Origin of the sequence: Sphingorhabdus contaminans, assembly GCF_007280415.1 — a bacterium.
Lineage (GTDB): Bacteria > Pseudomonadota > Alphaproteobacteria > Sphingomonadales > Sphingomonadaceae > Sphingorhabdus_B > Sphingorhabdus_B contaminans.
The window spans coordinates 1272844-1329242 of the sequence record NZ_VKKU01000002.1; the positions used below are offsets into that span (position 1 = coordinate 1272844).

At 56.8% G+C, this 56399-nt stretch carries 56 protein-coding genes and 1 tRNA gene (2 of these 57 only partly in view); 30 read left to right on the plus strand and 27 right to left on the minus strand.

Features of this window, described 5'->3' with window-relative positions; all coding sequences use genetic code 11:
* Together FOM92_RS14390 and FOM92_RS14395 are read left to right on the plus strand one after the other, a co-directional pair.
* Positions 1–1119: the 3' portion of a hypothetical protein gene (locus FOM92_RS14390; RefSeq protein WP_143777502.1), read on the plus strand. Its footprint begins 870 nt before the window's first position; 1119 of the gene's 1989 nt are visible here — the last part of the coding sequence; the start codon falls outside the window, past its left edge; its stop codon occupies positions 1117–1119.
* A gap of 102 nt (positions 1120–1221) precedes the next feature.
* Positions 1222–3231 (plus strand): S1 family peptidase, encoded by a 2010-nt coding sequence (locus tag FOM92_RS14395; protein WP_143777503.1) that lies wholly within the window; start codon positions 1222–1224, stop codon positions 3229–3231.
* A gap of 7 nt (positions 3232–3238) precedes the next feature.
* Here the strand turns inward: FOM92_RS14395 and FOM92_RS14400 are convergent, their stop codons facing one another.
* Positions 3239–3505: a hypothetical protein gene (locus tag FOM92_RS14400; protein ID WP_143777504.1), complete on the minus strand. Its 267-nt coding sequence runs from the start codon at positions 3503–3505 to the stop codon at positions 3239–3241.
* A 28-nt stretch (positions 3506–3533) separates the two neighbouring features.
* Positions 3534–5480 carry a TIR domain-containing protein gene (locus FOM92_RS14405; RefSeq protein ID WP_170226901.1) on the minus strand — a complete coding sequence of 649 codons (1947 nt, stop codon included), beginning with the start codon at positions 5478–5480 and terminating at the stop codon, positions 3534–3536.
* A 117-nt stretch (positions 5481–5597) separates the two neighbouring features.
* On the opposite strand from FOM92_RS14405, the gene FOM92_RS14410 reads away from it, so the two are divergent.
* The 5 genes from FOM92_RS14410 to FOM92_RS14430 all read left to right on the plus strand — a co-directional run bounded on the left by FOM92_RS14410 (position 5598) and on the right by FOM92_RS14430 (position 10902).
* The gene (locus tag FOM92_RS14410; protein ID WP_143777506.1) at positions 5598–6434 is read left to right on the plus strand and encodes a peptidyl-prolyl cis-trans isomerase; all 837 of its coding nucleotides are present in this window, start codon (positions 5598–5600) and stop codon (positions 6432–6434) included.
* A complete protein-coding gene (locus FOM92_RS14415) occupies positions 6431–7408 on the plus strand; it encodes a HupE/UreJ family protein (protein ID WP_143777507.1) in 978 nt (325 codons plus the stop codon). Before FOM92_RS14410 ends, FOM92_RS14415 begins: the two co-directional genes overlap by 4 nt.
* Positions 7409–7491: 83 nt before the next feature.
* A complete protein-coding gene (locus FOM92_RS14420; protein ID WP_143777508.1) occupies positions 7492–9738 on the plus strand; it encodes a putative bifunctional diguanylate cyclase/phosphodiesterase in 2247 nt (748 codons plus the stop codon).
* 77 nt (positions 9739–9815) lie between these two features.
* Positions 9816–10349, plus strand: coding sequence for a hypothetical protein (locus FOM92_RS14425; protein ID WP_143777509.1), 534 nt, complete (start codon positions 9816–9818; stop codon positions 10347–10349).
* A 34-nt stretch (positions 10350–10383) separates the two neighbouring features.
* Entirely contained in the window at positions 10384–10902 is a 519-nt protein-coding gene (locus tag FOM92_RS14430; RefSeq protein ID WP_143777510.1) for a GNAT family N-acetyltransferase, read from the plus strand.
* 41 nt (positions 10903–10943) lie between these two features.
* Here the strand turns inward: FOM92_RS14430 and FOM92_RS14435 are convergent, their stop codons facing one another.
* The 3 genes from FOM92_RS14435 to xseA are packed head-to-tail and all read right to left on the minus strand — an operon-like array spanning position 10944 to position 13541.
* Entirely contained in the window at positions 10944–11873 is a 930-nt protein-coding gene (locus FOM92_RS14435; RefSeq protein ID WP_143777511.1) for a peptidoglycan DD-metalloendopeptidase family protein, read from the minus strand.
* A gap of 7 nt (positions 11874–11880) precedes the next feature.
* Positions 11881–12084: a DUF2093 domain-containing protein gene (locus tag FOM92_RS14440; protein ID WP_143777512.1), complete on the minus strand. Its 204-nt coding sequence runs from the start codon at positions 12082–12084 to the stop codon at positions 11881–11883.
* Positions 12085–12128: 44 nt separating this feature from the next.
* The gene (gene xseA, locus FOM92_RS14445; protein ID WP_143777513.1) at positions 12129–13541 is read right to left on the minus strand and encodes an exodeoxyribonuclease VII large subunit; all 1413 of its coding nucleotides are present in this window, start codon (positions 13539–13541) and stop codon (positions 12129–12131) included.
* On the opposite strand from xseA, the gene purD reads away from it, so the two are divergent.
* Both purD and FOM92_RS14455 read left to right on the plus strand, forming a co-directional pair.
* Positions 13540–14811, plus strand: a complete 1272-nt coding sequence (gene purD, locus FOM92_RS14450; RefSeq protein ID WP_143777514.1) for a phosphoribosylamine--glycine ligase — start codon at positions 13540–13542, stop codon at positions 14809–14811. The two genes, xseA and purD, sit on opposite strands and share 2 nt — an antisense overlap.
* A gap of 74 nt (positions 14812–14885) precedes the next feature.
* Positions 14886–15734: a hypothetical protein gene (locus FOM92_RS14455; protein ID WP_143777515.1), complete on the plus strand. Its 849-nt coding sequence runs from the start codon at positions 14886–14888 to the stop codon at positions 15732–15734.
* 30 nt (positions 15735–15764) lie between these two features.
* Here FOM92_RS14455 and FOM92_RS14460 read toward each other — a convergent pair whose 3' ends face one another.
* From FOM92_RS14460 to FOM92_RS14475, 4 genes are read right to left on the minus strand one after another with little or no spacing between them, the layout of a single operon-like run.
* Positions 15765–15953 carry a DUF1272 domain-containing protein gene (locus FOM92_RS14460; protein ID WP_143777516.1) on the minus strand — a complete coding sequence of 63 codons (189 nt, stop codon included), beginning with the start codon at positions 15951–15953 and terminating at the stop codon, positions 15765–15767.
* Positions 15954–15963: 10 nt separating this feature from the next.
* Positions 15964–16686, minus strand: coding sequence for a M48 family metallopeptidase (locus FOM92_RS14465; RefSeq protein WP_170226902.1), 723 nt, complete (start codon positions 16684–16686; stop codon positions 15964–15966).
* Positions 16655–17089 (minus strand): YcgN family cysteine cluster protein, encoded by a 435-nt coding sequence (locus tag FOM92_RS14470; RefSeq protein WP_143777518.1) that lies wholly within the window; start codon positions 17087–17089, stop codon positions 16655–16657. The genes FOM92_RS14465 and FOM92_RS14470 overlap by 32 nt, the downstream gene beginning before the upstream one ends.
* Before the next feature lie 7 nt (positions 17090–17096).
* On the minus strand, positions 17097–17732 hold the full coding sequence (locus tag FOM92_RS14475; RefSeq protein ID WP_246087316.1) for an SCO family protein: 636 nt from the start codon (positions 17730–17732) through the stop codon (positions 17097–17099).
* Positions 17733–17805: 73 nt separating this feature from the next.
* Here FOM92_RS14475 and FOM92_RS14480 point away from each other — a divergent pair, with 73 nt between their 5' ends.
* Complete coding sequence (locus FOM92_RS14480; protein ID WP_246087317.1) at positions 17806–18444, plus strand: ankyrin repeat domain-containing protein; 639 nt, start codon at positions 17806–17808, stop codon at positions 18442–18444.
* Positions 18445–18447: 3 nt separating this feature from the next.
* Here the strand turns inward: FOM92_RS14480 and msrB are convergent, their stop codons facing one another.
* From msrB to FOM92_RS14500, 4 genes are all read right to left on the minus strand, one after another.
* Positions 18448–18930: a peptide-methionine (R)-S-oxide reductase MsrB gene (msrB, locus tag FOM92_RS14485; protein ID WP_143777520.1), complete on the minus strand. Its 483-nt coding sequence runs from the start codon at positions 18928–18930 to the stop codon at positions 18448–18450.
* A 62-nt stretch (positions 18931–18992) separates the two neighbouring features.
* A complete protein-coding gene (locus tag FOM92_RS14490; RefSeq protein ID WP_143777521.1) occupies positions 18993–20273 on the minus strand; it encodes a cytochrome P450 in 1281 nt (426 codons plus the stop codon).
* A 91-nt stretch (positions 20274–20364) separates the two neighbouring features.
* A complete protein-coding gene (locus FOM92_RS14495; protein WP_143777522.1) occupies positions 20365–21591 on the minus strand; it encodes an ABC transporter permease in 1227 nt (408 codons plus the stop codon).
* Positions 21588–22520: an ABC transporter ATP-binding protein gene (locus FOM92_RS14500; protein WP_143777523.1), complete on the minus strand. Its 933-nt coding sequence runs from the start codon at positions 22518–22520 to the stop codon at positions 21588–21590. Before FOM92_RS14500 ends, FOM92_RS14495 begins: the two co-directional genes overlap by 4 nt.
* 48 nt (positions 22521–22568) lie before the next feature.
* Between FOM92_RS14500 and queG the strand changes: the two genes are divergently transcribed.
* On the plus strand, positions 22569–23726 hold the full coding sequence (queG, locus tag FOM92_RS14505) for a tRNA epoxyqueuosine(34) reductase QueG (protein WP_246087318.1): 1158 nt from the start codon (positions 22569–22571) through the stop codon (positions 23724–23726).
* On the opposite strand, the gene FOM92_RS14510 is transcribed toward queG, so the two are convergent.
* A complete protein-coding gene (locus tag FOM92_RS14510; RefSeq protein WP_246087319.1) occupies positions 23723–24106 on the minus strand; it encodes a hypothetical protein in 384 nt (127 codons plus the stop codon). The two genes, queG and FOM92_RS14510, sit on opposite strands and share 4 nt — an antisense overlap.
* Positions 24103–24768 (minus strand): EI24 domain-containing protein, encoded by a 666-nt coding sequence (locus tag FOM92_RS14515; RefSeq protein WP_143777524.1) that lies wholly within the window; start codon positions 24766–24768, stop codon positions 24103–24105. The genes FOM92_RS14510 and FOM92_RS14515 overlap by 4 nt, the downstream gene beginning before the upstream one ends.
* A 73-nt stretch (positions 24769–24841) precedes the next feature.
* Here FOM92_RS14515 and FOM92_RS14520 point away from each other — a divergent pair, with 73 nt between their 5' ends.
* On the plus strand, positions 24842–25837 hold the full coding sequence (locus FOM92_RS14520) for an adenosine kinase (RefSeq protein WP_143777525.1): 996 nt from the start codon (positions 24842–24844) through the stop codon (positions 25835–25837).
* Here the strand turns inward: FOM92_RS14520 and FOM92_RS14525 are convergent.
* The 3 genes from FOM92_RS14525 to tsaD are packed head-to-tail and all read right to left on the minus strand — an operon-like array spanning position 25834 to position 29401.
* On the minus strand, positions 25834–27330 hold the full coding sequence (locus FOM92_RS14525; RefSeq protein ID WP_246087320.1) for a lipopolysaccharide biosynthesis protein: 1497 nt from the start codon (positions 27328–27330) through the stop codon (positions 25834–25836). The genes FOM92_RS14520 and FOM92_RS14525 overlap by 4 nt on opposite strands.
* Positions 27331–27374: 44 nt before the next feature.
* The gene (locus FOM92_RS14530) at positions 27375–28370 is read right to left on the minus strand and encodes an NAD(P)H-dependent glycerol-3-phosphate dehydrogenase (RefSeq protein ID WP_143777527.1); all 996 of its coding nucleotides are present in this window, start codon (positions 28368–28370) and stop codon (positions 27375–27377) included.
* Positions 28367–29401, minus strand: coding sequence for a tRNA (adenosine(37)-N6)-threonylcarbamoyltransferase complex transferase subunit TsaD (gene tsaD / locus FOM92_RS14535; RefSeq protein WP_143777528.1), 1035 nt, complete (start codon positions 29399–29401; stop codon positions 28367–28369). Before tsaD ends, FOM92_RS14530 begins: the two co-directional genes overlap by 4 nt.
* A gap of 42 nt (positions 29402–29443) precedes the next feature.
* Here tsaD and hemC point away from each other — a divergent pair, with 42 nt between their 5' ends.
* The 10 genes from hemC (at position 29444) to FOM92_RS14585 (ending at position 37729) form a co-directional block, all read left to right on the plus strand.
* A complete protein-coding gene (hemC, locus tag FOM92_RS14540) occupies positions 29444–30382 on the plus strand; it encodes a hydroxymethylbilane synthase (RefSeq protein ID WP_143777529.1) in 939 nt (312 codons plus the stop codon).
* Positions 30379–31032 (plus strand): uroporphyrinogen-III synthase, encoded by a 654-nt coding sequence (locus FOM92_RS14545; RefSeq protein ID WP_170226903.1) that lies wholly within the window; start codon positions 30379–30381, stop codon positions 31030–31032. The genes hemC and FOM92_RS14545 overlap by 4 nt, the downstream gene beginning before the upstream one ends.
* Positions 31033–31091: 59 nt before the next feature.
* A complete protein-coding gene (locus FOM92_RS14550; RefSeq protein ID WP_143777531.1) occupies positions 31092–31925 on the plus strand; it encodes an MICOS complex subunit MIC60 in 834 nt (277 codons plus the stop codon).
* A gap of 49 nt (positions 31926–31974) precedes the next feature.
* Positions 31975–32694: an esterase/lipase family protein gene (locus FOM92_RS14555; RefSeq protein ID WP_143777532.1), complete on the plus strand. Its 720-nt coding sequence runs from the start codon at positions 31975–31977 to the stop codon at positions 32692–32694.
* Positions 32695–32838: 144 nt separating this feature from the next.
* A complete protein-coding gene (locus FOM92_RS14560) occupies positions 32839–33270 on the plus strand; it encodes a flagella basal body P-ring formation protein FlgA (protein WP_143777533.1) in 432 nt (143 codons plus the stop codon).
* Between the two features lie 228 nt (positions 33271–33498).
* Positions 33499–33771 carry a flagellar biosynthesis anti-sigma factor FlgM gene (flgM, locus tag FOM92_RS14565; RefSeq protein WP_170226904.1) on the plus strand — a complete coding sequence of 91 codons (273 nt, stop codon included), beginning with the start codon at positions 33499–33501 and terminating at the stop codon, positions 33769–33771.
* A gap of 3 nt (positions 33772–33774) precedes the next feature.
* Entirely contained in the window at positions 33775–34068 is a 294-nt protein-coding gene (locus tag FOM92_RS14570; protein WP_143777535.1) for a hypothetical protein, read from the plus strand.
* Between the two features lie 67 nt (positions 34069–34135).
* Positions 34136–34918 carry a lytic transglycosylase domain-containing protein gene (locus FOM92_RS14575; protein ID WP_143777536.1) on the plus strand — a complete coding sequence of 261 codons (783 nt, stop codon included), beginning with the start codon at positions 34136–34138 and terminating at the stop codon, positions 34916–34918.
* Entirely contained in the window at positions 34915–37029 is a 2115-nt protein-coding gene (flhA, locus tag FOM92_RS14580) for a flagellar biosynthesis protein FlhA (RefSeq protein WP_143777537.1), read from the plus strand. Before FOM92_RS14575 ends, flhA begins: the two co-directional genes overlap by 4 nt.
* Positions 37016–37729: a sigma-70 family RNA polymerase sigma factor gene (locus FOM92_RS14585; protein ID WP_143777538.1), complete on the plus strand. Its 714-nt coding sequence runs from the start codon at positions 37016–37018 to the stop codon at positions 37727–37729. The genes flhA and FOM92_RS14585 overlap by 14 nt, the downstream gene beginning before the upstream one ends.
* On the opposite strand, the gene FOM92_RS14590 is transcribed toward FOM92_RS14585, so the two are convergent.
* Both FOM92_RS14590 and FOM92_RS14595 read right to left on the minus strand, forming a co-directional pair.
* Positions 37726–38046, minus strand: coding sequence for a DUF1905 domain-containing protein (locus FOM92_RS14590; protein ID WP_143777539.1), 321 nt, complete (start codon positions 38044–38046; stop codon positions 37726–37728). The genes FOM92_RS14585 and FOM92_RS14590 overlap by 4 nt on opposite strands.
* Before the next feature lie 12 nt (positions 38047–38058).
* Positions 38059–39084 carry a peptidylprolyl isomerase gene (locus FOM92_RS14595; RefSeq protein ID WP_143777540.1) on the minus strand — a complete coding sequence of 342 codons (1026 nt, stop codon included), beginning with the start codon at positions 39082–39084 and terminating at the stop codon, positions 38059–38061.
* Positions 39085–39164: 80 nt separating this feature from the next.
* On the opposite strand from FOM92_RS14595, the gene FOM92_RS14600 reads away from it, so the two are divergent.
* Positions 39165–39255: transfer RNA gene (locus FOM92_RS14600), tRNA-Ser, on the plus strand.
* A gap of 390 nt (positions 39256–39645) precedes the next feature.
* Here the strand turns inward: FOM92_RS14600 and FOM92_RS14605 are convergent.
* From FOM92_RS14605 to FOM92_RS14615, 3 genes are all read right to left on the minus strand, one after another.
* A complete protein-coding gene (locus tag FOM92_RS14605; protein ID WP_143777541.1) occupies positions 39646–40887 on the minus strand; it encodes an MFS transporter in 1242 nt (413 codons plus the stop codon).
* 107 nt (positions 40888–40994) lie between these two features.
* Positions 40995–41777, minus strand: a complete 783-nt coding sequence (locus tag FOM92_RS14610) for an SDR family oxidoreductase (RefSeq protein WP_143777542.1) — start codon at positions 41775–41777, stop codon at positions 40995–40997.
* Between the two features lie 55 nt (positions 41778–41832).
* Positions 41833–43374, minus strand: a complete 1542-nt coding sequence (locus FOM92_RS14615; RefSeq protein WP_143777543.1) for an acyl-CoA synthetase — start codon at positions 43372–43374, stop codon at positions 41833–41835.
* 250 nt (positions 43375–43624) lie between these two features.
* On the opposite strand from FOM92_RS14615, the gene FOM92_RS14620 reads away from it, so the two are divergent.
* Both FOM92_RS14620 and FOM92_RS14625 read left to right on the plus strand, forming a co-directional pair.
* Complete coding sequence (locus tag FOM92_RS14620; RefSeq protein ID WP_246087321.1) at positions 43625–45661, plus strand: 3-hydroxyacyl-CoA dehydrogenase NAD-binding domain-containing protein; 2037 nt, start codon at positions 43625–43627, stop codon at positions 45659–45661.
* Positions 45662–45711: 50 nt separating this feature from the next.
* A complete protein-coding gene (locus FOM92_RS14625; RefSeq protein WP_211347414.1) occupies positions 45712–46122 on the plus strand; it encodes a GFA family protein in 411 nt (136 codons plus the stop codon).
* Positions 46123–46334: 212 nt separating this feature from the next.
* On the opposite strand, the gene FOM92_RS14630 is transcribed toward FOM92_RS14625, so the two are convergent.
* From FOM92_RS14630 to FOM92_RS14645, 4 genes are all read right to left on the minus strand, one after another.
* A complete protein-coding gene (locus FOM92_RS14630; protein WP_143777545.1) occupies positions 46335–47432 on the minus strand; it encodes an NAD(P)/FAD-dependent oxidoreductase in 1098 nt (365 codons plus the stop codon).
* 3 nt (positions 47433–47435) lie between these two features.
* A complete protein-coding gene (locus FOM92_RS14635) occupies positions 47436–48353 on the minus strand; it encodes a fumarylacetoacetate hydrolase family protein (protein WP_143777546.1) in 918 nt (305 codons plus the stop codon).
* Positions 48350–49357 (minus strand): VOC family protein, encoded by a 1008-nt coding sequence (locus tag FOM92_RS14640; RefSeq protein WP_143777547.1) that lies wholly within the window; start codon positions 49355–49357, stop codon positions 48350–48352. Before FOM92_RS14640 ends, FOM92_RS14635 begins: the two co-directional genes overlap by 4 nt.
* 181 nt (positions 49358–49538) lie before the next feature.
* On the minus strand, positions 49539–51716 hold the full coding sequence (locus FOM92_RS14645; protein ID WP_143777548.1) for a molybdopterin-containing oxidoreductase family protein: 2178 nt from the start codon (positions 51714–51716) through the stop codon (positions 49539–49541).
* A gap of 217 nt (positions 51717–51933) precedes the next feature.
* On the opposite strand from FOM92_RS14645, the gene FOM92_RS14650 reads away from it, so the two are divergent.
* The 5 genes in view from FOM92_RS14650 to FOM92_RS14670 are tightly spaced (at most 41 nt apart) and all read left to right on the plus strand, a layout consistent with a single transcriptional unit that may run on beyond the window.
* Positions 51934–53205, plus strand: coding sequence for a cytochrome P450 (locus FOM92_RS14650; RefSeq protein WP_143777549.1), 1272 nt, complete (start codon positions 51934–51936; stop codon positions 53203–53205).
* 13 nt (positions 53206–53218) lie between these two features.
* Positions 53219–53398: a rubredoxin gene (locus FOM92_RS14655; protein ID WP_143777550.1), complete on the plus strand. Its 180-nt coding sequence runs from the start codon at positions 53219–53221 to the stop codon at positions 53396–53398.
* A gap of 25 nt (positions 53399–53423) precedes the next feature.
* Positions 53424–54215: an enoyl-CoA hydratase gene (locus tag FOM92_RS14660; RefSeq protein WP_143777551.1), complete on the plus strand. Its 792-nt coding sequence runs from the start codon at positions 53424–53426 to the stop codon at positions 54213–54215.
* Between the two features lie 41 nt (positions 54216–54256).
* The gene (locus tag FOM92_RS14665; protein ID WP_143777552.1) at positions 54257–55330 is read left to right on the plus strand and encodes an acyl-CoA dehydrogenase family protein; all 1074 of its coding nucleotides are present in this window, start codon (positions 54257–54259) and stop codon (positions 55328–55330) included.
* Positions 55330–56399 carry the 5' portion of an acyl-CoA dehydrogenase family protein gene (locus FOM92_RS14670; RefSeq protein ID WP_143777553.1) on the plus strand. Its footprint extends 130 nt past the window's final position, so only the first 1070 of its 1200 coding nucleotides appear in the window; its start codon is at positions 55330–55332; its stop codon lies beyond the right edge, outside the window. The genes FOM92_RS14665 and FOM92_RS14670 overlap by 1 nt, the downstream gene beginning before the upstream one ends.

The window sequence follows — 56399 nt, forward strand, 5'->3', positions numbered from 1 at the left end:
GACAAAAGCAACCGCTTTTTCCATGCCTATCGGCGGATTGAAGCGCTGTTCGGGACCCCCGGCCTCGGGGCGTTGCGCAGTCTGCGCCAGCATTATGAACATCCCGATGCGATTGCCGGAGGCAGCGGTGCGCCCCTGCTGTCTGCGGTGGCCGGGTTGCCCGGTGGCGATGCTGCACTCGCCCAGCGGATCGGGAACGATATATTGAAGCCATATGCCTGGGCTGACAGCGTTTCCACATGGCTGTCCGATGCCTATCGCGGTGGCATGGTGGCCAGTTTTCTGCTTTCCGCCTTCGCGATCATCGGCGGAATCGGCTATCTCCCCTTTGCTACAATCGAGGAAAAGTGGGGCTTTGCGGCATTCGAATTTCTGCTGCTCGCCGCGATTGTGGTCATTTTCCTGACAGGGAAAAGTCGCAAATGGCACGAACGCTGGTTTGAAACACGCCGTGTCGCGGAATATTTCCGCCATGCGCCGCTCTTGCTGCTTTTAGGCGCGGCACGTTCGACCGGGCGCTGGCCGAGAGGGCCGAAAGGCAATTGGCCCGAATGGCATGTCCGGCATGCCTTGCGTGCAATTGGCTTGCCACAGATGCAGGTAACCTCCGCCTATCTCAGGTCCGTGCTCATGCTGATGCGCGACTTTCATGTTGTCCCCCAGAGGGCCTATCATCTGGGCAAGGCAAGCCGGCTGAAGCGTACGCAGCATAATTTGCACCGTTGTTCGGAATTGCTCTTCCTCTCCGCTGTGCTGTCCGTTGCCGCCTATCTCCTGATCGAAATGGGCGCGAGGATCGGTTGGCTGCCGCATCATATGCCCCATGATGTCGCAAAGATGTTCACCTTCCTGGGCGTTTTGTTTCCAACCCTGGGCGGCGCTTTGGCGGGCATCCATTATTTCGGCGACTTCGAAAGGTTCGCCGCCATTTCCGAAATAACGGCGCAAAAACTGGGTGATGTCGAAACACGTATTGAAATGCTTTTGGCGGCACATGACAGCGATATCAGCTATGCACGTGTGTCCAGCCTTGCGCACCGAATTGACGACATAGTGGTTGATGAGATCGAAAACTGGCAGTCGGTCTTCGGCGGGAAGCACATCACCGTTCCTGTCTAACCAGCACACGGGACCTCTCACTATAAGGTCGTTTCCGCTGTAAAGTCATGTTATCCTGCCGGCAGGGTCGCACCGAAACCACCTTTGGGGGAGGGGGAGTGGATGCGTCCTTTACAGGCAAATCGCCGGACTTCACGGTCTTGCTGCTTCAGATTTGCAATCGGCCTTTTGTTCGGCGTAAGCGCGCTCGCAAGCCAGTCTGGCTACGCGCAGCAACTGGATACGGATGATGGGGCCATAGCGGACGATGAAATCGTTCCCCCCTATGTCCCGCCGCCTTTGCCCACGTGCGCGCCGAACCGGAACGCTCCCGGCGCGGTTATTGGCGAAACGGTGACTGGAAAAGAGGGCTGCTCCGAATATCAGCCGGTCGCCATTGGTTTCCGTACAAATCTGGGCGCTGATCTTGATCGGATGCAGGCGCTGGTGGCGAAAAATGCCGCCTTGCGTATCGGTTGGCCGGCAGAGTTTGAAATGAGCCGCTCGTTAGACGATGTTCGCCAGATCATCTTGTTGGATATGCTCAACCCGCCGGCACGCAATGTCGCGCCGGCAGAGGACGTTTCCTATTTTGCCCATAATTATGATGTCGAAGCGGTCCGCGAACCGATACAATATGGCGTCACCATAGGTGATCCTGACGCACCGGATTTTGGCGCTCGTTTTGATCGCGCGGTACGTAAAATCATCCGGGCACGCGCTGTCATTGCCTTTGCGCAAACTCCGCAGGTTCCAGAATATACACTCTGCGCAGAGACAGACGAACGGGAGTGCCCATTATCGGGCAGTTCGATACTGACCGATTTGCGGAAAAATGACCGTGTCAGCTTGGGCGTGCGGAACGAGGGCAAAAAGGCACAATATCTCTATCTCCTGGTGATTGATCCTGATCTGGATTTGCGACTTCTGCTCGCGAGTGACGCTCCGGTCGAGCCCGGCGCCTTGCTTGAAGATAAGCAAAAGCCTTTACTAATCAGGCCAGGCCGCAACCGGTTCATCACCATTCGGTCGGAGCAGCCAATTAATCCCGCCTTGTTCAATCTCGATCCCGCAACGGTTGATCCTGCAAATTGCCGGACACGTGCGGAAGAGGAATTGTGCGCCCTGTTATCGGGTCAGGATATTCGGATTCCGCGCATGACTGACGAGGTGGATGCAAGCTGGGGTATGACTTTAGAAGCTGTGGTCATAAGTGACCGCACGCCCGTCAGGGTCGGTGGCGGCTCATATGTCCGCGCAGGCTATGCACCGTGGCAAGTGCAGATTTATTCCAACCAGACTTACAGCCAGCAGCAATTGGACGCCGACGCCAGACTGCTGGGTGATGGCAAATGGTTGAAGCAGCAATTACCCTTTCAACGCTATCACCGCTGTGGCGGTTCGCTCATTGCGCCGAACATCGTTTTGACCGCGGCCCATTGCGTGGCCAAACCTCCATTGGGCGGTACAAATGTTCTCAAGATGCGTGAAATATTGGTGGGCACTCAAAATCTGACAGTTGGTGGTGCGCGGTACCGGATCGTTGCTGCTGTCGTTCATGGCGGATACAAGCCGGGTGGACAGAAGGATGACATTGCGCTGCTTCGGATCGAACCGAAAGCCGCCGCTGCCCCGCAGAGACCCGTTGACCTGCCCGCCGATGTTCCCGGGTTTCAGCGCGCGGCGACCGGCGGCTTAATCAAGGTGCTGGGCTGGGGCTTTACCGAAGTTGTCAAACGCGGCGAACGGCATGAACAGACCCAAGATGGGCCGCAATTTCCGCAAGCACGTCTACGCATCGCGGATATGGAGGTGTTCGATACCGACAGATGCCGCAAGATTCCGGGCTATACCGATATCGACAAAAAGATTTGTGCCGTCACGCCGCAGCGCAGGACGCAAGCAGGAAACACCTTCAGTTGCCGCGGAGATAGCGGCGGTCCGGTTGTTCAGGAAGTGAGTGGCCGCGTTGTGCAGGTCGGCCTCGTGTCGGGAGGTGTAGGCTGCGGCGCAGAGGAGAATGGGCAGCAAAACCCTTCTCTCTTCGTGGATCTGGTCCAGTTTACGGCATGGATAAAGGCGGCGGAGGCACGCGTCCGCGCGCTATCCGGCACCGTGATATCCCTACCTTGAAGGTAATTTATTGGTCGGTTGAACCTTGGTCGGTCGAGCCCTGATCAGTTGATCCCTGATCGGTCGAGCCTTGATCGGTTGAACCCTGATCTGCGGGCTTGGTTTCCGTTGCGCCGTCTTCGGTCTTGGCCGCTGAATCTTCTACAGCAGGTTCGGCAACGACGGTTTCTTCCGCGACAACCTCTTCCGATGTTTTTTCGGCTTCGGGCTTGTTGCAGGCGGTAACGCCCAGAACCAAGAATGCAGCAGCAGACAATGTTACGATTTTACGCATGTTCTTTCCCCCTTCAGGAAACAGGAGTTTACACGAATTTCAGTTGTCCTAGCAAGGCTTTATACCGTGGGTCATCGCGCAAGGGATCGAGAAACGGATCGTTCAGCAAATAGACCAGTCCGGAATCGGCTACATCATAGGCTTTTTCAAGTGCGGCAAAGGCATCTTCCTTGTCGCCCCACTGCGCCAGTATCTGCGCCTGCTGGTACAGTGCATTGTCGCCATGTTCACTGATCAATGCCGACAAAGCGGCTTTAGCCCTGCCACGCGCACCCTTCTTTTGGGCAATGATCGCATTTCCCGCCAGCGCCAGCAGCGTGTTGGTTTCCAGCGCAAATTCCGCTTGCGCCTTGTCGAGATCGCCCAGCATCAGATAGGCGTTGCCGATATCGCCGTGCAACGTGCTGCGTTGCGGGTTGAGCGCCAGCGCCTTGCGTCCGAAACCGATCGCTTCCTGATAGGCCTTTGCCGCATATTTGATATTGCCTGCGGATTTGAACATCGTGGAATTGAGCGGATCGAGTATCGCAGCTCGGTTGATTGCCGTTTCCGCGGCTACAAACCTTCCGGTCCGTGCACAATAAACGGCATAGCGGCTGAGGACATCCACATCGCTTTTCGCTAGTGTATATGCCTGCTCATAGGGCTTTCGTGCGGCTGCCGCATCAAGTCGGCCGTAAAACAGGGCATATCCCAGTGCAGCATAGGCAGGCGCAAAATTCGGGGCTGCCTTGGCCGCCCTTTGCGCTTCGGTTACGGCATCGGCATATAGGGCCTTCCGCTCGACCGCCGATGCATATTGGTTGGCAATAACGGCCAATGTCCGCGATCGCAGGGCCCGTGCAGCCGCATAATCGGGGTCGATGGCAATTGCCTGCTCCAGCTTGGCCAGTGCTGCCCGTTCCGACGCTTCATCGATATGGGATTCGAACAGCTCGCGCCCGCGCAAATAGGCGTCGAACGCGGTCAGGCTGCGGGTACCGCCGACTTGCAAGGCTTTCTTACCCGCTGAACTTTCATCCATGGCGGCGGACAGGGCACCTGCAACCGCACTGGCGATTTCGCTTTGCACGGCGAAGATATCCGAAAGCTGGCGTTCAAATATTTTCGACCATTTGTTTGTGCCGCTGCGGCCATCGGTCAACTCGACCGCTATCTTAACCTTGTCGCCAACGCGCTGCACATTGCCATCCAGCAGGAATGAGACCTTCAATTCCCGGGCGATGGACTGGATATTGCCTTTACGATCGCGAAACTGGTTGGACGATGTTTGTCCGACAATTTCCAACAACGCATTGCGCGAAAGATTGGACCGGATTTCGGAAGCGAGGCCATCGGAGAAATAACGTTGTTCGGGATCGCCACTAAGATTGTCGAACGGCAAAACGGCCACGCTGTTGCGGGTCGATGAACCGCCGAACAGATCGGCTTTCCAAATCGCAAATCCGGCGGCACCTGCCACCGCAGCCACCCCGCCGCCAAGCGCCCAGCGCCGGTTGAACGTCAAACCCGTTTTGGTCGGAGGTGCCGGAACATTCAGGACGGCGCGATGCGATGCCGCAATGGCGCGCAGCATGCGCAGAATTTCGGTATCCGAGCTGTCCATTTTTGATTTTGCGAGGTTTATGACCTGGAACTGGCCGAACCCCAATGGCGGATCCGTGCCATCGAGCGACAAGGGGATAAGGATTCCGCGGTCACGGCCCCGGGTGGCCTCGTCATGAACCCAATGCGACTGGACCGATGTTTTCGACCAGAGCACGACAACTGCCTTGGCCCTGTCGAGTGCCTCTTCGGTCGATCGTGAAAAGCGCTCGCCACCTTCGAGCATTCCGTCCCACCATGTGGAAAAACCGGCGTCCTGGATCAGCCCGATAATCGGAATAGCGCGTGCCTGGTCTTCGCGCGAATAACTGAAAAAAACAGTCGACTTTCGCGTATCGGATTCGTCGGTTGGCGGAACGCTTTCAGTCAAATCGGTGCATGCCCCCCCGTTGCAGCATAGCCCGAGATATCGAGCCCGAAATCGCCCTATTCCTCCCATTGTTTATCCGTGCTTGCAACCGTTTTAATGGCGCTTTAGGCAAATAAAATGACAGGATCAGAAAAGTCTACATCGCCGCTGCGGTCTTTGCTGCGCGAACCTCTCGTCCATTTCCTGATTGCCGGCTTTCTGGTTTTCCTCCTGTCGCTTTGGCGCGGTGGAGGGGTCGATGCGGAAAGCCGTACGATCCACATCACCGAGGAGAAAGTGGCGCGCTTGTCGGCCAGCTGGGAACAGATATGGCGCCGACCACCAACCCCTGCCGAAATCGACGGCCTGATCCGTGATTATATCAAGGAAGAGGTCTATTATCGCGAAGCCAAGAGGCTGGGTCTTGATGAGGATGATACAGTCATTCGCCGCCGCCTGCGCGCAAAGATGGAGTTCCTCGCCAAGGCTCAGGTTGAAAATGCTGAGGCCGATGAACAGACCCTGCAACGCTGGCTGGACCAGCATCCCGAGCGCTTTGCCACCGACATGACCTATGATTTTGACCAGATCTATCTGGGAGAGAACGGGCAGGGCAGCGCCGCCATTTTGCGGAATATCGCATCGGGTGCTGACTGGCGTGCCATGGGTAAAACAATTTCGCTACCGCAGGCGTTGGAACGTGCATCCGCCTCGGACATTGCCCGGCAATTTGGCGACAGCTTCGCGCAAGCCCTGTCGTCCGCCCCCTTGGGAGAATGGACAGGTCCGGTCAACTCAGGCTTTGGCGAGCATCTGGTCCGCGTGCGTGCAAGGACGGCTTCGGGTAAACCGACGCTCGCCTCTGTCCGGCAACGCGTGGAAAATGACTGGCGTGTCAACGGAGCCAAAGCGCGGGAGGAAGAGGCTTATCAGTCTCTGCTCGACGCCTATACAATCAAGATTGCCAAGCCGTGATCCGGCTGATTTGCCTGCTCATACTTCTTGCTATCGGATCCCCTGCTCGGGCGGATGAATTGCGGCCCGGCTATATGGAATTCACCCAGAAATCGGCAACGCAGTGGGTGCTGGTCTGGAAAGTGCCGATGCAGGGCGGCTTTACGCCTTCGACAGCGCCCTATCTGCCCAAAGGGTGCGAACCGACGGGCCAGGCCCAACGCGACATTGCTAATGCAGCGGTGACAACGCGGACCACCTATCGGTGCAGCAGGGAAGTTGCCGGACAGCGGATCGGACTGGACGGCATGGAAACGGCGCAATCCGATGTGCTGGTGCGGGTTGCCCCGCTCGGGCGCCCGGTTCAGGCCCTGCGCCTGACGCCTGCCGAACCGCGTGTACTGATCCAAGGAAAGGCAAGCGGCTGGCAGGTTGCGCGGACCTATTTTTTGACCGGCATAGACCACATTCTTTTTGGCTACGACCATTTGCTCTTCGTCGTTTCGCTCGTCCTCCTGCTTTCCGGTTTCTGGACCATTGCCAAGGCGGTAACAGCCTTCACCGTCGCCCATTCGCTGACCCTGGTCGGCACGACTTTGGGCTGGATCGGGCTACCGCAACAGCCTGTTGAAAGCATCATCGCGCTGTCCATCCTTTTTTTGGCTGTTGAGATCATAAAGCGTAAGCCGGGTAAAATACGCCTCTCCGAACGCGTCCCATGGGTCGTCGCTTTCGGATTTGGTCTTTTGCATGGTTTTGGCTTTGCCGGGGCGCTGAAGGAAATCGGCCTTCCGGAGCAGGATATCTCCGTCGCTTTGTTTACCTTCAATATCGGGGTGGAGGTCGGTCAGATCATGATCGTTGCACTGACCATGCTTTTGCTGACCATTTTGCGACGCATTTCCGAGGCCCTGCTCCCTCCCGTGGTAAAGGTTGCGACCTATGCCATCGGTATCACAGCCAGCTATTGGTTCATCGAACGCACCTTTTCTTAAGCGACGGAAACAAGGGAATATTTACCATTCCGAAAGGGCTTTCTGATAGCTGCTCTGACTGGATCAGTTAGGCATTTTGTAAAATGGCGGCAGGAAAATTTTCGTGGGGTGGTGGAAAGCCTTCAGACGCGCCGTCTGAAGGATCGTCACGCTTGTTCGGGAAAATTGCTGCACGCTCGGTGGCGAAGCCCGCGCAACTTGCAATCAATGCCATTGCCGGCTCTTCAAAAGATGCGCTGTTGCTCTTGCAAAATTATGAAGAAAGCGGGCGTGGCTGGTTCTGGTCGACCGATGCCGAAGGCCGCATCACCTATCTGACTGAATCGGTCTGCGAACTGCTTGGCCTGACCAGGGACGAACTGATCGGAACTCCTTTTACCAGTCTTTTCCAGCAAGCTGATGATGCTGCCGGGCACCAACGCACTCTGCCGTTCATTCTGCGCAAACAGTCCAAGTTCGACGATCTTCCCCTGCAGGCCGCCAAGCCCGGTGAAGATGAAATCTGGTGGTCTGTATCCGGCCGCCCCTATTTCTATGGCCCGGACCAATTTGGCGGTTATCGCGGAAGCGGGACAGACATCACCGCACAGCGTATCAGTGCCAAGGACAATTCGCGTCTTGCAACCTATGATTCCCTGACCGGATTGCTGAACCGTTTCCGAATGGGCAAGTTGCTTGAAACGACACTTTCCGCGTTTAAGCAGCAACGACGCGCCTGCTCGGTGATGTTGATCGACCTTGACCGGTTCAAGCATGTCAATGACACGCTTGGCCATCCGGCAGGTGATGCCTTGTTGAAACAGGTAGCGGAAAGACTGATAAAGGTTGTTGGCGACCGCGAGAAGATCGGTCGTCTGGGTGGTGACGAATTCCAGATCATCTTGCAGGACGTCGATGACCGCGGGGCCCTCGGTGACATGGCGGAAAAGATCATTAAGAGCCTTTCTCAACCCTATTCGGTAGATGGTAGCCGATGCATCATCGGTGCGTCGGTCGGCATTGCTGTCAGTCCGTTCGACGGACAGAGCAGCGAAGAATTGATCCGCAACGCAGACCTTGCCCTTTATGCCGCAAAGGGTGGCGGTCGGGGGCGGTTCCGTTTCTATTCGAGCGAACTTTTGCAGGCAGCCGAAGATCGGCGTGTTCTTGAAGAAGATCTGCGCGACGCGCTTGAAAACAACCAGATCTGGCTTGCCTACCAGCCCGTCGTAGATGCCAAAACCAATGTGGTTACCGGTTTTGAAGCGTTGATCCGGTGGAACCATCCTGAACGCGGCGATATATCGCCAGCCCTGTTCATTCCGATTGCCGAGGAAACCAATCTTATTGGCCAACTCGGCGAATGGGCCTTGCAAAAGGCATGTGAGCAAGCCGCAACCTGGCCCGGGAAACTACGCGTTGCGGTAAATGTCTCCCCCATCCAGTTTGCCAACGACATGCTTCCAAAGCTTATCGAAGGCGCACTGACGACTTCCGGACTTTCACCCGACAGGCTGGAGCTTGAAATCACAGAAGGCGTATTCCTGCAGGAAAGTTCCGACACCGACGCCATGTTTCAGGCGTTAAAGAAGATAGGCGTCCGCCTCGCGCTCGATGACTTTGGAACCGGATATTCTTCGCTCGGCTATTTGCGGACAGCGCCCTTTGATAAGATAAAGATTGACCAGAGTTTCGTTCGCACCGCGACCGAACCCGGCAGCCGTGACGGGGCGATCATCGCCGCCATCGTGGCCCTCGCCGACGCGCTGGATATGGATACGACGGCAGAGGGTATTGAATCCCTCGACCAATTGGCCATGATCCGCGATCTCAACGTCAGCCATGTGCAAGGATTTGTGTATAGTCAGGCGGTTAGCAACGAAGTTCTGCTGGAAAGGCTGCGGGCAGGAGAATGGTCGATTGTTCCTTCTGGCCCCGCGGTAACACGTGGCGATCGCCTGTCGATGTATCGGAAAATCGGCGCGATCCACGAAAACCATTGTTACAATGTCGTCTTGCGCAATCTGTCCGTTTCGGGGGCGCTGATCGAAGGTATTTTGGACGTGCCGGAAGGGACCAAATTTGTTCTCGATTTCGGGGATGGACAACTCGCCGTTTCGACCGTGGTTCGATCCATGGGGCATCAGCAAGGTCTGGCTTTTGAAGAGCGTCTGGTAAACGATGGCAATGGCGGCTTATGCACCAGCCGCAGGATTTCCCCCTATATGCTTGCCGCAGCCGGCATGCCCATCAGCAATCTCCCGCCTGGATATTATCAGTCTACCGAAGCCGAAACCCGCCCCAAATCCTTGCCGGTGTTCAGTACGGTGAGTGACTGGAAGGCTGGCTGAGTTTCCTCTATTCCCCGCTTGCGAAGTGGCGCGATTGAGGGGTAGAACCATTCTCTGTCTTTACGAGAGGGAACAGGATGCGGAAAATCAGGCAAATCGGTTTCATTATTGCGTTGGCTTTGGTGGCATCGCCCACTGTGGCCAAGGATGACAAACTGACCGAGGCGCGTCCCCCTATCTTCGAAGAATTGGTCAACTGCCGGACCATTGCCGACCCCACCGAGCGCTTGTCTTGCTACGATGCGAAAGTTGCCGCGATGGACGAGGCGGAAAAGAAGGACGAACTTGTCCTTGCCGATAAGGAATCGATGAAAGAAGCGCGGCGCGGCCTATTTGGCTTTTCCATCCCCAAGCTGAAGATTTTCGGCAATGACGGCAAGGAGGACGAGAAGTTTGAGCTGGTTGCCAAGATCGATTCTGCTTATCAGGCCAGCCCTGGCAAATGGACGATCCTTCTCGATGATGGTGCACGCTGGGTGCAGATCGATTCGCAGGTTATGCGCAAAAATCCGGAACGCGGTATGGAGATCAAGATTCGCGAAGCGGCCATGGGCAGCTATTTCGCGAATATCAATGGACAGCGTGCCATCCGCATGCGGCGCGTGAACTAGGCAAGTTTTCCATACCTGCGCGGCCTATGCGGAAATGACCGATTTGGTATCTATACCTACGCTGAATACCGCGCGTCTCGAACTGCGGGCACCCATAGGCGAAGACTATCCTGTGTACCGCGATTTTTTTGCCGATGCAGAAGCTTCGCATTTCTATGGCGGTCCTTTGGACGCCGACCGGGCATGGCGCGTGCTGGCCACCGACCTCGGTCATTGGGCGTTACGCGGCTATGGCCGCTGGTCCATTGTTGAAAAGGCCACAGGACGCATGGTCGGAGGCTGCGGCCTTTGGTGGCCAGAAGGCTATCCCCGGTCAGAACTCACTTGGTGGATTATCCCTGCCGCCCGCCGGCATGGATATGCTCTCGAAGCCTCCCGCGCCGCAATTTCCTTCGGCTATGACAGGCTTGGCTGGGATATGGTGGAAACCCATATGAATGATGACAACATCGCTGCGCGGAAACTGGTCGAGAAACTAGGCGGCAGCATATTCATGCGCGAAACATTTCCGGACGGACTGGCGCGGGATATCTTCCGGTTGCCACGCTCATAATCAGAAGGGAACGGGCTGCACTTGGTTCGGCATGGCGGCGGCTAAATCGCCGGAATCACCAGTCTTGGGTCAATCCGGGCGCTGTTCCATTTCATGCCCCAATGCAGATGCGGACCGCTGGCACGACCGGTCGCACCGACTTTTCCGATAATCTGCCCTTGCTTCACTACATCACCTTCGCGCACCAAAAGCTCGGAGCAGTGCAGGAAGGCGCTGTTGAGGCCCATGCCGTGGTCTATCATCAGCAAATGCCCTTCCAATGTGAAAGCCTCATCAACCGCAGCGAGCGTGACTACGCCGTCGGCTGGCGCGACGAAGGGAGTGCCTGAAGGTGCGGCTATATCCATGCCGCTATGGTAACTGCCGGGCGTGCCATTATAGATGCGCTGCGCACCGAACAGTCCGGAGATTCGTCCTGTCACCGGGCGGATGAAATTCTGCCGCCATCCATCACTGTTTACCCGTAAAGCGCGCGCGGCATTGATCCGGGCCAGTTCCGGTCCGCGCCTCGCCTGAAATTCCTCGGTCGTTTTGGCGCCGCCGGTCGGGTTGGCAGCGACATGTTCGATCTTCCAGTTACCCGGTGCAACAGAAAGATAATGCTCCATACGCTGCCCGTCAGAAAACAGAGCGACCAGACTGGCGCTATTTTCAGCATCGCGATCAAAACCGATCAGGAAGAAGCCTTCGGCCGTTAAGGGAAGTTCGGTGCCGTTGAACAAGACCGCACGGGTACCGCTCGGTGCCCGGGCTGTCACGAGGCCTCCTTGGACTGCAGGTGCGGAAAACCAGAAGTCGGGGCGTTGGCTTTCCACCGGAATGCTCACGGAATGTGTCGGTGCAGCCTGCGCGGGAGTTGGCCCGACCGTGACCGGTGCATTACGCGCAGGGGTGGATGCTTGTGGCGGTGTGGCCGTGCATGTAGCGAGAGCCGCGAAAGCCACCGCAATAACCGAGCCGCGTCCGCGCATCGGAGATTTATCCTTTTCCGAGCGCCGCCCGTGTCGAAATTTCCGCACTGGCGTAGGGTTCCTGCTTGATCACACTCCAATAGCGTAATTCTTCCAACGGGATGGCCTGCCCAGTGACCGCGCACAGTACATGGTCCCCCGGACTCAACAGACGGAATCCATTTGCCATATAATGGAGGCGTGCGACTTTATTTTTGCTCAACATCAACATCCTTCCATTATGGCGCAATGCGCATGAATGGGCAATGATGGCCTTTAGCCTTCAAACAAATTGCCCTGATTTGGTGCGGGACGCGGCGCTTTGGGAGTGGCGGGCCTGGGCGGATTTGCCGCACCATGTATCGTGGCTCCGACCTCTCCATCGGCAAAGCGCAGGCCGACATCACCGGCCAGCAACGCGGCCTCGCGGCTGATAATAGTTTTGCCATGCGCGTCAGTGACCCGGGCAAAGCCGCGTTTCAACGGAGCTTCGGGATGTAAACTGCCTGCCAGCCGTGCGAGCGCATCCAGCCTTTGCTGTCCCTGATCCACTCGGCGCGCCAACAGGCGGGGGTGCAGCATCTGGGCTGGACCGGAAAAAGCTAGTTCAGCCTTTCCTACACGCGTGCGGAGCGACTGGCGCAGCCGTTCGGCCAATTCGTCGGTCCGTTGCTGGTGCGGGGCGGACAGGTCGGTCAGTTTCGGCATAAGGCGGCGCTGCGCCTCCAACCTCTCCGTCGCCCGGTCGACATGACGACGGACTGCGCCTGACATCCGCAATGCGGCCTGCCCGACGCGCTGCAGCAATTCGCTACGTACCGGTACGGCCATTTCGGCTGCGGCGGTTGGTGTCGGTGCACGGACATCCGCGGCAAAATCGCATAAGGTCGTGTCGGTTTCATGTCCCACGGCTGAAATGATCGGAATGGTGCAGCCCGCGACCGCGCGTACAACAACCTCTTCATTGAACGCCCATAAATCTTCAATCGACCCACCACCACGCGCAACGATGACGAGATCGGGCCGCGGTACAGGTCCACCGGCTTCCATGGCTGAAAATCCGTTGACGGCACGGGCAATCTGGGCGGCGGCACCTTCACCTTGGACGAGCACTGGCCAGACCAGGACATGGCTAGGAAAGCGGTCCGCAAGGCGGTGAAGAATGTCGCGAATTACCGCGCCCGTTGGGGATGTAACGACACCAATAGTGCGGGGCAGTGAAGGAATGGGGACTTTTTTCTGGGGTGCAAAAAGACCTTCGGCGGCAAGACGTGCCTTCAGCTTTTCGAACAGCAGCATCATTGCGCCTTCACCGGCGACTTCGAGGCTTTCGACGACAATCTGGTAATTGGACCGGCCCGCGTAGGTGGTCAGTTTGCCGGTGGCGATGACTTCCAGGCCGTCTTCGGGGGCAAAGGGCAGGCGTGCTGCACCGCCTTTCCACATCACCGCATCAAGGCGGGCATTTTCATCCTTCAGGCTGAAATAGATATGCCCGGACGCTGCGCGCTTGAAACCGGAAATCTCCCCGCGGACGCGAACATGTCCGAAGCGGTCCTCGACCGTCCGCTTGAGCGCGGATGACAATTCGGACACGCTCATGGCCTGGGCATTGTCGCCGGCGCGCTCCTCGGCTAACAGGCGCGCAGTTGGGCCGTTGGGGTCATTAAAAGGGGCGTTGTCGGACATGAATATCTTGCTCATCGGTTCAGGCGGACGTGAACATGCGCTCGCGTGGAAGCTCGCACATTCACCTTCCTGTGATACACTCTACGCCGCGCCCGGCAACCCCGGGATAGCTGAGGAAGCAGAGCTGTTGGATCTTAATGTCGCCGACCATGCTGCCGTGATCTCCTTTTGCGCGGGATATGATATCGGATTGGTGGTGGTGGGACCCGAGGCTCCCCTGGTTGATGGATTGGGTGACTCTCTGCGCGAAGCCGGCATTCCCGTATTCGGACCGAACCGGCAGGCCGCGCAGCTCGAAGGTTCCAAAGGTTTCACCAAAGATATGTGCGCCGCCGCCAACATCCCGACGGCGGGCTATCGGCGGCATGACAACAAGGCCGCTGCATTGGCAGGACTTGATGAGTTTAAACCGCCCTATGTGATCAAAGCGGACGGGCTGGCCGCCGGAAAGGGCGTGATCATTGCCGAAAGCCGAGGCGAGGCCGAGGCAGCGATAGAGGATATGTTCGGCGGTGGCTTTGGAGATGCCGGAGCAGCGGTCGTGTTGGAAGAATTTATGACCGGTGAAGAAGCAAGTTTCTTTGCCCTGACCGATGGCCATGATGTTGTCGCTTTCGGTTCGGCGCAGGACCATAAGCGGGTAGGCGATGGGGACACCGGTCCAAATACCGGTGGCATGGGGGCGTATTCCCCCGCATCCGTGCTGACACCTGCTCTGCAGGACGAGGTGATGGAGAAAATCATCCGGCCTACCGTTGCCTATATGGCGGATCAGGGAATGCCTTATTCGGGCGTATTGTTCGCCGGATTGATGCTGACCGATGAAGGGCCAAAGCTAATAGAGTATAATGCCCGATTTGGTGACCCCGAATGCCAGGTTCTGATGAGCCGTTTCCAGGGCGATCTGGTTACCCTGATGCTTGCCGTTGCAACCGGTAACCTTTCGTCTGCGGACTTGCCCAGCTTCTCGTCCGGCACGGCATTGACGGTTGTCATGGCGGCCCAAGGATATCCCGGCACTCCGAAAAAGGGAGGGGCAATCTCAATCGACTATGTCACCCAGGCCAAGGTCTTCCATGCAGGCACTGCGGAAAAAGATGGCATGCTTATTGCCAACGGCGGCCGGGTGCTCAACGTGACGGCAATGGGCAGCAATGTGACCGAAGCACAGCGCAATGCCTATGCCGCAATTGAGACAATTGATTTTCCAACCGGTTTCTACCGCCGAGACATTGGCTGGCGGGAAGTGGAGCGCGAGTCAGGCATTTGATTTGCGCTTTTGCTTTCTTCGAAAATTTGCTTAACCTGCCGCGTTGAATTGAGGGCCGTTTCGGGGAGAAAATCATGACAGCATCTTTGTTGATTATCGTAAGCGCCATTATCATATTCACAGCATTAATGTGGTGGCTGCTCGCATTAGGTTCGGTCAAAAAAGGATCCATAGAAAAAGATACTGCAGCGCCCAAGGCTGTTCCGGCACCTCCGGTTGCAGCAGCCCCTCCTCCTGCTGCACCTAAAGCGGCCGAACCTGCCAAATTGATGGATGATCCGGCGCCTGCGTCAAAGACCGCGCCGGCGAAGGCTCAGGCACCGTTAAAGGCCGCCGCGACCAAGGCTGCCCCTGCCAAACCGGCAGCAAAAAAAGCCGCCGCGCCCAAGCCCGCTGCACCTAAGGCAAAGGCAGAAAAAGCGGTCACAGCGAAAGCGGCTGCACCAAAACCGGCGGCTAAAGCGCCTTCTAAAGCACTGGCAAAGACAAAAGCTGACCCAGCACCCAAGGCAAAGGCGGCAACCAAAAAGGCTGCGACAGCTCCTGCGCCCAAGACTCCGGCCAAGGCAGCGGCAGCAGCACCTAAGGCTTCTCCAGCAAAAGCAAAGGCGGCACCGAAGCCGAAAGCAGAAGCCAAACCAAAGACGGCTGCGAAGCCTGCCATTCCGGACAATCTGGAATTACTCAAGGGCGTTGGTCCCAAATTGAACACGCTGCTTAAATCGCTTGGTGTCACCAGCTTTGCCCAGGTTGCGAAGATGACGCCTGCCGATGTGGCGGAACTGGACAGCAAGCTTGGTACTTTCGCTGGCCGGATTACCCGCGACAATTGGGTTGATCAGGCGTCGCTTCTGGTCGCAGGCGATGTCGCCGGTTTTGAAAAGAAATATGGCGCCCTCGGCAGCGAGATCGCCAAAGGCTGATTAGGAACCCCTCCCGGGTTGCGGGAGAGGTCAAGCCGTCTTGCGGACGCGCGTAGGTCGCGGTTGCAATACCCCGCCACAATTGGGGCATCGTCCGCCGAGCGGACCATCCACACAGGGCGCGCAGAATGTGCATTCATAGCTGCAGATGCGTGCATCATCGCTTTCCCATGGTAGCGGTGTTGCACAGCGTTCACATGTGTCACGCATTTCCAGCATGATACCCTCCTTATCGTCCGACCCGTTGCAAACCGGTTCCGTGCATTTTCAGCCAGCGATCTGCGGTTTTGCGCTCACCTTCATATAGCTCATCCAGCCAGGCGTAGAAAGCCGGGCTATGGTCCATATGCCGCATATGCGCGACCTCGTGCGCGATCACTGAGCGCCGGACATATACAGGCGCCATGATCAGGCGCCAGCTGAGCGATATCGTGCCCCTGCTGGAGCAACTGCCCCAACGGCTGCGGGGATCGCCTAGCGATAGCCGTGGAACCGGCTCGCCTGCCTTTTCACAATAGTGCCGGATCTCCCGTTCATATATCTGGCGCGCCTCTGTCTTGAGCCAGCGTAGAATGCGCCCTTCAACCGAGGTTTCAGGCCCACCAAGCCGTATCACCCCTTCGCTGCGCCGGACTGAGCGCGGCCATTCTTCGCGCCATTCAATCACATGGCTTTCGCCCTCGACCGCGATTTCCCCGCCGGGGCGTATGGGTGCTGCATCCGGCGCACTTTGCAAGCGTGCCGCGATCCATTCACGCTTCTTGGACACAAAATCGAGCGCGACAGTGGTTGGCGTATAATGGGGCATGGTGATCCGAATTTCCCGCTTTACCGCATCGGCGCGCATGGAAATGCGGCGTGCGCGCGGGTTGCGCCGGATCCGTACCGGAACCTTCTCGCCCTCGATATCTACCTCCGGGTCAGAGAGGCTGTTCGATAATATGGTTTTCAAGCGGTCCAGCATGCAGTTCGGATATTGCCCGACCTTTGACGGACATGCCAGCCTGATGAATCGTTTCCGGACTTCCGCTTACGAGATAGTGCCATTCGGGCAGCGGCTGTCCTGCCGCGCGCAACACATAGGCGCATGTGGACGGCAACCAGACATATTCGTCAATCTTGCGTGGTGTCAGCCGAAGGCATTCGGGTACAATGGCTTTACGGTGGCGATAATCGGCACAGCGGCATGTGTGCAGATCCAGCAATTTGCAAGCGACATTGGTGGGATAGATACGACCGGTATCCTCATCCTCAACCTTGTTCAGGCAGCATTTGCCGCATCCATCGCACAGTGCTTCCCATTGCGCGCGGTTCAGCGTATCGATCGGCGCTTCCCAGAAGGGTGTTTCAGCCATCGCAGGGTCAGCGAACCCACTTTTCAAGTTCGGCTTCAACCAATTTTGGCGCGCCTTCATTCGCATCTGTCTTCGGCTGATCGGCTGGCAGGATCGCAATTGGTTTGCCGTCGGGCCCCATCAAATAGGGGGTCTGGCTATGGCTCATCAGGTAATTCTCGGGCGAAGATCCTTCAACGCGGCTCGAATAAATCGCGAATTTTTTGGCGGCATCGGCTATTTCAGCATCGGTACCTGTCAGGCCCAGCGCCCGGGAATGAAACGCGCCTACAAATTGCTTGAGCACCTCTGCTGTGTCGCGCTTGGGATCGACGGTAATGAACAATGGCTGGATCTTGGCGGCCAGTTCGGGTTTGGACTTTTCAAAGGCTTTCAGGCCGGCCATCAAATTTTGCATGTCTGGCGTGCAGATGTCGGGGCAATTGGTATAGCCGAAATAGACGATACGATACTGGCCGTCGAATTCCTTCCACGTCCGCTTTTTGCCGTTCTGGTCGGTCAGGGTGAAATCGCCGCCAATCGCCGCACCCGCCAATGGTGCATCCGCCAGCGAGGGCTGGGTTGGCCCTTGATTACAAGCGCTCGTGACAAGCAGGAGGGACGAAAGTGCGACCGATAGCGCGAGACGGTGATTTTTGTTCATAGCGGGGCCAGACATGGTCTGCTAATGCACGGATATCAAGTATTTTGGGCAGTAAATTATGGGGCGGTTTTTCGTGAACAAGAAAATGTTTTTGGCTATTTTGGCGGCATCACTGTTTCCGCTGGCGTCCGGCGTCGTGGCTCCGCCAGCCCAAGCCCAGTTTTCGGACAGCTACAACTTTCTGAAGGCTGTCCGCGAACGCAAAGGCGAAGAGGCGGAGAAATTCCTGTCGGAACCCGGAACCGTGATCGTCAACACGCGTGACAGCACCAGCGGCGAAACCGCGTTGCACATTGTCATCACCCGTCGCGATTCAACATGGCTTGGATATTTGCTTCAAAAAGGCGCCAATCCCAACCTGGCGGATAAGAAGGGTACGACGCCCCTGATGCTTGCGACCCAACTCAATTATGTCGAAGGTATCGACTGGTTGGTGAAGAAAAAGGTGCAGGTGGATCAGACCAACCGTTCGGGAGAGACCGCGCTGATCTTGGCGGTTCAGTTGCGGAATGCCGAAGCGGTGCGCGCCTTGCTAAAAGCCGGTGCCAATCCCGACAAGAAGGATAGCCGGGCTGGTTATTCGGCCCGCGACTATGCCAAACAGGATGGACGCGCGACCGCCATCGTTTCGATTATTGAAAATCATGGAAAGACGGACGCTCCGAAAAAGCCGGCAGAGCTCGACTTTTCGGGTATTGGCGACAGCAAATAAAATTTATCCGGGGATGAACTTCATCGCCACGCCATTCATGCAGTAGCGTTTGCCCGTCGGCTTTGGTCCGTCGTTGAATACATGACCCAAATGCCCGCCGCATCGGGCGCAATGCACCTCTGTGCGTGGCAGGCCGATCTTGTAGTCGGTCTTTGTGCCGATCCCGCCCGCCAGCGGCTGCCAGAAACTTGGCCAGCCGGTGCCGCTGTCATATTTGGTGTTTGAGGAAAAAAGGCGCTGGTTGCATCCGGCGCATACAAATGTTCCTTTGCGCTTTTCCTTATTCAACGGACTTGTGAAGGGCGTTTCTGTGTCCTCCTGACGCAGCACGCGGTACGCTGCGGGCGACAGCTTTTTCCGCCATTCCGCATCGGTCAGTGTGACAGCAAAGCGGGCCTTGGCGGTTGCGTCCTTGCCGCATCCGAACATGAACGCGGCAACACCTATGCTGCCCAAGGAGAAAAATTGACGCTTGCTCAGCTTCATGACGAATATCCTTTATCTGGTGACAGACCTAAATACGCATGATGCTGCCAAAAGGTTTCATCTCAATATTTGGAAAGCTCCACCATCATCTTGCGGTAGCCATGCACGAAGCACCCTGACACGCGTTCAGGCTCGGCCACCACATTGGGACGCAGGCGTCGTGCAGCCATTTCTTCGAGCAGGATGCGGATCTGCAGTTCGGCGAGACGCGCACCCACGCAACGGTGGATGCCATAGCCAAAGGCAAGATGTCGGCGTGCATTTTCACGGTCGACGATCAACTTGTCCGGGTTGTGGAACACGCTTTCGTCACGGTTTGCGGACAGATACCACATACCGATCTTGTCCCCGGCCTTGATTGGCGCGCCGAAAAGGTCATGGTCACGCAATGCCGTACGCCGCATGTGGGCGAGCGGTGTCTGCCAGCGGATGATTTCGCTGACGGCATTGGGGATGAATTCGGGATTCTTTTCCAGCTTTTCCCGTTCGTCCTGGAAGCTGTGCAGACCATAAGCATAGCCCGACATGGAATTACGGGTCGTATCATTTCCGCCGACGATCAGCAGGATCAGATTGCCCATATATTCGAAGGTCGTCATGTCCTTCATCGGCGAATGGATCATACGGCTGATAAGGTCCGGCGCTTCGCCCCGATCTTTGCGTTCGTCCCACAGGCGCTGGAAATAGGCGCCCATTTCGAACATTTTTTCCAGTCGGGCTTTGCGGGTTTCTTCTGTACGGAACAGTTCCACGTCGCCTGCCCAATCCGACCATTCGGTAAGCTTGCGGCGGTCTTCCCACGGGAAGTCGAACAGCAGGGCAAGCATTTGTGTCGTGAGTTCGATCGACACCAGGTCAACCCAGTCAAAGGCCTTGCCCAAAGGAAGCGAGTCGAGCAGTTCACCGGTGCGACGGCGTATGTCACCGGACATTTGCTCCATGGCTCCCGGCGTAAAGGCAGGGGCGATTACACGGCGTTCCTCGGTATGTTTCGGCCGGTCCATTGCAATGAACATGGGCATAACAATCTTTTGATCGTCCGGGATAGGCTCATCCAGCGCATCGTCGTCAATCAGCGTGATTCCGCCATGTTCAAACGAAGACGAATATATGTCCGGCAAGGCCTCCACATGCTGGATTGCCTTCAAAGTGGTCACATTCCAATAGCTGCCGAAATCGGACCCTTCGATCTTGTTAATCGGAGCTTTGTCCCGCATTTCCTTGAATATTGGATGCCAACGATCTTCGGTGTAGATTTCCGGACGGGTGACATCCCATTCATGCGGCGCCTTGTTGACTTCCCAAGGAAGCGAATCGGATTCGAAAATGGGGGCAGTGGCCATTGGGGTAACTCCTCTCGACGCTGAAACTGCCACTACTTACAAATATGTCAATCCCGTTTCGATAAGCAACTGATCTCGAATTTTAAACAATTCAACCGCGGACGGTGATCAACCCGAACAATTTGCGCTTGCCTGCATCCTTGATCCGACCGGCATTCCCCGATTTCATAACGTTGCGTTTGAACAGCACGACCCCAAGGCGCAGCAGAAGAATGGCAAACAGGATCTGGCCGATAATAGCCACGGCATGATGCCACAGATTTGGCTCAAGCGCGGCTCGGCCGATCATTGCAAAGGGCGAGCTGAACGGAAAAATTGCGGCAAATTGTTCAACCGGCTGGCCCGTCTTCGTCAAAGCATAAGAGGCAAAGAAGAAGTTTATGAGTTGCGCCATCGTCACGGGCATCGAAATTGTCTGTACCTCGCGAACGGTCGCGGCCATCGCGCCGATACCAAGGAAAAGCGCCCCCAGCATCAGATAAGCCATGATGAAATAGGTAAAGCACAAGGTGATGAAAATCGGCCAGCCTACCGCCGGCGTCGGGAAGTTGGGAATCCCCTGCGCCACCTGAAGACCAATGCCGCCGACCGCGGTCCAGACAAATATGCCAAGCAATGCCATGCCCAGCATGGCAAACAGCTTGCCCAGAAAGACCGATTCCATGGGAATGGAGGCGGCCAGTATTTCGATAATCTTGTTCGATTTCTCTTCGACGAGGTTCGACAAGACCATTCCTGCCAGCAACATCGTCAGGAAAAAGACCAGGATTTGGCCGCCCTGTGCCGTGACGGTGCGCAATTGCTTGTCATTATTGGCCGTCTCCGCCACGAAATCGGCTTTGGCTTCGGGTAACTTCATTGCTGCCGGGTTTCGGGCATAAGCTGCGAGCAACTCAATGGCCGCGCTCTCTCGTTCAACAGCCCTTTTGGTTCCGGTAACTGTGGGATCTTCGAGGCTACCGGTTACAACAACACTCAGATTATCTTCCTTCTTTTTCAGATAATCTTGCGGATCCTTGTTCCCGTCGCGGGCCGGATCACCGACAATTTTCATCTGGGTGAAATAACTTTCCCCCATGTTGACGGCGAGGGTCTCGCGGGCCTTCATCATTTTTTCGGAGTCCGGCTGGACCATGGCTAGTCCGACGACAGGCTGCGCGGCTTCACGTGCGATTTGCCCGCCTAGATTTCCCGCAGCGATGCCGACCAGGACCGGGAAAAACGGGCCAAGCAGAAAGAAGATGAAGGCCTTGGAATAGATGATCGCCGTGAAGTCGCGGCGGGCGATGACCAGGGCTGCGCGGAAAATCTCCTTCACAATATCTCTCCAGCTACAGGTTCATCCATTTCGGCGGCCACCGATTCACCCGCAATCGCAACAAAGGCATCGTGAAGACCGGGGCGTTCGATCGACAGGGATTTGATGCCCGCCTTGCCCTCTACCAATGCGGTCAAAAGCGGCTCCACACCGCTTTCGGGGAGAGTGAAATGCCACCAATGCCCCTCCGCACGCGTGTCGGCGGGCAGCGCCTTGCGCCACACGCCATCCAGCGTTTCGGTTTCAAGGTGTACCTGCGGGCGCAACCTGTCACGGGCTTCGGACACCAACCCGTCAAAGCTTATCTTGCCCTTTGCAATGATGGCGATGCGTTCGCAAAGGCGTTCGGCATGCGCGATCACATGGGTCGAAAAAATGACCGTCACACCCTTTGCCGCCTGAGCCCGGATCATTTTTTCAAGCTTTGCCTGATTGAGTGCGTCCAGGCCTGAAAAAGGTTCGTCCAGCACGATCAGTTTCGGATCATGGACGATGGTGCCCATCAGCTGCACGGTTTGCGCCATGCCCTTGGAAAGCTGCCGGATTTGGCGATCAGCGGCGTAGCCCAGGCCAGCTTCTTCCAGCAACGCCCGGCCTTTTTCTTTACCTTCCTTCAGCGAAAGGCCACGCAGTGCGCCCATGAACGCGATCGTATCGACGGCACGCATCGATTGATACAGGCCACGTTCTTCGGGCAGATAGCCGACATTGCGCGACTGCGTGATGGGTCGGTCCGACCCGAGCAAAGTGCGCACGCCTTCATCGGGATCGATGATACCCAGCAAGGTACGCAACATTGTCGTTTTCCCGGCACCATTTGGTCCCAATATGCCGAAAATGCTGCCTACAGGTACTTTCAGGTTTACGCCGTCGACTGCCCGAAATCCGTCGAATTGCTTGACAAGTCCCTGTGCCTCGATTGCATACATTCTGTAACGCGCCCCGGATGATATTGAGGTGCTGAATAGGGTTGGCGTGTGAAAAGACACAAGACAAATTTGGTTAACGCGCTGAAAGCCAAGGCGGCTAGCGAAGGATTTGTCGCCATCGGCATTGCGCCCGGCCATTTGGCGCCGGCGGCAGGTGCGCGGCTGAGGCAGTGGCTGGACGATGGTTGCCATGGTGAAATGCTGTGGATGGAAAACCGCGCGGACCAACGCGCAAACCCGGATATCCTCTGGCCGGATGTGAAGTCGGTTATCATGCTGGGCATGAGCTACGCCCCCGCGGCCGACCCAATGGCGCTGGCGGACTGCGGCGACCGCGCGCGCATTTCCGTCTATGCTCAAGGCCGCGACTATCATGATTTAGTCAAAGGGGCACTGAAACGTGTTGCCGGCTGGCTGGCGCATGAGGCGGATGTGGGGGTCAAGGTTTTCGTAGACACCGCTCCCGTCATGGAAAAGGCACTGGCCGAAGCCGCCGGTCTTGGCTGGCAAGGCAAGCATAGCAATGTGGTCAGCCGCGATCATGGAAGCTGGTTGTTTTTGGGCGCGATTTACACGACGGCGCAACTTGAGCCCGATAAAGCAGGGACGGACAGATGTGGTTCGTGCCGTGCCTGTCAGGATATTTGCCCGACCAACGCCTTTCCCGCTCCCTATAAAGTCGATGCGCGTCGGTGCATTTCCTATCTGACCATCGAACATAAGGGGCCGGTTGATCGGACGCTGCGTCCTTTAATGGGCAATCACATCTATGGGTGCGATGATTGTCTGGCGGTTTGTCCGTGGAACAAGTTTGCGAGCTCGGCGGCTGCGCATAAGGCTTTTTTGCCGCGTGCCGAATTGGTTGCGCCACGCTTGTCGGATCTGCTGACATTAGATGACACGGCATTCAGGGCGTTGTTTTCAGGCTCGCCAATCAAACGGATTGGCCGCAACCGATTTGTGCGCAACGTCCTGATCGCAGCGGGGAATAGCGGGGACACAATGTTGCTGCCTCAAATCATCCCATTGGTGAATGATCCAGACGACGGGGTTCGGGGAAGCGCGATCTGGGCATTGGGGCGGCTGGCACCCACCGAGTTTGAGGACATGAAAATCCGCCATGCGCCGTTAGAGATGAGTCCCGATGTCCGGGCAGAATGGGACTTTGCCCCAGACGAAGGCTCCGTTCCTGCACTGCTCGCCTAACGACGGCTCAGCGCCTCGACACAGGCGGCGCGGTCTACTTCGGCGCCGTCACTTCGGCGGGCATCAATATGCGTGACTATTTCGCTGCCGCCTTTTCCGTCGGGATATAGAAAGGCATCAAGCACGCAGGCTTTGCCGCTAAACTGCATCTTGCGGCCGTAGACTTCGATGACATCGAGGCGGGGTTCGCCAAACAGGCGTTTTAAAGTCGCTATGTCTTTACCCATCACTGCTTCCAGTCCTTTCTTTTCAAGGACGGGGCGACCGGGGAAAGCCGAAGCCGGGCGTTCGGCAGGTGTTTGCGGGCGAGGTGCCGGTGCCGGTGCGGACGCACAGCCGGCGACCGCAATGCTCATCAGAACAGGGAGGACAAGTTTCACAGTTTCGCGACTCCCGAATGCACCATATGAACGGCCATGGCGGTTGCCAGAACAGGCACAAAAAGGTTGAGGACCGGCACCAGCATCCCCGCAGTTCCCAATAGTCCCAAAAGCAGGCGGGGTAGTTTGCGGATGGAACCGTGATCCTGACCGTGGCGGGCAATCAGCATATCTTCGAGATCGCGACCCAGCAGCAGTGCGTTGACAAGCAGGAAAGCGATGGCCGTACCGATGCCGGTAAAAAGCAGCACCACATAAACCGGAAGTGCCAGAAGATTATAGGCAATGACCCGGATAACCGAACGGATCGCCATCTTCACGCCCGTCGCAAGTCCGGGGCGCTTGCCTGTGTCGGCATGGTGCGGATAGTGGCGGTCTTCGACGGCATCGATGATGTCGTCGGCAAAGATCCAGGTCATCGCAACGGCGACGACCCGGAACAGCAACACCGCGGCTAACAAGGATAATGCCGCAGACAGCAACGCCGACCAGGTTCCGTCATCGGCCAGTTGCAGCCAATCGAAAAAGGCATCCAGCCCAAACCAGAGGCCGATACCGATCAGGACAAAGGCAGCAAGGGTAAGGGTGATGACCTTGACCAGGAGCAGAGCGACGCGTCGGTCCGTGAGGCTTTGGAACGACAATATAAGTGCTTGGATCATGGATGCACTCTAAAGCGCTTGCTCCAAATGTCCAATCCCACTAGGGCGCGCCGGACCGTAAACAGGATATATTATGACTGAAATTCGTTATGACGTGCTCGCAATCGGCAATGCGATTGTAGATGTTATCGCCGATACCGATGATCGTTTCATCACCGAACAGGGCCTGACCAAAGGCAGCATGCAGTTGATCGACGAAGCGCGGGCAAAAGCGCTTTACGACCATATGGGGCCGGCACGTGAAATCAGTGGTGGTTCGGCTGCCAACACTTTGGCCGGTCTGGCGCGCTTAGGTCATAAAACCGCATTTATCGGTCAGGTGGCAAATGACCAGCTGGGCAATGTGTTCGCACATGATATCCGGGCTGGCGGCATCCATTTTGATATTCCGGCGCGTGAAGGCGCCCCGGCGACGGCCTGTTGCTATATTCTGGTGACGCCTGACGCCCAGCGTACCATGAACACCTTTCTGGGTGCGTCGCAATATCTGCCCGCGCGGCTGATCGACAAGGAACTGATCGAGAGCGCTGCAATTCTGTATCTCGAAGGCTATTTGTGGGACCCAGAAGAGCCGCGCGCCGCCATGCGGACAGCCATCGACGTCGCACGCGCGGCGGGGCGCAAGGTCGCCCTGACGCTTTCCGACGCATTTGTCATTTCCCGGCACGGACCCGACTTCCTGGCTGAAATGGATGCAGGACGGATCGATATCCTTTTTGCAAACGAAGTCGAAATCTGTGCGCTGCATGGCAGCGATGATTTCGAAGCATCGGTTGCGGCAATTGCGGCCAAGGTTCCGCTGCTGGTGTGCACGCGTGGCGAACATGGGGCGATCGCTGTCGAAAATGGCGTGCGGACCACAGTTGCGGCAGAGCCTGTTTCACGTCTGGTCGACACCACCGGAGCAGGAGACCTGTTCGCAGCGGGCGTCTTTGCAGGTATCGCGCAAAAGCGGCCGATGGCCGACTGCCTGACGATGGGTGCAGTGTGTGCAGCCGAGATCATCTCCCATTATGGCGCGCGGCCTGAGGCCGATATCGCCGAACTGGTGCGCAACAGGCTGGGCTAATCGGACTTCTTGCGGAACAGCACCCGGTCGTCCGGGCCGAAACCCCACCGCCAGATGATCCAGCTATACAGTCCCAAAATGACCGGGATGCCGATGGTCAGTTCCACCCATTCGAAGCGGGCAGGAACACTGACGATCAGCATTCCGATACCGGCCGCGCCGATGACCGCGAAGATAAGGGCGCTGCGCCAGATACTGATGCCGTGACCCAATAGGCGGCTCAGGAAACGCGATTTGATGATCGAACCGATGCCGAGCGAAATCATCAATCCGCACGCGACCGCTGCAGCCTGGTAAAGACCGACATAGGACGGCTTTATTGGCAAATAGGGAATAAGCATGATGAGCCCCACGCTTACCAAAGCCTGGACGGCGAGCATCATGATGGAGATCAGCAAATTGCGGTGCCGCGCCATATAGACCAGAGCCGATTCACTGACGACCGCCGTTGCGGCGGCTACTTCTGCGGCCAGCAAAAAGGCGAGGGCACCTGTTCCGCCAACAAATTCAGGCCCCACCAGACCCATGACCGCTTCGCCCGGTATGCCAAGGGCCAACGCGATTCCGGCTTGCGCAGCGATAATCCAGAAACCCACCTGCCCGACTTGCCGGGCAATTTCGGCATAGTTTTTGGTCTGTAAATTACGGGTAATGACAGGCCCTAAAATCGGGTCAAAACTGGTTTTCAGCTTTTGTGGCAGGCTGGCGACCTGTTGGGCTACATAATATATCCCGACCACCGCAGGCGAGGCGAACAACCCCAAAATGGCAAGGTCCAGTCGGCGGCTTCCCCATTCCGCGGCATCGGCAGCGGCGAGTGGCAGGTTGCGGCGCGCGATGACATAGGATCGAGACAGGCTCGGCACCCAACCCCAGGCGATCCCGTAACTGCGCCACAAGGGCCATAAGGCGAATAGCAATGCCGCAATCAGTGACGTGACATAGGCAAGGATCAAGCCGTCGCGCGCCGAATAAAAGTAGAAGGCACCGGCGGCAATGCTGATGGTCCACGGTTCCACAATGGCGCGCGCACGCACGGTTGATACGATATCAAAGCGGTAAGCCAGAGCCGCAAGCGCAATGTCGGTGGCGACGATGGTGAAAATGACGAGCGGCAGGAACCGGTCCAGTCCGTTTATCGCGCTGTTGGGAAACATGATTTGCGGCACGGCGATCAGAAATGCGGCTCCAATTGCCGAGGCGAGCATTGCCGAAAACATGGCGTCGGCGACCAGATTGGAATGGGGTCGTTCGCCTTGCGATAAAAGTTCCGCCAAGCCCCGGCGCAATCCGAGCGTTGCCAGTTGCGCGACAAATTCGACAATCAATATCGCATAGGCAAAGCGGCCCAAGGCTTCAGGACCGTAAAGCCGCCCGGCGATAAACAGAAATGGGATGCGCGCCGCAAGCCGCAGGAGAAAGCCGAAAACATTCGTCCGCCCGCCTTTGGCCAGCGCCTGAATGTCATCCTCATCGGTCCGGACTTCGGTCAATATCTCATCCCTGTTGGCCGGAGGCTAGCGCAATCGCTGGCAACTTACCAGCTTTCGGCCTTTAGAGGACGCGAGAGCAAGGCTGCGGTCACATCACCGACATTGGCCTTGCCCTCCAGCAAAGCGCAGACGGCGGCGACGATGGGCATTTCAATTCCGAGCTTCTGGGCGGATTGCAGCAATACAGGCGCGGTGAATGCACCTTCGGCGACCGTGTTTCGATCCGAAAGCAGGGCTTCGGCAGACAGACCCTGGCCCAACCCCCGACCGAGCGAGAAATTACGTGAATTGTCCGAACTGCATGTTAGCACCAAATCGCCTAGACCGGAAAGACCGGCAAGCGTTTCAGGCCGTGCACCACGGGCGAGACCATAGCGCTGAATTTCCGCAAATCCACGCGCGATTAAAGAGGCACGCGCGTTGAGACCCAGGCCAGCCCCGTCAACAACGCCGCAGCCGATGGCCAGAACATTTTTCACCGCGCCGCCGATTTCGGCACCTGTCACATCCTCCGACCAATAGGGCCGGAAATGGGGCGCTGCGATCAGGCGCATCAGTACGGCGCCCATAGCCTGATTTGCCGTTGCCAATGTGATGGCCGTCGGCTTTCCGGCCGCCACCTCATGCGCGAACGTAGGACCGGAAAGGACGGCAAGCGGGTTTTCGGGCCGCACCTCGGCCGCGATATCCGACATGAGCATTTCGGTGCCTGCCTCAATGCCTTTTGCACAGAGCAGCAGCGGCGCGTCCGTCTTGGGGAGTGCGGTGAGCGTCGCGCGGACATGTTGGGCAGGGGTGACGATCAAAAGCGCGCCACATGCCTCCATAGCGGCAAGATCGCTGGTGGCCCGAATATTGGATGCGAGTTTCAATCCGCTCAGAAAAAGACTGTTTTCGTGCGTTTCATTTATCGCCGAGACAACTTCGCTCTCGCGCGCCCAAATGAGGACCTCCGGATGGATTTGCGCCATCACGGACGCGAGGGCTGTGCCCCAGGCGCCGCCACCTACAATGCCGACAGGGTATCGCTTTTCACTCATGCTTTCACTCCAGCACCCCGGGCAGGGGCCGCATTCGGGTCCAGTGGCCAGCGCGGTCGCGCAACAAAATCCAATCCGTCGGTCATACCGGCTGCCAGACGTTCGGCTCCGGCCCATGCGATCATCGCGCCATTATCGGTACACAGCCATAGAGGTGGCGCGACGAAACGCATGCCCCGCTCATCAGCAAAATCGGCCAGCATTGTACGGATGGCGCCATTGGCGGCTACGCCCCCGGCAACGACCAAAGCGGACAAGGGTTCGATACGATCCACGGAATAGCTGAGCCGGTCGAGAAGGCAGTCGACAACAGCCTGTTGAAAGGATGCCGCGATATCCTCGACCCGATATTGACCGGACTCATGCGCGCGCAACACCGCACTTTTAAGCCCGGCAAACGAGAAATGCGGTTCGTCCGCACCTTTTAACGGCCGGGGTAGAGGAACCGCACTGGCATTCCCATTTGCTGCAGCCCGCTCGACAGCCGGTCCGCCCGGAAAACCCAGCCCCAAAATTTTGGCAGTCTTGTCAAATGCTTCGCCCACAGCGTCATCAATGGTTGTTGCCAACCGGTCATATTCGCCAACCCCGTTGACCCGCAATAACTGGCAATGGCCACCCGATACGAGAAGCAGCAAATAGGGGAAGGAAAGATCAGCATCGACCAGACGGGGCGAAAGCGCATGTCCTTCCAGATGGTTGACAGCAATCAAAGGTTTGTCCGTTGCCATGGCGAGCGCTTTTGCGGTGACCAGTCCAACCATGACACCACCGATCAAACCGGGGCCTGCGGTTGCTGCAATGGCATCAATGTCGTCAAGGGTCATGCCCGCTTCATCCAGCGCCGCCTCTACAAGTGGTGTCATCAGTTCCGCATGCGCGCGTGCCGCGATTTCGGGGACTACGCCGCCAAAGGCGCGATGATGGTCCTCTTGTCCGGCGAGTGCGTGCGCCAAAATCGTCCTGTCGGAACGCACGATAGCCGCCGCTGTCTCATCACAGCTTGATTCAAGACCCAGAATAATTGCCATTGCCCTTTCCCATAGGTGCCTGCCTCGCTATGAACAAGCGGCATGACGGTCCCTGAATATACTTCGCACACCCCTTTGCGCATCGGAACGCGGCGCTCACCCCTTGCTCTGGCGCAGGCAGAAATGGCGGCAGCGGCAATCAGGCAGGCGCATAATCTCGAGGAAAGCGCGGTCATTTTGGTGCCCATGCTGTCCAGCGGCGACAAAATACAGGACCGCCCCTTGGCCGAGATTGGCGGTAAAGCGCTTTGGACCAAAGAGCTGGAGCGCGCCCTGATTGAGGACGATATTGATATCGCCGTGCACTCCATGAAAGATGTGGAAACCGTTCGGTCACCCTTATTCAAATTGTCGGCGATGCTTCCGCGGGCAGATGTGCGTGATCGGTTGATTGGGGTCACAAATCTCGACGACCTGCGGCCGCAGGCCGTTATCGGAACGTCCAGTCCACGCCGGGCGGCGCAGTTAAAGGCAATGCGGCCTGATCTTGAAACCCGGCCCATTCGGGGCAATGTCGCGACGCGCATGGCGCAGGTGGCGGCTGGCGAATTTGATGCAACCCTATTGGCGGCTGCCGGACTGGACCGTCTTGGTCAACCAGATGTGGGGACCAGCTTGCCGCTTGAAACCATGTTACCCGCCGCGGCGCAAGGCGCCATCGGGATTGACCATTTGGCGTCCCGGGACGAACTTGCGGTGTTTTTGCAAGCGGTCAACCATCCGGCGACCTTTACGGCGGTAACAGCGGAACGGGCATTTCTTGAGGCACTGGGCGGCAACTGCCATTCCCCGGTCGCAGCACATGCAACCTGCAACGCCGATACCATCACATTGCGCGGCGAAATACTGTCCGAAGACGGCAGCGAACGTCACAGCGGCATTCTGGAATTCGTGTCGGATGACCATGAAGGACCGGCCCGCCTTGCCCATGCATTGCTGGAAAAAGCCGGCGACCGGTTGCGGCACCTGTTTGCACCGTGAAGCTTCTGATCGTTCGTCCCAAACCGGGAGCCGATGCCACAGCCGCCCGTGTTGAAGCGGCGGGACACATTCCGGTCTGCCTGCCTTTGTTCGCAACCCAGGCCGTGGAATGGAATCTGCCTGAGGTTGGTGATTTTGACGGGATATTGCTGACCAGTGCAAATGCCTTGCGCCATGTTGACGACCGGCTTGTACAACTGACCTGCCTGCCGCTCTATGCGGTAGGACAGAATAGTGCGGACTATGCGCGGCGTTCGGGCTTTGACGTAAAACATGTGGGGTCCGCAGGAATAGAAAGCCTTTTGGAGCAGATTGATGCGCGTCGCCTGCTCTGGCTCGCAGGGGAAGACCGGACGTCCTTTGTACCGCCGCCCGGCATGCATATCGATTGCCGGATTGTTTATCGCAGCGCCACTCTGCCGGTTCCGGATGATTTCACCGGGAAGTTGTTGGACGCAGATTATGTCCTCTTGCATTCCGCCCGCGCGGCATCGCGGTTTTGCTCTTTGGTTGAGGAACTCGAGATTCCGAAGGACAGGATTTCAATTGCGGCATTGTCCGAAAAAATAGCTTCAGCAGCAGGAACAGGCTGGGCGAACGTCCGGATCGCGCCGGCGCCGACCGATAACGACCTCTTGTCTCAATTATAAACGCCCTTTACAAAAAGCCATGCTAATCCCTAACTGGTGGTTGGGACGAAGGGGATTTAATGACTGAATTTGCGACGAATGCCGCAACTCCGCGCAATGGAGTCCGTTTCAAGCATATAGCCTTGCTGCTATTCGTTGCCTTTGCGGGCGGTGCCGGGGCCAGCTGGTGGCTGGCGGATGAATATGGGCTGCTGGACCAGAATAGCGCGCCTGCGCCGATAGGACCTGTACAAGACAAAGCACCCGTACAGAATGTAGCCGCCGTGCCGCTGGCGGTTCAACCCTCGGTGTCATCCGTCGATTCTGTGATCGCTGCCGGAAATACGGCGCGGGCGGAAGGCTTGCTGGTGGCGTTTGCGGCCCGGCGCACTTTGGATAGTGGCGCCCCCCTTGGATATCTGGCCGACCAGCTTCGGCTGCGTTTTGGTGCGACCCAGCCCAAAGCGGTCATGACGGTTTTGCAGGCGTCACAGACCCCGATTACACTACAATCCTTGCAGGCAGACCTGACAGCCATAGACAATATGTTGGTCACAGGAACGCGCGAGGAAACGGTTTGGGCGACTATACAGCGTGAATTTTCCGAACTGTTTGTATTGCGCAAATCCGAATCGCCGTCGCCTGCACCGACACAAAGGCTGCTTCGTGCGCATGCATTGGTCGAGTCGGGGAATTTGGGAGGGGCAATTCTGGAAGTATCCGAAATGCCCGGTGCCAATTCGGTGGAAGCGCAGGCATGGCTTGTTCGTGCGCGCACCTACAATGAAACGCGCAAGGCACTCGATCAACTGGAACGAAGCGCATTAGCCGCGCCACCCTTACCAGTGGCGCCCGTCATGCCGCCCATCGCTCCGGAGCCGCAGACAGCTTTGCCGACGACGACACCAGAATAAAAAGCGTCATAAATCTTTCATAAATGTGCGCCTGACATATACAGGCGTCATGGCAACGCGATTCTCCAATTTCAATCTGGCGAACAAGCAGGCAGGCAGTGCCGATAGTGCACCGCCCTTGCCGCTATTGGCGCGCGAGGCGCTCTCCTTTGCCTATATGCGGACCAGTGCCGCCTTTGCCTCGACCGTTCCTCTCGATGTTGCCGGTAATGGTCGGCATGTTATGGTCATACCCGGATTCATGGCATCTGACCAAACGACGTCCCGCCTGCGCCGTTCGTTGCAAAATGCCGGCTTTGCTGCCCATGGCTGGGGTCTTGGCCGGAACAAGGGGATAAGGTCGGATATTTTCGAAAGACTGGGACGCCGTGTTGAAGAACTCGCGATCGACGGGCCTCTGACCCTTGTTGGATGGAGTCTCGGCGGGCTGATTGCGCGCGAATATGCAAAGGTCGCACGTCACGATGTTGACAAGGTCGTTACCTTGGGCAGCCCTTTTTCAGGGGATCCCCGCGCCAATAACGCATGGCGTCTTTATGAATTTGTCGCAGGATATAAAGTCGACAATCCTCCGATTGACGTGATCCTGTCGGAAAAACCGCCGGTCCCAACCTGCGCTTTCTGGTCCCGCAATGACGGGGTTGTTGCCCCCGGTTCCGCCTGCGGTCAGCATCATGAATCGGATCATCAGGTTGAACTGGATTGCACGCATATGGCATTTGTCGCGCAACCCGACGCCATCCGCGCCATTGCCCGGGTTCTCGTTTAAAGGCCTCCGCTTCTGCCCACTCTGGCGGGCCATTTCGCCAACTTAGCGGTTGTGGAATGAATATGCTGTGCTTTGCCATGGAGAAGAAGCCGACTGGCACGATGATTGCTTAGTTCTTGAAGAGTTCATTCTTCAGGAGCCTTTATGCACCACATACTCTTCATCGTCGCCGCCGTTTCGGGAGGTTTTGAGGACTTGCAGGCTTTGGATAGCCGCATTTCCGCCATCGCTCCCCAGGCCGAACAGGTCGATAAACGCCTGAAACTGGCGCAATGCCCTGATGCACCGATTGTGGCGCCCCCGGCGGGCGGAGCCGTGATTGTCCGCTGCCCAGCGCTCGGCTGGCGCTTTCGCGTGCCTGTAAAGGCGTCGCTTGAACCAGCTGGATCACCAGAAATCGTCATTCGCAAGGGCGAAATGGTCGAATGCGTTTCAGATGGGCCGGGTTTTGCCGTTTCTACCACCATGATTGCATTGGAAGACGCGGCAGCAGGTCAGCCTGTCCGCGTCAAATCGCTGACATCGTCGACGACTATGACGGCCTATGTCAAATCCCGGGGTGTCGTCTCGTTCTGAAGCCTGCAGGCGGATCGGTCTACAAGATTGATTTGACAGCAATTTCGTGTGCAATGCAGAGAAACCGGCGCTTGCCGCCACTTTTGTCCTGTGACGGGCGGGTAAAAATTTTTTTCATCCGCCGAATATTTATAAAAGTTTAAGACTAAACTTTGCGCGGCAGTCGCCGTTTCTGCTTTCATACAGGCTGTCGGTTTCCCGACGGTCGATATGGAAAGGAACAGAAAAATGGTGGATTCCGTTACATTCGGACCAGCCAGACTGGCTCCGGGTCTCCGTGCGTCTGGTGCCGCGGAGGCGGCGCCGAAGCGTGAAAAAATGCTCAAACCTGCTGCTCCGCACAGTTTGAGCCTTGCGACAGCATTGGCGCAAAAGGGCCCCCCATATGACGCCGAAAAGGTCGCCTCGTTGCGGGCGGCGCTGGCGAGTGGCGCATATAAGGTCGATTTGGGAGCTGTTGCCGACGGTATCATCCGCTTTGGTGGACAGGATCTGGGCTAGCCCATGATGGATGCCGTCCTTCAATGCCAGTCCGACCTGATCGCGGCGCTTGATACGCAGGATGCGGATGCAATCCTGTCGGCGAGTGGCGCGTTGTCGCTGGCGATTGAGAAGTTGCGGCAAGCACGGGGCGCCCCTCCCAAGGATCAGCTTTCTTACGGCATGAAACAGGCCGAGGCGGCACGTACCCGGGTCAAATATCTGACGGCCTGGAATAGACAGAAAATTGACCGTTTGGCCGAATATCGCGGTCAGGCGTCGTCCGCAATTTATGTGATGCCGCAGAAACACGCGTAAAAGCAGGGTTTTTACAAAACTGGCACGGGCATTGCAGTTCATCCCGCATGAACAACCGGACCAGAATATGACACGCCCGATTAACGATACGGGATCACCACATAGGGTGACGGCGGCAATTGCCCGCGCATCGGCACGTACCGGTGTCGATTTCGACTATTTAATGGATCAGGCCCGTATCGAAAGCGGGATGCGCCCCGATGCGCGCGCGGCCACATCCAGCGCGACGGGCCTTTATCAATTTACCAAGCAAACATGGCTGGGCACCGTGAAGGAACATGGCGCTTCCCATGGTATGGGATGGGCCGCAAATGCTATTTCCCGCAATTCGGACGGAACCTTTTTCGTTTCAGATCCGTCGACGCGCGCAGCCATTCTTGATTTGCGCAGCGATCCGGATGCGGCCGCAGCGATGGCCGCCGAATTTGCCGCAGACAATGGCGCATATCTGCAGGAACGTATTGGGGCCAGTCCCGAGCCGGTCGACCTTTATCTGGCGCACTTTCTGGGTGCCGAAGGGGCCGCGAAGTTTCTCGACGCCTATCGCGCTGATCCGACGCAGAGCGCAGCACCGCTTTTTTCCGAAGCCGCGCGTGCAAATCGCCCAATTTTCTTCCGCGATGACGGTGGAGCCAGGAGCCTGGCCGAAATCCGCCAGAATTTCGCGGCCAAGCTCGGCAATACGCAGAGCCAGTTTCCCGCCTTGAACAGACAGAGCAGCCATATGGCGTCCTCATCCAACACCGGACGTACGCCGCTTGAAATGGCGACGATGCTGCCCATGCCGAAAAAGCTTGATCTGAACTTTGCACGCGACGCCTATCGCCGCCTGTCGGGCATTTCGTCATGATGGACCGGCTCAACCTCTCCATCTGGCTGCAAACCATAAAGGGTGGTGCGCTGCCCGTCGCGGTGTTGCTGCTCGTCATGCTGATGATCGTACCGATACCGGCAATGCTGCTGGATGTCGGCTTCATCCTGAACATCATGATCAGTCTGGCGGTCCTGATGGTCGCCATGAACGTCGCCAAGCCGCTCGACTTTTCGGCATTTCCGACCGTTCTGCTGCTAGCCACATTGTTCCGGCTGGCCCTGAACGTGGCGTCGACCCGCGTCGTTCTGGTGGACGGCCATAATGGCGTTGCTGCTGCGGGCCATGTTATCGAGGCTTTCGGCGCCATTTTGATCGGCGGCGATTACATCGTCGGCCTGTTCGTCTTCGCCGTGTTGATGATCATCAACATGGTCGTGATCACAAAGGGTGCCGGACGCGTGTCAGAAGTGTCTGCCCGTTTCACACTGGATGCATTGCCCGGCAAGCAGATGGCGATCGATGCCGATCTGAACGCTGGTCTCGTCACCCCCGATGAAGCCAAGGCGCGGCGTCAGGAAGTGGCGACCGAGGCGGACTTTTACGGTTCGATGGACGGTGCCTCCAAATTTGTGAAGGGCGACGCCATTGCAGGCCTGCTGATCCTGTTCGTCAATATTTTTGGCGGACTGATTCTGGGCGTCGTCAGCCATGATCTCAGCTTTGGCGATGCGGCCGAGATTTATATCAAGCTCGCCATTGGCGACGCGCTGGTTGCACAGGTGCCCGCGCTCCTGCTTTCCATTGCCGCGGCAGCCATTGTTACCCGCGTATCTTCGCCCCTCGACCTGTCTGGGCAGATTTCGACGCAGTTCGGGCATGCCCGCGCTTGGGGTCCGGTTGCCGCCATTCTCGCACTGCTGGGAATGGTTCCGGCGATGCCCCAACTCGTCGTGCTGCCTGCCGCTGCGGTCGCAGGTGGTATATGGTGGTTGCTCCGCCGTGTGGAAAAGGCGCCGCCAAAGCCGGACGAGACTATCGTCGACGCAACCCCCGGCCATGTTATCGAATGGCACGAAATCGCAGAAACCGCGCCCATCACGCTGGAGCTCGGCTATTCTCTGGTCAGCCTTGTCGATGAACGGAAAGGCGCGCCGCTGATGGGCCGTGTCACCGCCATCCGCCGGCAGCTTTCACGCGAATTTGGCTTTGTCGTGCCTATGGTGAAGGTGACCGATGATCTGTCGCTTCCCGGAAACACCTACCAGATCCGGATTTCGGGTGTTCTGGTCGGCGAAGACAGCGCCTGGGCAAATGAATTGCTCGCGCTTGATTCCGGCGACTGTCTGGAGGGTATTACCGGTCGCGCGGTCAAGGATCCCAGCTTTGGACTGGATGCCCTCTGGATTGCAGAGCGCGACCGTATCGATGCCGTTGCCGCAGGCTATACGGTCGTTGACCCTGCGACCGTTATCGCAACCCATTTGAACCAGTTGGCGACCGCGTCCGCCGCCGAATTATTTGGCATGGATGACGCGCAGGCGTTGATCGACAATCTCAAGGAAAGCTACCCGCAACTGGCCGCCGGTTTGACGCCCGCGCCCTATTCGCTCGCTGCGATCACCGCGCTGTGCCGCGCACTTCTGGCCGAGCGTGTTCCGCTGCGCGATTTCCGCCGCGTGGCCGAGGCTATGGTCGATCTTGCGCCGCGGAATCTGGACGCGTCCGATCTGGTAGAGGCTGTCCGTCAGCGTCTTGGACCGCTTATCGTCCAGACCATCGTCCCTGTGAAAATGCCTTTGCCGGCGATCACATTCGATGGCGAACTCGAAAATCTGCTTGTCCAGTCGGTACAAACTGCACCCTCTGCGAACTGGCCGTTCGAACCGGCACTTGCCCGTCGGATCATCAGCGCGGTGGATGAAGCGGTGCAGCCTATGCTGGTCGCCGCGCGCAGCTTTGCCGTCATCACATCCCCGCTGTGCCGTGCGGCTGTCGCGCGCCTCCTGCGGGCGCAGTTCAGCGACGTCGCTGTGCTGTCCTTCCTCGAAATTCCGGAAACCAAAAAAGTCGATGTGATCGCCGTTGTCGGCGGCACGCCGCGTCTGGCTGATGCCAACCCTTACAAAGGAGACCATGATGCTGAATGAAGCCCGCGCCGCTTACGCCCGTCCCGATGCGACGAGTCCTGCGCGTCTGATAGAAGCGCATAGTGCCCTTGTCCGCCGGGTCGCCTGGCATGTGCACAGCCGCATGTCGACGGCGATCGAGGTTGAAGACCTGATCCAGATTGGCTTCATTGCGCTTGTCGAGGCCGCCCAGAATTTTGAAGATCGCGGAATCGCCTTTGCGCCTTATGCGTCGACCCGCATTCGTGGCGCGATGGTGGATGCCCTGCGCCGTGATGCCCGGATGGGCCGCGCGGGCATGGCCAACCGCCGTTACTTGGCCGGTATACGCACGCGCCTGGAACAGGAATATATGCGCCCGCCGACCGATGCTGAAATGGCCGATGCTGCGGGTCTCGATCCGCAAGCCTATTATGCGATGGCTGCATCAACGCAGGCCGTGGGCCAGGAATCGATCGATGAAAGCTATTCGGACCATGATATGTGGTTTGCAGATCTTGCCGACAGCGCCGATACCGCCATGGAAAAGGCGCAGTTGCGCGAGGCCCTCATTGCCAATCTCGCCAAGCTGTCCGAACGCGAGGCCATGATCCTGCAACTCTATTTTGTGGAAGAGCTGAATCTGGACGAAATCGGCGAGACATTGGGCGTTGGTGCTGCACGCGTCTGCCAGATCAAAAAGGCGGCGCTGGACAAGATGCGGATGCTGATGGCGGATTAAAGCGTTACGCTAACCCGCACCTCGTCGCCTGCGACCAGCTCCTCCGCTTTACGCACCGCTGCCTTGACCGGAAGCAGCCAGCCGCCGCTCCCCTTGTCCGGGAATATGGATGTATCCCAGGACGTCTCCCCGATGGTGACATGCACCTTCATCGCCCCCCAACCGCGCCGCCGCCCGCTTTCGAGCCGTCGCATCAGGGCAAGGGCATGAATCGCCTCGGCCGCTTCGCCTTCTATTGTCAGAAAATGCCAACTCGCCGCAGCCTTGTCGCTGTTCCACAGCCACAGTTTCGCGGTTATATGGTGTGTCTCGGTCATCGCTGACCTCTTTTACTTGGCCGTTTGCCGCCGCACCGGGACCGGAATGTTGCAAATATCCGCGCCACCCGCCGGCCTTATGAAAAAGGGATCGCGCCGGTTCGCCCGCGCGTCGGCATAGGCTTTGAAGCTGTCGCTCTCGGTCCGCAGATATTCGAAAGACGGAACATTTTGCGCGTCGGACCCTAGGCGTACCGACAAAATCGGCACCCGTTCTGCTTCCTTTTCGTAAAAGCCCAGCGCACCTGTGCCGCGCGGCAGGCTGGACAGATGCTCGATCCCTTCGATGACGCGGCCGACCAAGGCGATATTACGGTCCAGATGCCGCGGTGCATGGCCGATGACCGTATATAGCTCCGCGCCTGTGCCGGTGTCCGGGGAAAGGTTCCGGCCAACGCCAACCATGCCATAACAATGGATGGGCCACTGCGTTCCCTTTAGATCAAATGCAATCGGCCAACCTTCCACCACCGCATGGGCATCGGCGTACAGATCGGCTTTGAGCGATTTCCGGAGCCGCTTAGAAAGCTCACTCTGGGAGGCATTCTTGGACTTCGGGAATTTGTCTGCAAACTCTGGGAAGTTTTTATGAAACGAAGATAGCGTCGTATCTAGCGCTTCGAGACGAATTTTGAGATCTGATGTTGCAGTATACTCACTCTCAGGCACCGCCGCCAATCCCTCTGGCAAAGCCTTCTTCTCCGTAGCATCGCCCCATTGGACAACATAATTGTCCTGCACACGGTTGATACTGGTGCCGTCCCACCATTTGGCGTTTGCCAGTTTGCGGATATTGCCGATCCACCCCTTGCTGAACGGGGCCGGCATCAACTGGATCACCACGCGGCGCGGCCTTCCCGCCGCGTCGGGCGCCAGGTCCATGACCAGCAGATCGGACGCCGCAATAGGGGCCCATTCCTGTGCCTTGGCCGCCGCGACAATCTCGCCCGGCGCGGGATAGGTTTTTTGCTCTTGCGCGATAGCTGGCGATGCTGCGCAAAATGCGGCGGCGGCGGTCAAATTCAAAAATCTTTTCATGGAACGGCTTATGGCAAATCACAGTGCCTTGCGAAAGCGCAAAGGAGCCGCTAGGGGCGTCGCTTCCCCCAAGGGGATGCGGAGACGTGGCCGAGTGGTCGAAGGCGCTCGCCTGGAAAGTGAGTATACGTCAAAAGCGTATCGAGGGTTCGAATCCCTCCGTCTCCGCCACCTAGTCTGCCTTCTGGGTCTTAGCTGAGGATAGCGGCTCCCCCAGTTTTTGCGCGCACAGATACGTCATGGCAGCTTCATTGATTCCTGCCTTGAGCTCAAGTGCTTATCGCTCCAGGTGCGACGATTTCAATTTAACATAAAATCGAATAGCGAGCCCCCACTAGACTGAAGCGAAGACTATCCTTGACGACGCTGTCAGGGTATAATGCAGGCGTTGTTCAGGTGAACCATAGATTGCTAATACTTCGTTCTGGCCCGACGCAAGTCCGATCCGCTGCTTCAATTCTTCGTCTACGCCTCGCTCCACAATCACTTGGCCACAGACCGTCACTTCATTGACCAATAGAGCTATGGAACCAACGGCTATGCCGGACTAGCAAAAGCCGGTCACGTACTTGTTCGGGACGCCATCAGCGAACGAACGGAAGGCAATGCAAGCCAAAACGCAAGTGCGCTAAGGGGCAAGATTGAGAGTGAGCAGAGCAGTAGAGATTCCCCAATAGCTTGGCCACCACCGAGTGCGTCAGTCACAGTTGCCACAAGTAGCGGGGCACCGCCGAGAGCGATCACCCCATTGATAGCAACGAGGAGCGATGCTGCTTTTCCACGCATTTCTATCGGCGTAATGATCTGAAGAATAGTGACCGGCAAGCTTAGGTAACCCGAGATGATAAGGAAATAGAGCCCGACCAAGAAAAGCGAGTGACCCGGGTCGGGAACAGCAAAGATCGCGACGGCGACAATGGTCGCAATCATGGTAGTGATCGCAACATAACGCAGATGTGCGTCGGTCACACCTCGCGAAAACCAAAAGTCGACTATTTTGCCATGCAATGGTAACCCGACGACCGTTCCGACTGATATTGCCAGCCCAAGGGATGGACCGATTTGAGCCGTTGAGAGCCCATGCACCCGCTCGAAAAAAACCGGCATCCAAGCTTGCAATCCGACAGCAACCATTCCCACCAGTACAAGTCCTAGATGATGAGGCACGACAAAGCGCCAATTGGCCTTTACAACTTTAAAGTAATCAGCGTAGCCGACCTTATGGACTTTATCGCATGAAGAAATACGGGGATCCCGGATTGTGAATGCAAGAAAGGCTATAAGTAATCCCGGCGCGCCGACGATCAAAAAGATGGCTTGCCAGCCTCGCAAGGTCACTAGCCCCATCACGTCATAACTCGTGTCTGGCGAAATTAAGAGAGTCAGCGCTCCGCCGATCGCAAGGGAAACTCCTGCCCCGATCTTAATACCGGTCGAATAAACCGCCATCGGCAAAGCGAGTCGTTTGGGCGGAAAATAGTCGGACAATAGCGATTGCGATCCGGGCCCCAAAACGGCTTCGCCGGCGCCTATCGTGGCCCGTGCCGCAAAGAACGACCAGAAGTTCTGAGCCATACCGCAGGCCATGGTGCCGATACTCCAGACTGTCACGCCGGCCCAGATCACCAAAGGGCGGCTATATCGGTCAAGCGCCCAGCCGATCGGTAATGCTCCGAGACAGAAGAATAGGCCGAAGGCGATACCCATCAATGCGCCCATTTGAATCTCGCTGAAACCCAGATCGGCTTGGATCGGTATGACCAGCAGCGAAAGCAAATTGCGGTCGAGCACCGACAGCGTCATCAGAACCGTAAGGATTCCGACTGTGAACCAGCCCTGCCTTTCCGGCGGGTAAGCAGAAGCGGTGGATGGAGGTTTATCCTCAGTAGAGTGTGAGTGCCGTTCCACGCCTATTTTGGTGCCATACGGATCGCGCCGTCGAGGCGGATACACTGGCCGTTGAAGTAGGTGTTGCGGTTGAGTTCGGCGACAAGACTACCGAATTCCTCCGGCTTGCCGAGGCGCTTTGGAAAGGGAACCGCCGCGCCCAAGGCATCGATGACGTTCTGCGGCATGTTGCTGACTAATGGCGTTGCGAAAATACCCGGCATGATCGAGTTACAGCGGATGCCCAGATCCATTAGATCGCGGGCAATCGGCAGGACCAGTCCGTTCACGCCGGCCTTGGCCGAGCCGTAGATGACCTGTCCGATCTGCGCATCTTGGGCGGCGACCGAAGCGGTCAGGGTGATGCAACCACGCTCGCCATCGTCGAGCGGCTCTAGTTCGCTCATGCCAAGCGCCGAGAGCGAGGCCATTCGGTAGGACGCGACGAGGATGCCCTGGACCCCAAATTCATAGTCTTCGGTAGACGTCCGCTTGAATTTGCTGGTCTCCTTGTCGAACGACAGGGTCTTGCCGCGCCGTGATGCCATGGCGCAGTGAACCAGAATGCGTTCCTGACCATGTGCTGCGCGTGCCTTGGCGAAGCCTTCGTCCGCACTTTCCTCGCTCATGATGTTGACGTTGCAGAAGACACCACCGATGGCATTGGCAACTGCTTCACCGCGTTCCTCGTTGATGTCGAAGATGGCGACCTTCACCCCTTGGTCAGCAAGCGCTTCGGCCGCTGCTTGACCGAGCCCCGAGGCGCCACCTGTGACTACGGCGGAAATCGAATTGTTCAGCTTCATGTTTGTTCACTGCCTTCCTTGAATATGTCCGATTTACGATTGGTTGCCCGGCGCCTCAGACGCTTGTCGTCTGGCCCTTCCCCCAATAGCTGTCGCGAAGGAGTCGTTTGTACAGCTTGCCATTGGGGTGGCGGGGAAGCTCCTGCATGAAATCCAGCCGACGTGGGGTTTTTATATGCGACAGGTTGGCTCTCGCATAACCCAGCAGCTCATCGCGCAACGCTTGGTCAGCATCACTCCAATCCTGTGGCTGTATCACTGCTACCACTTCCTCGCCCATGTCTTCATTGGGCGCACCGACGACCGCTGCATCGGCAACCTTGGGGTGCAAGATCAAGAGATTCTCTATTTCCTGAGGGTAAATGTTGACCCCGCCCGAGATGATCATGAAACTCCTCCGGTCGGTGAGATAAAGGTAACCCTCCTCATCAACCCAGCCCACATCACCCAATGTGGTCCAGCCATATTTATTGCTGTTCTCCGTCACTTTCTCGGGCGCGTTGTGATAGCTCAGCGGTGGTCCATCCGAGAAATGGACGACGCCTTCGCTGCGCGGGGGCAGGGGTTCTCCGTCTTCGTCGCAGATCTGGATCTTGCCCACGATCGCACGGCCGACCGACCCTTTGTGTGCCAGCCATTCTTCGGAAGTGATATGGCAGAATCCAATGCCCTCCGATCCGGAATAATATTCGTGAACGATCGGCCCGAACCAGTTGATCATCTGTTCCTTGATCGGGATGGGGCAGGGCGCTGCGGCATGAATCACTGACACCAGGCTTGAGACATCGTATTTCTCTGCTGCGCCAACGGGAAGCTTGAGCATTCGAACAAAATGGGTCGGTACAAATTGGGCGACATCGATCTTAAAACGTTCGATGAGCTGCAGGACATGCTCTGGATCGAACTTCTCCATCACGATCACTGTCCCGCCCAAGCGGTGAATTCCCAGCGCCCAACCTAGTGGCGCGGCATGGTAGAGCGGCGCTGGAGAAAGATAAGTGCACCCTTCGCCAATACCGAAAGGCCCCTGAATAAGGTGATCGAGGAAAGTCTTGTCTAGGATTGATCCTCCGGTTAGCGGGCGCTTGATTCCCTTGGGTTTTCCAGTGGTGCCAGATGAGTAAAGGATCGATCCGCCAGCGGTTTCATCGACTACGCTGGTTTCCGGAAACGCATTCCGCGCCTCTTCCCAGCTGGTGTAAGGAGCGACGGTCGTACCGGTCATGAACAGCTTGATGTCACCGGGTAATATATTGGGCAACTGGTTGGCAGCCTCACCGATGCCGGAGGACACAACTAGGGCACGCGCTCCGCAATCCCGGACGATGTATTCGATCTCACCCGCCGAGAGCTTGGACGAAATGCAGGCATAATAAAGACCCGAACGTTGCGCCCCCCAGACAACCTCGAAAAATTGAGGGTTGTTATCCATGCAGATAGCAACAACGTCGCCCGCTTTCAGACCTAGAGAAAGTAGTAAGTGGGCAGCCTGGTTCGATCGATCGTCAAGCTGTCGATAGGTGACCACCTCGCCAGAAACCGCCATAATATATGCGGCTCTATCTGGGTGTGACTTGGCGTGAACAGTCGGATGCATCGATTCTCCGAAGGCGTAGTAGTCTTTACGGTGGAGCCGTCCCAAGCGCCAATTCAAGAAAGTGGGCGCCTGTTGTTTGACAGCATCCAATGATCGCAGACGCAATCCCTTTAGGCTTCGCACGGGAAGATACCTCGAAACAAGGCATTCCTAGATTGAGACCCTCGATCAAGTCGTCATGTATATAAAACTAACGGGTAAGTTTTTCTTGTCAAGTCTGGTGTCATATGGGATGGCAGGAGCGTAAGATATGGTCGTTAGTGGAGCCGACGAAATGCAATCTGTTACTACAACGCGAGATGGAGAAGTGCTGATCCTTACGATCGATAATCCTCCGGTAAACGCCTTGAGTTGGCATGTCCGCAATGGGATCGGCGAAGAAATCGGTAAGGCGGTGGCAGATAATAGCGTAAAGGCGATTGTCCTCATCTGCGCGGGCCGCACTTTTATAGCCGGTGCCGACATCTCAGAAATGGGCAATCCGAATATTCCCAGCGGCCTTACATTTCTGGAAGTGTTCGATACCTTCGAATATGCTGACAAGCCTATAGTAGCAGCCATTCACGGGTCGGCGCTGGGTGGTGGATTTGAACTGGCGCTAGTGTGTCACTACCGGATCGCGGTTCCTTCCGCACAACTCGGCCTACCAGAAGTCAAACTGGGCCTCATCCCCGGCGCTGGAGGAACGCAGCGCCTGCCGCGCGTCGTCGGAATTGAGCAGGCGGCAATCATGGTGTCGCTTGGCGAACCGATTTCCGCGGTCGAGGGGCATGAGCGTGGGCTGGTCGACCGGCTGGCCGAAGAGACGAGCCTCAGGGCAGATGCTATAACCTTTGCTCGCGAGTGTATTGCCATGGGGCCGCGATCGACTCGCAATTTGCCCGTTACCGGCAATCTCACCGCGATCGAGAAACTCAAGGAAGAAAACGCCCGCAAGTGGCGAGGTTTTGAAGCGCCTTATGTCGCTCTCAAGTGTGTTGAATTTGCAGCTGGTGTGGAAGACCCCGAGGATGGTTTGCAGTTCGAGCGCGAGGAGTTTGTGCGTCTTCGCGAAGGAGCACAGACCAAGGCCCAACGGCACATGTTCTTTGCTGAGCGACAAGCGGCCAAGGTCGATGGCTTGCCCAAGGATACTCCGCTGCGCGACATACGGCGTGTCGGGGTGGTTGGTGCAGACACCAAGGGTTGCGGCATCGCGATGAATTTCCTGCAGAAGGGAATCCCGGTCACCTTGGTCGAGCAGGCACAGGATAATCTCGACAGCGGTGTCGGACTAATCCGCAGAAATTATGAAGCTTCAGCCGCCAAAGGCCGTTTCAGTGCTGAGCAGGCCGAACAGATTTTGGACCTCCTGAGCCCGTCGCTTGCTCTCGAAGATCTTTCCGACTGCGATCTGGTGATCGAAGCCGTCTATGAGGAGATGGACGTCAAGCTGGAGGTGTTCGCCAAGCTCGACCGGATCTGCAAGCAGGGCGCGATCCTTGCGACCAATACCAGTTATCTCGACGTGAACGAAATCGCTTCGGCGACATCGCGGCCGCAGGATGTGCTGGGCATGCACTTCTTCTCGCCCGCCAACGTCATAAAGCTGCTCGAAGTGGTGCGAGGCAACGAGACTTCGGACGGTGCGCTCGCGACCGTGATGGCCTTGGCCAAGAGGATCGGCAAGATCGCGGTGGTGGCCGGTGTTTGCGATGGCTTTATCGGCAACCGCATGTTTGCCCAGCTCCAGCAGGCAGCGCTGCAACTGTTGCTGGAAGGTGCATCGCTCGAGCAGATCGACCGGGCTCATTTCGTCTTCGGTATGCCGATGGGTCCCTTCCGGATGAGCGATCTGGCGGGACTAGATGTGGGCTGGCACCGCGATCCTTTGCGGGTCGAAACGATCCGCGATGCGCTTTGTGCAGCCGGTCGGCTTGGTCAGAAGAACGGGAAGGGATTCTACGATTACGACGAACGGCTCAACGGCACTCCATCGCCCGAGACCCTCGCAATCATCGAAGATTTTCGTTCACGATCAAACCTTCCCAAACGCGAAATTACCGACGAGGAGATTATCGAGCGTACGCTACATCCTATGGTCAACGAAGGGTGCCTTATCCTCGAAGAAGGCAAAGCCCAGCGCACGTCGGACATCGATGTGGTCTGGGTTCATGGCTATGGATGGCCCGCCTATCGCGGGGGCCCAATGTACTGGGGTGAACAAGTAGGGGCGGGTAGGATCGCTGCCGCGTTAGAGAAACAAGGCATCTCAATTGCCGCAAAGTTGAAGGCAATGGCTGTTTAGGAAAATGCCGTTTTCGTAGCAATGTCAGCCCAATCAGAGAGGAAGCAATAATGCGAGAGACAAGATCAGGAGGATGCCTGTGCGGTGCGGTGCGGTATGAGGTCGCATGGCCACCGCTGGGCGTGAGCGCCTGCCATTGTACCCATTGCCAGAAGCAATCTGGATCTGCATTTTCCATCATTGCCCGCGTGCCGCGCGAGGCGTTGGAAGTAACGGGAATTTTGACCGACTTTTACGATACGGGGGAAAGTGGAAGCCCAGTGATCCGGCGTTTCTGCGCGAAGTGCGGATCGCCCTTGATCTCCGAAATTCAGCAAGAGCCGTTGGATTCATTTTTCTTCATCAAGACGGGTACGCTTGATGATACGTCAAGCGTCGTTCCCACTAGTCATTGGTGGACCAGCCGCGCGCAAGACTGGTTCAAATTTCCCGATGGTGCGGTAATAATGGACCGTCAGTGACGAGCAAATTCAATAGAGTTGCGGTTTCGGAGATGTCGTTTGTTGTGAGCTTATTCATCCTCGCATAACCAACAAGACCCCATTGGGCATTGTTCGTTACACGCGCCTGGTCGTCAATTCGCAAAAATCTTGCTTTGTCGCTATAAAGGATGCCTGGACAACTACATGGTGACCAAGGCTTTCGAACAATTCACTGGCCGCCTTGCCGAATGCTATCGATTGAATTCCTTGTGGTAGCGTGGGATGAAGTGGTTCTTGCCTTTGATCTTGCTGGTGAACCAATCTCCGACTGTCATTCCTTCCTTGCCCAGCGGGACTACGCTGACCCCAAGTTTTGGCCCCAGCGGGACTAAAATAGGCGGAATTCGCCAACCCTTGTAGGGTTGGAGACTCTCCACCCGCTGTCCCGCGGCAAGCTTTAGTAGAGCACGTTTCATCCAAGGCACATGCTTGCCAATAGCGACGATGGTCATCCCGTCACCGGTTGCTGCAAGATCGCCAAGCACAAAGACATTGGGCAGGCGCGATGGGCGCAGCCAGGAATCGACCGATAATTGCCCGTTGGGTTCGCATCGGACGCCCGGAAGTTCGTGTGCCGGGCTGTCAGCCGCGTGGGCGCCGATTGTCGGGATGATCAGACCGGATAGAACAGAACCGTTAGCCAGCGTGATCTGGCCAGTAAAGGGAGCACTGGTTTGCTTGAGGTTGCGCACAGGCGAATTTAAACTGACTGTCACCCCAAGTGCATTGAAGCGTTGGGTCAGTTCCTTGTGGAGCTTTTCAGTATACATCGGAAATAGCCGCGACTGATCGCCAACAAGCGTCACTTTCTTGCCGGGAAAGGCGACCTTGATTTCGCCGGCTAGTTCCACTCCGGCCGCACCTGAGCCCACTATGACTACACTATCTGACTGGGCGATCTGTTTGGCGGTCGAGATCAGCGTATGTTTGAAAGACGGGATGTTATCGTCCTGAGGTTTGAACGGCGCAGCATAGCGCGATCCGGTGGCAACGACAATGGCATCCGCCTGGATGCGCGCGTCATCGGCGAGCGTGATACCGCCCGGATCGATTGAGACGACGCGTCCATGTACGACGCGCCCTCTATTCAGCAATCGGTCATAGGGGATTACAATCTCGTCGAGTAGATCTGGTTCGACCACAGCACGCAATGTCGCAGGTGTCATGACGAAGGCCTCTCGGGCCTCGATTAACGTTACATCGACATGGTTATCTAGCATCCGTGCAAGACTAAAACCCGCATAGCCGCCACCTACGATAGCAACCCGAAAATCTTCTTTCGATCCCACGTCTCAGGACTCCGCCACCATGGTGCCTTCGATGTACCCCAGTCCGTCGATCTCGCAGCGCACCACATCGCCGGGTTTCAGGAACTTGGGTGGCATGTTGGCGACACCTACACCCGCAGGCGTGCCGGTGAAGACAAGATCGCCTGGTTCCAAGGTCATGCCCACCGAAAGGTGCTCGATCTGAGTATCCACAGGAAAGACCATGTCGCTGGTGTTGTTATCTTGCCGCAGCTCGCCATTGACATAACAGCGCAGACCCAGTGCCTGCGGATCGCCCAACTCATCAGCAGTCACGATCCACGGACCGATTGGCGCGTGCGTGTCAAAGCTCTTGCCGAGCGACCATTGCGGGCTGGCAATCTGCCAGGTGCGTTCGGTTACCTCGTTGCCAACACAGTAGCCGAAGACAGCACCAAGCGCGTCGCCCCGAGCGATGTGCTTTCCGCCCTTGCCGATCACTGCGACAAGTTCAATCTCGTAGTCCGTGCTAGATTCGGCGATAGCAAAGATCGCTTTGATTTTGTCAGGAAAATGGCCGACGTGCTCTTCGGGAACCTTGGTTCCCTTGGTGATGATAATCGGATCATAGGGACCGTTGATGCTAGTTTGAGCCTTGGTGAAAAAGCCAGGACGACTAGGTGCGTCGCCCCCGCCAAACTTCTTTCCCTCCTCGACGTGTGAATGGTAATTGAGCGTTGCCCCGAAGATCTTGCCCGGCCGCTGTATCGGCGCCTCAAGCTTCACCGAGGCCAGGGGTATGCCCTCCTCCGTAGTTGCCTTCGCTTCGAGACCAGGTTTAAGGCTATCCCAATCGCGGATAAGGTCTATCATGGTTCCGGGAACACCCGTGTCGATGACTGCGTCTCCAACGACGATACCCGTTCGGGTCTGTTCATTGGCGGTATAAGTGCAAAGCTTCATGTGTTTTGTCCTTCGTGCTGGCGAGAGAATCGACGTTTCGTGCGAACGAATAGCGAAAGCATTCGTTTCACGAGGCCAACAGGAATACCGCCAATCGGAATTGGTGGTCCCCATTGGGCCTTAAACAGGGTATCGATCGACTCAATCGTTGGCGGTTGATCGGCAGTGTAGACATCACCATCGGTCCAGTGTTCCAGTTCGTTGCCAAATGGATCTTTCCAATAGTCGAAAAACTGGCTGCCAAGCACGTGCCTCCCAAGGCTCCAGAACGACTTTCGCTTCTTTGATTTGAGGTAGTCGTGGCCCATCAGTAGATCGTCAACACTAGGTACCTCGAAGGCCGCGTGCAGATTGCGGCGTCCACCTGGCAGTTGAAGCAACGCCAGAGTGTGATGGTCCGTTGGCTGGTCGCCCAGATTGCAACGCAGGAACGCGCCCAGTGGTACGTCTTTGGCAGCTTCAATTTCGTTGGTGGTCAACAATCCGAAGCGGTCTTTGTACCATTTTTCGCTCACGCGGTAATCACTGACCGCAAGCCCGGTGTGCCCAATTCGATGTGGGTGAGAAGGCGCTGGTTTTAGCCGTACTTCCCGGTTGAGCCGAGGTTTGGCGGCCGGAGTATTAAACGCTTCACCGATCAGCGGAAACGATGGCTCGTTATTCGCCTGATCGGCAACAACCTCAATGCGGTAGCCATCCGGGTCTATCAGGCGAAGAATTTTGCCTCCACCCGGCTCAGTCGAAATCTCGACCGGAGCATCTTCGTGGTCGGCAAGTCTTTCGAGATCTTCAACTGATCTGGCAAGAAATCCGACTGCAAGGAATTCGGCTTTACCGGGCTCGGTCACATGAAAGAACGGCCTGCCATCAGTGCCCTTGCCATAAAGTCGGCCATTGACCTCGAAGCATTTCATGCCGAAGTCCTCGAGAAATGAGCGCATTACGGCAAGGTCCGGCGCCGCATACCGGACATGGGCGATATCCTGGACAGTGATTATCGACATCGCCAAGCCTCCTAACGTCACGCACTTTTGTTGAGATGCCGTGAGTCTCAACAAAAAACAATTAAAAACTTACTGGTAAGTTTTTAATTGTCAAACTGCAACTCAAGCCTAGCTCATCTTGGAAAATTGGGCACGTAATTCCTCCAGTCAGTGAAATGGGTTCACAAACGAAGCTTTGAAGTCAGGGCATTGCTGCACTGCCTTCGGCGCGGGACACGGTGATCTTGATGCCGTCCAAGTGGACGACAGCCGATACTTGTTCCCAATCGCGGGGATCGGATGACGCGAGTACATTGAAGTTTGCCCCGGGCAACGAATTTGCGTGCCGCCAGCCGCCGTCATGGCCCCAGCCATGCGGGTAGCACGCCGAACCGCGGACCACTTCATAGCTCATTTCGGCTTCAATTAGGACTGAACCGGTTTTGCTGGAGACGCGCACCATGTCACCGTCTGCAATGTTGCGTGGCGCTGCATCGTCAGGGTGCATCAGCAGGGTCGGACGATCGCCGCGGACCAGCCGCTCGACGTTATGCATCCATGTGTTGAGCGATCCTAAACTGCGTCGACCGAAGAGGAGCAGTGTTTCATCGTCATTTTTGGGATCGGACAGCAGACGCGCCAATTCCTTCGGCAACAAATCGGGCCAAAGCTGGGGACGCTTGCGTTCGTTCTGGATCCGGTTCCAGCTTTCCTGTGCATTGACCCCTGGCGCCAAGCGAATCCCGTGAGGGAACCAGTCTCGTAATTTTGCGATTGAGAGGCCATCCGGATTTTTGCCCATCTGATCCCCGTAGGGCCCGCGGCGGAGCATTTGGTCGGCGATGTCCATGAGTTCTGGCTGAGGCCTATCGGTGGTGGCAAAAGCGGAGAACAGTCGGGGTAAACCCATTCTGCCCAGAATTTCGTTGTAGATGTCCGCTTCAAGGCGAGCCTCGCCAAGTGGCGGAATCACCTCTGGCGTAAACTGGACCCATGGGCGCGGTGCATTAGCCATGAAGGCGAGAGTTAGATCTGCGCGCTCATAGAATGTCGGCGCGGGCAGGATGTAGTCTGCTAGTTTGCCAGTTTCGTTTACGTAGAAATCAATCGACACGAGTAGGTCGAGCTTCGCAAAAGCCGCTTCGGCTGCCTCCGGGTCCGGATAGGAGTGGAGAGGGTTACCGCTGTCGACAAACAGCGCCCGAACCTGTCCCTTGCCCGGCGTTGCAATCTCCGCGGCAATGCTACCGCTTGGCATGAAACCCATCAGGCTAGGCAATCCCGAGACGCGTGACTGCGCTTCGTCATGCGCTGGCGTTTTGGTGGCTAGCGCACTGAACGGAACATCACCGATCACCCATCCGCCTGGAACACCGAAACGACCGCAGGCGATATTGAGATATTCGATAAGGAGGTTGGTCAACGTCGAAAACCGGCCTCGGCAAGTGCCAAGCCGACCATAGCAGGCACTGGTACGGGCCTTGGCAAAGCGCTCTGCAAGCTGGCGGATTGAAGCCGCATCGATCCCGCATCGCAGGGATGCGATTTCAGGAGAAAATGGCTGCAAGGCATCGCGTAACTGCTCCCAGTCATCGGTGCGCTGTCGCAGGATTTCGGTGTTAGCTAGTCCGCCGGCGAAAATGTGATTGAGTATGGCGCACAGCAGCCAGGCATCTGAATCTGGGCGGATTGCGATGTGCTCGAAGCGCTTTGCGGTCTCGGTACGGCGCGGATCGATCACCACGACACCGCCCCGCGCATGGATCTCGTTGAGCTTGTGGAGCGCCAGCGGTTCCGTGACCATGGAGAAGTGCGAAACCATTGGATTTGCCCCGATCATGATCAGAAAGTCGCACGACTCCAGATCAGCAAATGTGTGATGAGCTGGGCTGCCATAGACCAGTTCTTCAGCAAGGAACTGTGCCCCGGTGTCGGCATGGAGCGGCGAAAAGATCTTATCTGCACCTAGCTTTGCCAGGAACATCCGTGCGTACATGATGTGCAGCGTAGAAAATGCTGCCGGGTTGCCCAGATATGTTGCGATGGCGTCCGCGCCGTTTGCCTGAATGATCTGAATCAACCGTGCTGCGATGTCGCGCAGCGCAGTATCCCAGTCGACCGGTTCAAACTCACCAGTTACCCGATTCCTTTTAAGCGGATTGGTGACGCGGTCTTGGTCGTACATAACATCGACCATGCCGGGACCTTTGATACACAGATGACCTTGAGAGGCAGGATGATCGCGGTCAGGGAGAATCTTGGTGATTTTGCCCTTTTCGACATTTGCCAGCAAACCGCACTGCGCCTCGCACAAACGACAATAAGTTGGGTGCAATCCGTCTTCGCCGGGTTTCGATCGATTATTGGCGTTCCATGTCATGTTTTCCTCCGACGCTCCAAGCGAGGTGAGGTCAGTCAGTATAAAAATTGCAAAAAACTTACCAGTTAGTTTTAGCTTGTCAAACGTCCATTTGGGCGGTAGCCAATGTCGGAGAACTCGTGTCGGCGCTGGCGCGGGCTGAGCTGAGTTGACATCGTTGTTGCACTCGGAGGCAATGCGGTGCCTGAGATAGTTTTTCGATGAGGTTTGGAGAAATATGACGCTGCACCAGTCTTTAGCTGAAGCGATTGTCGATGGTCGGGCCTATGCGGATGGCGACAGGATCGACGAGGTGTTCCGTTGTATAAGGAAGGAAGCTCCTCTGGATGTGGCCCAGCCAGAAGGCTATGACCCCTTTTGGGCCGTAAGCCGTCACGCTGACATCAAAGAGATCGAACGTCAGCCGGATCTTTTTCACAACGCGGACCGGGCTGTTGTTGTCCAGACTACATCGAACGCTGCCAAGATCCGGCAAATGACTGGAGGGGAAGCAAACATGGTTCGTAGCGTTGTGTCAGTCGATGGAAAGGAGCACAAAGATCTTCGCGGGATATTGTTCCCGCACCTAACTCCTCGTTCCGTTCGTCCCATGGAAGAGCAAGTACGCAAGATTGCGTCCGAGTTCGTCGACCAGATGCTCGGATTTGGTGACGAATGCGATTTCGCTAAGCAAGTCGCCTTCCTCTATCCACTACGGGTCTTGATGGCATTCATGGGAGTCCCGCCTCAGGACGAGCCGATGATGCTTAAGCTTACTCAAGAGATATTCTCCGGAAACGATCCGGAGTTGAACCGCTCTGGAAAACAGCAGACTCCGGAGGAGGCTCTTCAGGCAACCCTTGCCAGCATCGCCGAGATGGAAAACTACTTCCTTGACGTGACCACGCGGCTACGTGAAACGCCGGACAGCGGACTGAACAGTCTTATCGCGAATGCGAAGATTGATGGAGACTATCTGACTCGCCGACAACTGCTTGGCTATTATATAACGGCCGCCACGGCAGGCCATGATACTACCTCAAATGCAACTGCGGGAATAATGTGGGCACTGGCAGAAAGACCTTATCTTTTCGAGCAGATAAAGCAGGATCGTACTCTCATCCCGGCGCTTGTCGATGAAGGTGTGCGCTGGGTAACACCGGTTAAACATTTCATGAGATCGGCCACCGCAGATTGCGAATTGGCTGGTCAGAAAATAACGAAGGGCGATTGGTTGATGCTATGTTACAGCTCCGCCAATCGCGACGAGTTAGTCTTCGACGATCCATTCGACTTCAGGTTGGATCGCAAAGACAACCCGCAGCTTGCATTCGGGTACGGTGTCCATGTTTGTTTGGGACAGCATTTGGCGCGGCTGGAAATGCGCGTGCTGATGGAGCAATTGTTCGATAGGCTAGCGTCTGTTGAACTTTCGGGAACACCGGCGCGGACGATATCCAATTTTGTCTGCGGACCAAAGCGGGTGCCGATCCGCTACAAGACGAATTGAAAAGGCGGAATCGATGAGCAACTCGTCTCGAAAGTGGCGCTGCCGCAGTTGTGGTTACATCTATGACGAGGCCTTGGGCTTGCCAGAGGATGGCATCGCTCCAGGCACGCCTTTCGAAACCATTCCGGAAGACCTTTTTTATTGCCCAGACTGCGGCACGGAAAAGCAAGATTTCGAATTGGTGGATTATTGATCTGCAAGTTTAAAGGGATGAAGCCATGACCGCGCAACATATCAGGATTGAACGGTTGGGTGCCATTGAGCGGATCACGCTGGCGAGGCCTGAAAAGCGGAATGCCCAGAACAAAGCAATGCTCGAAGGCTTGGATGCTGCGTTGAAACGCGCAGAATTCGACGACGAAGTGCATGTTGTTATCCTGGCTGCAGATGGCAGCAGTTTTTCGGCCGGGCACGACAATAAGGAATTAGGTGATGACTATCTGCAGCGGCCTACGGTTGAACGTTACCAGTTCGAGGATCGCTACTATCTCGAGATTGCGCTTGGCATACGTAACCACTCCAAACCGGTGATTGTCCAAGCTCAGGGTGCGTGCATTGCTGGGGGTTTTATGCTCGCTGCGATGGCAGATATTCTGGTGGCGTCGGAGGACACCTATTTCTCCGATCCCACTGTACTATTGGGTTCAGCCGCAGTTGAAGTTTTATTCCACCCTTGGGCGCTTGGAGACCGGCTGGCCCGCGACATCCTGTTTACAGGGCGTAACTTGACGGCAGCAGAGGCTTACCAGCGTGGTTTTGTCACTCGGCTGGTCGCTCGTGACCAACTTGAAGCAGCCGCAATGGAAATTGCCGAGACGATCGGAAAGGCACCTCCCTTTGCCATGCAGATGATGAAGCGCTCGCTCAACCGTAATCTCGATGCTCAAGGCTACAGCGTAATGATGAGTGCACATTTCGACACCCATCAACTTGTTCATACTGCTTCAAAGAACACAGCCAGTGCCGCAGAGCGGCTTGCCAACTTCAAGAGCATCGTGGCCGGCAACTAGCTTGGAAACGCACTTATCGACTTAAGACCGGAGTAGACCGCTTGTCCGATACCATCGATCTGGATTTCCTCGACGAGAGCTTTGCCGAAATGCTGAGCTCCGAATGGCCGCGCGAGCGCTCAGTGGCGCATGCCCAGTCTGGGAATCTGATCGCGGCGGATCTGTGGTCGCAGATGGCGGGCCTTGGCTGGACCGCACTGAACGTTCCCGAGGAGTTCGGCGGTCTAGGCCTCGGTATCGAAGCTACCTCGCGCCTCCATGCGGCGCTAGGAGCAGTCTCGGCACCAGTCCCGATGTTGGGTACAACGATGGCAGCCGCACTCATTGCTCATGCCGGTAGTGACCGGCAGCGTAAGGCTTGGCTTCCTGCACTTGCCGATGGCTCGATGCGGTTCGGCTTTGCACAGCCATCAGGTGCACAGCTGACCATAGAAAATTCGAGCGTCAGCGGCATTGCAGCCGACATACTCGATGCTCCATCTGCAACGCATTTTGTGTTAAACGGCAGGCGCGAGGGTAAGCGCAGCTGGATCGTCTTGGCCGCCGATAGCCCCGGTCTGTCCGTCGAGGTCCACCCCTTGAATGACACAAGCCGGACGCTTGGCAGCGTGAACTTCTCGCAAGTGACACTCGCGGAAGATGCAATCATTTCAGCGCCAGACTGTCAGCGAGTTGTCGACCTGCTCGAACACTGGAGTTGCATCGCCTTGGCCTCGGACTCGCTCGGGATTGGCGAGGCCGTGCTCAATCTGACGATCGAGTATCTCAATGTGCGAGAGCAGTTCGGGAAGGTGATCGGCAGTTTCCAGGCGCTCAAGCACCGGGTGGCTGATCACAAGACCGCCTTGGTTGGCGCGCGCGAGTTTCTGGCGCATGTGGCGTCGCTTGATCCTGGGGATCCTGCCGGGTTGATTGAAGCCCTCTCTTCAAAGGCGCACATCACCCGGGTTGCCGCCGAGGTCGCGCGTGACTGCATCCAGTTGCATGGCGGTGTAGGTTTTACTGCAGAATTCCAGCCGCATGTCTTCCTGAAACGGGCCAAGTTAAACGAAGCACTCTATCTAACGCGCAACGAAGCGCTCGATCGGGTTGCCGATTTGCTGGAGGCAGCGTGATGACTCGGACTTTCGATATTCTTTCCAAAGTCGGCGATGAAGGAGCTTTCCGGCAAGAAATACGCGACTGGCTCGCTGTTTCGATGCCCAAGAACTGGCGTAGCGAATGGCAAGGGCTGGAAAACGAAACCCTTAAACCCAAGATGATCGACTGGCTCGAAGAGCGACGGAAAGTAGGTCTTGCCACCCCGCACTGGCCCAAGGAATGGGGCGGGCCAGGTCTGCCATTCGGTTACCAGATAATCGTTTATGAGGAGCTGACCCGCGCAGACGCGCCCGAGCTTCACATGTACATGGTTTCGCTGTTCCAGACCCCCGCAACGCTGTTTGAACACGGCAGTCCTGCGCAGAAGGAGAAGTACCTTTCGGGGATAACTCACGGTACAGATATCTGGTGCCAGGGCTTCTCTGAACCGGGGGCCGGATCGGATCTGGCGGCGCTGCGGACAAGTGCACGCCGCGAAGGCGATCATTATGTGGTCAATGGGCAGAAAATCTGGTCGTCAGGGGCGATCAATGCCCAATTTTGCCTGCTGCTTGCCCGCACGGAGCAGAACGTAAAGCGCAAGCATGAGGGCATTTCTTATTTCATCATGGATATGAAGGCACCCGGCGTCGAAGTTCGGCCGATCCGGTCTATTACCGGCGAGCAGGAGTTTTGCGAGATCTTCATGGACGATGTGAAGATTCCTGCGGAGAATCTGATTGGCGCAGAAGGCGATGGTTGGAATATCGCCCAGTCCACTCTCTCAGCCGAACGAGGGCTTCTGATTTTTGGCGGAACAGAACGGCTTGCTCGCTCGTTCGAACGCGATCGGGTCGATGGCAAAGACAGCTGGATGCGCGATCCGCAGTTGCGCCGCGAGTATGCGGCGTTTCATGCTGAACTTCAGGTCATCCGCCTCTTGATCCGCAAGCTGCTAAAGGAGCTCGAAGCGAACCCCGACAAGGCTTCGTCAACCCTGCCGACTTTCATTAAGCTCACATGGGGGCCGTTTCTGCAGCGCTATACTGAGTTTCTAGTCCGCGCCGAAGGCCTGCAAGCGCACAAATGGAAAGCTCCGATCCC

Bases quoted from the DNA above. Each gene is read 5' to 3' on its own strand.
- FOM92_RS14395 (WP_143777503.1), top strand. From the start codon at position 1,222: ATGCGTCCTTTACAGGCAAATCGCCGGACTTCACGGTCTTGCTGCTTC.
- FOM92_RS14400 (WP_143777504.1), bottom strand. From the start codon at position 3,505: ATGCGTAAAATCGTAACATTGTCTGCTGCTGCATTCTTGGTTCTGGGC.
- FOM92_RS14410 (WP_143777506.1), top strand. From the start codon at position 5,598: ATGACAGGATCAGAAAAGTCTACATCGCCGCTGCGGTCTTTGCTGCGC.
- FOM92_RS14420 (WP_143777508.1), top strand. From the start codon at position 7,492: ATGGCGGCAGGAAAATTTTCGTGGGGTGGTGGAAAGCCTTCAGACGCG.
- FOM92_RS14425 (WP_143777509.1), top strand. From the start codon at position 9,816: ATGCGGAAAATCAGGCAAATCGGTTTCATTATTGCGTTGGCTTTGGTG.
- FOM92_RS14430 (WP_143777510.1), top strand. From the start codon at position 10,384: ATGACCGATTTGGTATCTATACCTACGCTGAATACCGCGCGTCTCGAA.
- FOM92_RS14435 (WP_143777511.1), bottom strand. From the start codon at position 11,873: ATGCGCGGACGCGGCTCGGTTATTGCGGTGGCTTTCGCGGCTCTCGCT.
- FOM92_RS14440 (WP_143777512.1), bottom strand. From the start codon at position 12,084: ATGTTGATGTTGAGCAAAAATAAAGTCGCACGCCTCCATTATATGGCA.
- purD (WP_143777514.1), top strand. From the start codon at position 13,540: ATGAATATCTTGCTCATCGGTTCAGGCGGACGTGAACATGCGCTCGCG.
- xseA (WP_143777513.1), bottom strand. From the start codon at position 13,541: ATGTCCGACAACGCCCCTTTTAATGACCCCAACGGCCCAACTGCGCGC.
- FOM92_RS14455 (WP_143777515.1), top strand. From the start codon at position 14,886: ATGACAGCATCTTTGTTGATTATCGTAAGCGCCATTATCATATTCACA.
- FOM92_RS14460 (WP_143777516.1), bottom strand. From the start codon at position 15,953: ATGCTGGAAATGCGTGACACATGTGAACGCTGTGCAACACCGCTACCA.
- FOM92_RS14470 (WP_143777518.1), bottom strand. From the start codon at position 17,089: ATGGCTGAAACACCCTTCTGGGAAGCGCCGATCGATACGCTGAACCGC.
- FOM92_RS14475 (WP_246087316.1), bottom strand. From the start codon at position 17,732: ATGAACAAAAATCACCGTCTCGCGCTATCGGTCGCACTTTCGTCCCTC.
- msrB (WP_143777520.1), bottom strand. From the start codon at position 18,930: ATGAAGCTGAGCAAGCGTCAATTTTTCTCCTTGGGCAGCATAGGTGTT.
- FOM92_RS14490 (WP_143777521.1), bottom strand. From the start codon at position 20,273: ATGGCCACTGCCCCCATTTTCGAATCCGATTCGCTTCCTTGGGAAGTC.
- FOM92_RS14500 (WP_143777523.1), bottom strand. From the start codon at position 22,520: ATGTATGCAATCGAGGCACAGGGACTTGTCAAGCAATTCGACGGATTT.
- FOM92_RS14515 (WP_143777524.1), bottom strand. From the start codon at position 24,768: ATGATCCAAGCACTTATATTGTCGTTCCAAAGCCTCACGGACCGACGC.
- FOM92_RS14520 (WP_143777525.1), top strand. From the start codon at position 24,842: ATGACTGAAATTCGTTATGACGTGCTCGCAATCGGCAATGCGATTGTA.
- FOM92_RS14530 (WP_143777527.1), bottom strand. From the start codon at position 28,370: ATGAGTGAAAAGCGATACCCTGTCGGCATTGTAGGTGGCGGCGCCTGG.
- tsaD (WP_143777528.1), bottom strand. From the start codon at position 29,401: ATGGCAATTATTCTGGGTCTTGAATCAAGCTGTGATGAGACAGCGGCG.
- hemC (WP_143777529.1), top strand. From the start codon at position 29,444: ATGACGGTCCCTGAATATACTTCGCACACCCCTTTGCGCATCGGAACG.
- FOM92_RS14550 (WP_143777531.1), top strand. From the start codon at position 31,092: ATGACTGAATTTGCGACGAATGCCGCAACTCCGCGCAATGGAGTCCGT.
- FOM92_RS14555 (WP_143777532.1), top strand. From the start codon at position 31,975: ATGGCAACGCGATTCTCCAATTTCAATCTGGCGAACAAGCAGGCAGGC.
- FOM92_RS14560 (WP_143777533.1), top strand. From the start codon at position 32,839: ATGCACCACATACTCTTCATCGTCGCCGCCGTTTCGGGAGGTTTTGAG.
- flgM (WP_170226904.1), top strand. From the start codon at position 33,499: ATGGTGGATTCCGTTACATTCGGACCAGCCAGACTGGCTCCGGGTCTC.
- FOM92_RS14570 (WP_143777535.1), top strand. From the start codon at position 33,775: ATGATGGATGCCGTCCTTCAATGCCAGTCCGACCTGATCGCGGCGCTT.
- FOM92_RS14575 (WP_143777536.1), top strand. From the start codon at position 34,136: ATGACACGCCCGATTAACGATACGGGATCACCACATAGGGTGACGGCG.
- flhA (WP_143777537.1), top strand. From the start codon at position 34,915: ATGATGGACCGGCTCAACCTCTCCATCTGGCTGCAAACCATAAAGGGT.
- FOM92_RS14585 (WP_143777538.1), top strand. From the start codon at position 37,016: ATGATGCTGAATGAAGCCCGCGCCGCTTACGCCCGTCCCGATGCGACG.
- FOM92_RS14590 (WP_143777539.1), bottom strand. From the start codon at position 38,046: ATGACCGAGACACACCATATAACCGCGAAACTGTGGCTGTGGAACAGC.
- FOM92_RS14595 (WP_143777540.1), bottom strand. From the start codon at position 39,084: ATGAAAAGATTTTTGAATTTGACCGCCGCCGCCGCATTTTGCGCAGCA.
- FOM92_RS14605 (WP_143777541.1), bottom strand. From the start codon at position 40,887: ATGACGCTGTCGGTGCTCGACCGCAATTTGCTTTCGCTGCTGGTCATA.
- FOM92_RS14610 (WP_143777542.1), bottom strand. From the start codon at position 41,777: ATGAAGCTGAACAATTCGATTTCCGCCGTAGTCACAGGTGGCGCCTCG.
- FOM92_RS14615 (WP_143777543.1), bottom strand. From the start codon at position 43,374: ATGCATCCGACTGTTCACGCCAAGTCACACCCAGATAGAGCCGCATAT.
- FOM92_RS14620 (WP_246087321.1), top strand. From the start codon at position 43,625: ATGGTCGTTAGTGGAGCCGACGAAATGCAATCTGTTACTACAACGCGA.
- FOM92_RS14625 (WP_211347414.1), top strand. From the start codon at position 45,712: ATGCGAGAGACAAGATCAGGAGGATGCCTGTGCGGTGCGGTGCGGTAT.
- FOM92_RS14635 (WP_143777546.1), bottom strand. From the start codon at position 48,353: ATGAAGCTTTGCACTTATACCGCCAATGAACAGACCCGAACGGGTATC.
- FOM92_RS14640 (WP_143777547.1), bottom strand. From the start codon at position 49,357: ATGTCGATAATCACTGTCCAGGATATCGCCCATGTCCGGTATGCGGCG.
- FOM92_RS14645 (WP_143777548.1), bottom strand. From the start codon at position 51,716: ATGACATGGAACGCCAATAATCGATCGAAACCCGGCGAAGACGGATTG.
- FOM92_RS14650 (WP_143777549.1), top strand. From the start codon at position 51,934: ATGACGCTGCACCAGTCTTTAGCTGAAGCGATTGTCGATGGTCGGGCC.
- FOM92_RS14655 (WP_143777550.1), top strand. From the start codon at position 53,219: ATGAGCAACTCGTCTCGAAAGTGGCGCTGCCGCAGTTGTGGTTACATC.
- FOM92_RS14660 (WP_143777551.1), top strand. From the start codon at position 53,424: ATGACCGCGCAACATATCAGGATTGAACGGTTGGGTGCCATTGAGCGG.